Genomic DNA, 55,736 nt, shown 5'->3' on the forward strand with positions numbered 1-55,736 from the left:
CCTGCCGGCCCGGCGGACGGCCGATGCCGAAGCGGACGCGCAGATAGTCCTTGGTGGTAAGGGCCTGCGAGATCGACCGCAGCCCGTTGTGCCCGCCCTCGCCGCCGCCGCGCTTGAGGCGGATCTGGCCGAAGGGGAGGTCGAGTTCGTCGTGGACGACGATCACCTCGGTGGCGGGCACGGAGAAGAATTTGGCCAGCGCCGCGACGGGCCGCCCGGACAGGTTCATGTAGGTACGCGGCTTGGCCAGCAGCACCTTGCGCCCGTCCAGGCGGGCCTCGAGCAGATCCGCGCCGGACTTCTTGTGCACGGTGAAACGGCCGCCGACCCGCTCCGCGAGCAGATCGGCGACCATGAAACCGACATTGTGCCGGGTGCGCTCGTACTCGGATCCGGGATTACCCAGACCGACCACGAGCGCGGGCCCGGCTGTTGCCTCGGTCATAGAGAACCGTTGCGGGAGTAGGGAGTTACTCCGCGGCGGCCTCTTCGGTGGCGGCCTCTGCGGTCTCCTCGGCGGCAGCGGCCGGGGCGGCGATGATGTTGACGATCAGGGCCTCCGGGTCACCGGCGAGGGTGACGCCCTTCGGCAGCTCGATGCCGCCGGCGAGGATCTGGGTGCCGGCCTCGGCGCCCTCGATCGAGACCTCGATGGACTCGGGGATGTGCAGGGCCTCGGCCTCGATGGAGAGGGTGGTGGCGTCCTGGGTGACCAGGGTGCCGGAGGCGGCGTCGCCGACCAGGGCGACGTTCACGTCGGCGGTGACCTTCTCGCCACGACGCACGATCAGCAGGTCGGCGTGCTCGATGTAGCGACGGATCGGGTGGACGACGACCGACTTGGTCAGCGCCAGCTGCTTCTTGCCGTTGATGTCCAGGTTCAGGACGGCGTTGGTGCCGTGCTCACGCAGGATGGCGGCGAACGCCTGGGCGCTCACGGCCAGGTGCTGCGGCTCCTCGTTGTGGCCGTACAGGACGGCGGGGACATTGCCGTCGCGGCGGGTACGGCGGGCAGCGCCCTTACCGAACTCGGTACGTACGGTGGCTTCGAGAAGGTTGGCATCGGACATGACTGTCTACTCCCTACGGCTCGTCCGGCTGTAATGTCAGCGTGTCGCCAGGCGACGTGGGCCGCCCTGGCAAAGTGGTTGGTCTGCTCGTCGGCGAAGACCAACGTGGACGGCCGAATAGGCCGAGCCGCGTCGATCACGGTGGGCAGCTAGGTGCCACACCCTCGCCGAGACAACCTGAAGACTCTAACACGCTGCCGGAAGGCCCTTGCCGCACCCCCTCGGCGGCCGCGATTTCCACCCTTGTATCCGGCAATTTGACACACTAGTATTTCGCATCACTCGGCCCACCCCTCGATCCCATTCCTACCCGGTCCCGGGCTATAAGAGGGGACGCCGAGGAGCTTGTCTGCCAAGTTAGGAAAACGCTTGATGAAGAACATCCGCCGGGTCGGCTTCAGCGCCGCGGGCATCGCCGCAGTCTCCGCCGCCATCGCGCTCACCGCGCCGATCGCCTCGGCCACCAACAACGACTGCGGCCCGGGCACCCCGCCGCCGACCACCACCACCCCGCCGAAGACCACCACTCCCTCGACGGGCGGCGGCGGCTTCGATTCGATCATCAAGTCGCTGGGCACCGGCTCCGCCACCTCCAACGGTATCGGCGCTTCGGTCGGCTGACGGTTTTCACCGCCGGCAGGCGATTTATCCCGGTTTCGGGGACGGGGATTCCTTTCCGATGCTAGGCAGTTTGATCGGCACGCTGAATAGCTTGTCTCCTGAGTGAGGAACAGAGATCTATGACCAACATCCGCAAGGCCGGCCTGAGCGCCGCGGGCTTCGCAGCCATCTCCGCCACCATCGCCATCGCCGCTCCGTTCGCCACCGCGGACACCACCGTCAACGGCCTGACCGTCGCGGGTAGCGGCTACACGGTGGGCCAGACGTACACCATCACCGTCGTCACCGGCTCGCCCAGTGTCAGCGCGAACGTCTTCGACACCACCGGGTCGAACACCGTGTCCATCGGCACGGCGACCCCGGCGAGCGGAACCGCCACCACGGCCGCCATCAACTGGACGCCGACCTCGGCGGGCACCCACCACATCACGGTCACCCTCAACGGCGGCGGTCAGACCGCGGCCGTCGGACCGGTGGACATCACGGTCTCCGCCGCGACCAACAACACCGGCGGCCTCGACACGGGCAGCGCCGCCGGCCTGCTCCAGTCCCTCGGCATCACCGGCTCCAGCGCCAACGCGCGCGTGAGCTGACCCGGACGCCGAAACGGCCGGTTGTCCGGAATCCCGATCGGATTCCGGACAACCGGCCGTTTTCTCGTTCTCAGGCCGCCCGCTGCTTGAAAGTGGTCGCGTAGCAATCGACGTACGGGCGACCCGAGCGGCTGACGATGTCGGCCATGAGCTCGTCGGTGGCGCGGCGCACGGCCTGCTGGTCGGCGGGCAGGAAATAGCGCGGGTGACCGAAGGAGATGCTGACCTTGGCCGGGCGCAGGAAGCGGCCCTCGCGCGGATTGACCCGATCGGTGCCCGACAGCACCACCGGGATCACCGGGGCGCCGGTCTGCATGGCCACCCGGATCACGCCGGTACGGCCCCGGTAGACGCGGCCGTCGGGCGAACGCGTGCCCTCCGGGTGAATGCCCCAGATGCCGCCCGACTCCAGCACCCGCACGGCGGCGGCGAGCGAATCCGATCCGGCGATGCCGCCGGTGCGGTCGACCGGGACCTGACCGGTGGCGTTCATGACGAAGCGATTGACGCGACCGCGGAACCCGCCCTCGGTGAAGTACTCCTGCTTGGCGATGAAGGTGACCCGGCGGCGTAGCACCAGGCACAGGTAGAGCGAGTCCACGACGGCCAGATGGTTGGCCGCGATGATCAGCGGCCCGTTCTTCGGAACATGGTGCAGCCCTTCGATCTTCGGGCGCCCCAGCAGGCGCAGCACCGGCCCCACCAGGATGTGCTTGAGGAGCCAGTACCACATGGTGTCCACCCAACTCTCGCTGTTTCGACGACTGCGTAGACAGTGTCTACTCGTACTTTTCTACCGGACGGGCGTAGACACTGTCTACGAATGCTGGAGAATGTGACATATGACCGCCGCCGATTCCCCGCGCGAACGAGACGAGCCCCTGCGCGAACGACTCGTCACCGCCGGAGTCGCCATGCTCGAAGAAGTAGGCGCGGCCGAGCTCGGACTCCGGGCGATCGCCCGCGAGGCCGGGGTGTCGCACGGCGCGCCCCGGCGACACTTCCCCACCCACAACGCGCTGCTGGCGGCGGTCGCCGCCCGCGGCTACGCGGACCTGCGCACGGAAATCGACGCCGTGGGCGGGGATACGCCCGAGGAACGGGTGCGCCGGAACTGCCTGGCCTACATCCGCTTCGCCACCGCGCGGCCGGAGATGTTCACCCTGATGTTCCGCCACGATCTGCTCGAGGGCGCGGGCGGGAACCTGCGGGTCACCTGGTCACTGCCCCTGTTCGACCGCTGGCGGCAGCTGGTCGCCGACTGCGCGGGCCCCGGCGCGGACGAGCGGGCCGGCGAACAGGCCCTCGGCCTGTGGACCCAGCTGCACGGCATCGCGGTGGTGGTCTCCAACCGCAGTATCGAGGCGATCGCGCCGGGCATCGATATCGAGGCGCTGGTCGGACGGGCCGTGGCCCGGCATCTCGCCCCGGACCCGGACTGACCTCCGGTTCGAGGGCCACATCGGGCCGGACCGGCCGGTCGGGGCGGGGGGCCGGTCGCGTACCCTGGTTCGGTTGCCTCGTCCGCACATAAGGAGTCCCCCCGTGAGTTCCCCGACTGCCAGCGCGACCTCAGCTACCGCCGGTCGGCTGGCCGGTGAGGCGGCGCGGCGGCGCACCTTCGCGGTGATCTCCCACCCGGACGCGGGTAAGTCCACGCTGACCGAGGCGCTGGCCCTGCACGCCAAGGTGATCTCCGAGGCGGGCGCCATCCACGGCAAGGCGGGCCGCAAGTCCACCGTCTCCGACTGGATGGAGATGGAGAAGGCGCGCGGTATCTCCGTCAGCTCCACGGCCCTGCAGTTCGAGTACGGCGAGTGCGTCATCAACCTGGTGGACACCCCCGGCCACTCCGACTTCTCGGAGGACACCTACCGCGTGCTCACCGCGGTCGACGCCGCGGTCATGCTCATCGACGCCGCCAAGGGCCTGGAACCGCAGACGCTCAAGCTCTTCCAGGTGGCGCGTGACCGCGGCATCCCGGTCATCACCGTCATCAACAAGTGGGACCGCCCGGGCCAGGCGCCGCTGGAGCTGCTCGACGAGATCGTCGACCGCATCGGCCTGACCCCTACCCCGCTGTTCCTCCCGGTCGGCATCGCCGGCGACTTCCGCGGCTTGCTGCGCCGCGGCGAGGAGGGCGCGGCCACCGAGTACATCCATTTCACCCGCACCGCCGGTGGCGCGACCATCGCCCCGGAGGAGAGCTACACCCCCGATCAGGCCGCCGAGCGCGAGGGCGACGCCTGGACCACCGCCGCCGAGGAGAGCGAGTTGCTCTCCGCCGCCGGGCAGGACCACGATCAGGAACTGTTCCTGGCCGGGCACACCTCGCCGGTCATCTACGCCTCCGCCATGCTGAATTTCGGTGTGCGCCAAATCCTCGAGACCCTCGTCGAGCTCGCGCCGCCGCCGCGCGGGCGCACCGACATCAAGGGCGAGCCGCGCGACACCACCGCGCCGTTCAGCGCCGTCATCTTCAAGGTGCAGGCGGGCATGGACACCGCGCACCGCGACCGGCTGGCGTTCATGCGCATCGTCTCCGGTGAATTCGAGCGCGGCATGGTGGTGACCCACGCCCAGACCGGGCGGCCCTTCGCCACCAAGTACGCGCTGACCGTCTTCGGCCGCGAGCGCACCACCGTCGACACCGCCTACCCGGGCGACGTGGTCGGCCTGGTCAACGCGACCGCACTGGCCCCGGGGCACACGCTCTTCGTGGACAAGAAGGTCGAGTTCCCGCCGATCCCGTCCTTCGCGCCCGAGCACTTCGCCTCGCTGCGCGCCAAGACCGCGGACAAGTACAAGCAGTTCCGCAAGGCCATGGATCAGCTCGACTCCGAGGGCGTGGTGCAGGTGCTGCGCAACGACGCCCGCGGTGAGCAGTCGCCGGTGCTGGCCGCGGTCGGTCCCATGCAGTTCGAAGTCGTCACGGCGCGAATGCAATCCGAGTTCAATGTCGACACCCAGCTCGACCATCTGCCGTTCCAGCTGGCCCGGCGCACCGACGCCGAATCGGCCGCGGAGCTCAGCCGGCAGCGCGGCGTCGAGGTCTTCACCCGGACCGACGGCGCGATCCTGGCCCTCTTCAGCGACAAGTGGCGGTTGCAGTACATCGCCAAGGAGATGCCGAAGCTGACCCTCGAACTGCTGGTCGCCGGAACGGAATAGGACTCCGTCGGCTTCGGGCGGGAGCGGGCGGTCAGCCCAGCGTGCCGGAGCCGTCCGAGCTGGGCTCGACGCGGGGCGTGTCGGCGGGATCGCGGGCGATCAGGCCCCAGCGGCTGGAGGTCAGGCGCAGGCTCGGCAGGTCCGAGAGCGAGAGCACGACCTCGTAGGTGCGTTCGTAGCCGGTGTGCGCGATGCGCCACTGCCCGTCCTCGCAGCGCACGTATTTGTCGGTGTAGAACGCCGCGCCGCGGAGGAGCATGTTGTGGCCGGGGATGAGCACGGTGTCGGCCAGGTACCAGGTTCCGGTCGCCTCGTCGCCGTCGACATCGATTTCCGGGTGGTCGCAGCGGTGTTCGGTGATGACGTGCGGGCCCAGCGTATTGCGCATGAAGGCGAGGAAGGCGTCGCGCGATTCGAACTGGAGGTACTCGCTGTAGGTGGCGGTGGCCTCCGGAATCATGGTGTCGGCGAACTCCTCCCACGCCTTCGTGTCGAGCGCGCGCAGGTAACGGAACTTCAGCCGGCTGATCGCCGCGACGGCATCGGAATCCATACCTTCCACAATCCCATCAGGAGCGGGAAACCTGAGGAAATCGGCACGGATTTGTACCGGATCGCTATCAGCCGGATACCGAGTCAGTTGTTGATGGTGAAGCAGGTGCTGCAGAAGTCCTCGCCGAATTCGGTCAGGCGCAGGCTCTTTCGAACGATCTTGGGGACTCGACCGGCCTTTTTCAGCGCCTGCTCGACGACGGGCTGCACTTCCAGCACCATGTATCGCGACAAAACGACCGGATCATCCGAGGTCATAGTGAGACCGAGGCGGTTCAGATTGATCAGGTAGTGCCGCGCGCGGTCCGGGTAGCGGACGCCGGACTGCTCCGGAACCGAGGTCAGATCCCCCACGACCAGCTCCGACCCGATGCCCAGCGGCCGGTTGGTGCGCACGTCCACCGACGGCTGCGGGCCCTGCAACGCCATGAAGCGCAGGATCCGGGCCTCGTCGGGGGCGAGCTGATCGAGGATGCGGTCGTAGGCCGGGTGCACGTCCTCGGTGAAGTAGACGTCGGCCGAGCGGGCCAGCAGCGCGTCGCCGCGGCGGCGCAGATCCTCGGTGGTGCCCGAACGGACCAGACCGCCGCCGTTGGTGATGGCCTGCTGCGGCGCGCCCATGGGAGTCGGTACGTAGCTGACGATCTCGCGGACCGAACCCTCGGTGACACCGAGCGCGCTACGCGCGATCGACCGCAGCGCCGCCCCCGTGCGCTCGGCGATGTCGGCCGAGGACTCGCCGTCCAGCGCGGCCTGGGTCAACTGCTTGGTGATCTCGAAGCTGGTGCCGACCGCCCACTCGGTCCCCCGCACCGCGGTGCCGGCGGCCAGCCCGGCGGCCCGGAAGACCCCGCGGATCAGGCGGGCCTCATTGCTGATCTGCCGCTGCTCCACATCGGAACTGCGTTCCACGGCACGAGGTCCCGGACGGGTCACGTCCTGCCCCGGGATCCTGTCTTCCGCCACGTCCATCTCCGAATACGCCAGGTGAACCGAATCGTCCACAGATTATTGCCCCCGACGGACCTGCGGGCACGTCGAACCCGCGAGCCTGACGAGGTTACCCCAGTCCATGTCCGCCCAGTAACGACGCACATGACCCCCAACACGAACGATCTGAGAACGATATGGATGTGGTCTCCGCCATTCTCGTGGTCCCATCAAGAGAGAGGAACATCGAGCCCGCGCAGTGTGACCGAGATCTCCGACCCAGACACTCTGCGGCTGGACTCACTTCCTGAATAGCCAGTAAGGTCCGAACCGCCGATGGGGTAGTCAACGCCGACGGCGGTGCGTTGCGGGTCGGCAGGAGGGTGTCGCGTGCTAGAGAGTGTCTTCGGGGTGCGTCCGACCCTCCTATTGGAATTGATCACGATTCCGCTGTTCACGGGCGTGATCGGCTATATCACCAACTGGACCGGCGTGCTCATGCTGTTCAAGCCGATCCGGTTCCACGGATTCCGGCTGCCCGGTTTGGCCGCGGTGTTTCCTTTGCTGCCCAAGCGGATTCAGGTGCTGCCGCTGCTGCAGTACGACGGGCGGATCGGCTGGCAGGGGATCGTGCCGTCGCGCGCCGACAAGATGGCCAGCATCGCCGTCGACAAAGGCTTGGCGAAACTCGGGAGTGTCGCGGATTTCTATCGCGAACTGGAACCGGACAAGCTCGCTGAACATTTTGTTGAAATTGCCGATCTTCAGATCCGCAGCATTGTCGAGGACATCCTCAAACGCGAACATCCACAGCTCTGGTACAACCTGCCGACAGGTGTGCGGGAGATGGTCCACAACCGCGTGCGGGAACAGTTGCCGGATATTCTCCGGGAACTCACCGATGAACTCGGCAAGAACATCGATCAGCTGCTGGACGTCAAGTCCATGACCATCCGCTACTTCCAGGCGCGGCCGCAGATGCTGAATTCCGTGTTCCAGGTGCTCGGCGCCAAGGAACTGCGATTCATGCAGAACTTCGGCTTCTACTTCGGCGCGCCCATGGGTCTGGTGCTGGTCGGCGTCCTGCACTGGACGCACTGGTCGTCGCTGGTCGTGCTGCCGGTCGGCGGGGTGATCATCGGCTGGGTGGTCAACTGGATCGGCATCAACCTGATCTTCGAACCCGCCTATCCCAAGTGGTGGTGCCCGTGGCGGCAGGGCCTGCTGATCAAGCGGCAGGACGAGATCACCGAGGGCTACGCGGCTCTGGTGGCCAGCGAGATCATGACCGTCGCCAATATCGGCGACGAGCTGCTCAACGGCCCGCGCGCCGACCGCACCATGCAGATGCTCACCGACACCCTGCGCCCGGCCGCCGACCGCGCGCTCGGCCCGGCCCGCACGGTGGTCAAGTTCGCCCTGGGCAGCCGGGAGTACGACACCCTGCAGGACACCCTCACCAACGAGGCGATGACCATCGCGCCCATCGCCTTCGCCGACCCCGCGTTCAACGCGCAGCAGGGCGTGCAGGTGCAGGAGTACATCGCCAAACAAATGTCGGCGCTGCCCCCGCCGGAGTTCGTGGACATGCTGCGTTCGGCCATCAAACAGGACGAATGGCTTTTGTTCGTCCATGGCGGCGCGCTGGGGCTCTTCGCCGGTTACGCTCACCTCCTGATCTTCGGAACAGGAGTCGCCACCACATGGATATGACCGAATCCCCCTCTGGTGAGGACGATCCCGCCGATCCCTCCACCGTCATCGCTGTTCGCGAGCCCGCGCCGCTGCCGGTGCCGGTGGATTCGAGTGAGCGGCGGGGTTCGGCCGGACCGGTCCGCGCCGCCACGGGAGTGGTTCGGGTGGCCGTGTCGGCGGCGGTCGAGGCCAGTTTCTGGAGTCTGCACACCGCGCTCGGCGTGACCTCGGTGGTGCTGCGCGGCAGCATGGCCGGGCAGCCGCCGCGCGAGATCCTCTCCGACGCCGGCGCGCAGGTGCGGCAATCGGTCCGGCAGGCGCTCGGCGTGCCCGTGCCCGAGGACCTCGACGCCGCAACCGATTCCGGGCACACCGCGCTGCTGCGCGCCCGCGGCGCGGAACTGCTGCGCCGCTCCGCGGACTTCCACGCCGAGGACGACACCCACCACCACACCGCCTACTCGCGCATCCTGGGCGAACTCGCGCCCGACGAGGCGCGCATCGTGCGGCACCTGTACCTGGACGGGCCGCAGCCCGCGGTCGAGGTGAAGACCGGACGCAGCTCCTACCGCGGCGTGTTCAACCTGCTGGGCGAGGACGCGGCCCTGCGCTACCCCAACCGGATCGACGAGTACCTGGCCAATCTGGATCGGCTCGGACTGCTCGACGTGACCCGCGAAGCGCTGGGCAACCCCAACCGGTACCAGCTGCTCGAGGCCATGCCGGAAGTGCGGCGGCTGCTCAAGCGGGCGAGCTTCGGCACCAAGGTGCTCTACCGCACCGTCGAATTGACCTCGTTCGGTGCGGGTTTCGTCCGCACCTGCCTGCCCGTTCCGTCGCTGGACCCGCAGGTGCTCGAGCAGCACGGGTAGACCTCGACAGCGTTCGCAAACAATCAATCGCCGTCCACCACCAGGGTGAACGGCGATTGTCGTTGAAGCTCAGGCGTTGTCGCCGGAGCTCACGCGTCTTCGGCCAGTTCCAGCCAGCGCTCTTCGGTGGTTTCCTTCTCGGCCTGCACCTGCTTCAATTCGGCGCCCAGCTTGACCAGCTTGTCGGGCTCGGTGGCCGCTTCGGCGAGCGCCGCGTGCAGCTTCTCCTCGCGGTCGGTGAGCTTCTCCAGCGCGCGTTCCAGCTTGGCGAGTTCCTTGCGGGCGGCGCGGTAGGCGGCCGAATCCGTGGCCGGGGCAGCGGAATTCGCGGCGGCGGCCGGGGCGGCGGAGCGGGCCTGGGTGGCCGGGCCGCCGGTCAGCGCGGCGCGTTTACGCAGGTATTCCTCGATGCCGCCGGGCAGGTTGGTGAGTTTGCCGTCGCCGAACAGCGCCCAGGTGGTGTCACAGATGCGCTCGATCAGGTAGCGGTCATGGGAGATGACCACCATGGTTCCGGCCCAGCCGTCGAGCATGTCCTCGAGCTGCTGCAGGGTGTCGATGTCGAGGTCGTTGGTGGGCTCGTCGAGCAGGAGCACGTTCGGCTCGGCCATCAGGATGCGGGTGAGCTGCAGGCGGCGGCGCTCGCCACCGGACAGGTCGCGGACCGGGGTGCGCTGCTTGGCCGGGGTGAAGCCGAGCCGCTCGGCCAGCTGACCGGCGCTGATCTCCTTGTCGCCCAGCATCATTCGCTGCGCCACGTCCTGCACCGCCTCCAGGACCCGCATGTCCAGCGGCAGGTCGTCGAGTTCCTGGCGCAGCCAGCCGATCTTGACGGTCTGACCCTGGATCCGCTTGCCTGACTGCAGGTCCCGCTCCCCCGCGAGCGCGCGCAGCAGGCTGGTCTTGCCGGAGCCGTTCACGCCGACCAGGCCGACGCGTTCGCCGGGCGCGAGCCGCCAGGTCAGGTCCTTCACCAGTTCCCGGCCGTCCGGGAGGGCGAGGGTGGCGTCCTCGAGCTCGATCACCACGCGGCCCAGGCGCTTTCGCGCGAAGGAGGCCAGTTCCACGGTGTCGCGCGGGGCGGGGACGTTGGCGATCAGGGCCTCGGCGGCCTCGATCCGGTAGCGCGGCTTGGAGGTGCGGGCGGGCGCGCCGCGGCGCAGCCAGGCGAGTTCCTTGCGGGCCAGGTTCTGGCGGCGGGCCTCGCTGGCGTCGGCCTGGCGGACGCGTTCGGCGCGAGCGAAGATCCAGTCGTTGTAGCCGCCGTCGTAGGTCTCCACCTTGCCGCCCTGCACCTCCCAGGTGCGGGTGGCGACGGTGTCGAGGAACCAGCGGTCGTGGGTGACGACCACCAGCGCGCTGCGGCGTTCGATCAGGTGCTCGGCCAGCCACTGCACGCCCTCGACGTCGAGGTGGTTGGTGGGCTCGTCGAGGACCAGCAGGTCGAGGTCGCGGACCAGGGCGGCGGCCAGCGCGGTGCGGCGGCGCTCGCCACCGGAGAGATTGGCGACCGGGGTGTCCAGACCGAGGTCGGCGATGCCGATGCCCTCGACCACGGAACGGATGCGGGGGTTGGCCGCCCATTCGTGCTCTGCGACACCGTCGGTGCGCTGATCCTCGGCCAGACCCGCGAGGACCACGTCACCGACAGTCGCGTCCTCGGGCAGGACTCCGCGCTGGGTGACGACCGCCATCCGCAGGTAACCGACCTGGCTCACCCGTCCGGAGTCGGGCTTCTCGAGACCTGTCAGCACTTCCAGCAGCGTCGTCTTGCCGCCGCCGTTCATGCCGACGACACCGATCCGCTCCCCCTCCTGAACCCCGAGGGACACCTTGTCGAGCAGCGGCTTGACGCCGAAGCTCTTGGAGACGGTTTCCAGGTTGATCAGGTTGGCCACGGGATCCTCTACGACGGTCGATTGCTTGCCCCGAGCAAGCCTACCGAGCAGCCGTGACCGTCCTTCGGTCAGCGCTTGGCGGCATCCAGCGGATCGGTGATGCGGCGCGCGCCCGGGACCGGGCCGTGGGCGGTGCGGACGCTGCGGGCGACGCCGGCGCCCGCGAGCTCGGCGGCGACGGCGACCGCGGCCTCCTCGCTCTCGCACAGGAAGGCGCAGGTCGGGCCGGAACCCGAGACGATGCCCGCCAGGGCTCCCGAGGTGACGCCGGCCCGCAGGGTGCGGCGCAGGTCGGGCTTGAGCGAGAGCGCGGCGGCCTGGAGGTCGTTGCCTAGTAGCGGGGCGAGCTGGGTCGCGTCGCCGGAGGCCAGGGCCTGGAGCAGGTCCTCGGGGCTGCCGAGGCGCGGCGGGTCGCCGGCCTCGCGCAGGCGGTCGAGTTCCTTGAAGACGGCCGGGGTGGACAGGCCGTCCTTGGCCAGGGCCAGCACCCAGTGAAAGGTGTTGCGGGACAGCACCGGGAGCAGCTTCTCGCCGCGGCCCCGCCCGAGCGCGGTGCCGCCGTGCAGGGAGAACGGGACGTCGCTGCCGAGTTCGGCTGCGATGTCGGACAATTCGGCCCGGCTGAGGCCGAGCTCCCACAGGTCGTTCAGCCCGACCAGGGCAGCGGCGCAGTCCGCGCTGCCGCCCGCCATCCCGCCGGCCACCGGAATCCCCTTGGTGATCCCGATTTCCACCAGCGGGGCCCGGCCCGCCTGATCGGCGAGCCGGACCGCCGCCTGCCAGACCAGGTTGGTGCGGTCGGTGGGCACCTCGTCGGCGCCCTCGCCGGTCACCTTGACCCGCATGGCGGCGGCCGGGGCGATCTCCAGATCGTCACTGAGCGAAAGGGCTTGGAAGACGGTGGTGAGGTCGTGGTACCCGTCTTCGCGCAGGTCACCCACCCCGAGGTGCAGATTCACCTTCGACGGGGCACGCACGATCACCGGGCTCGGCACAACTGACAGCACGCGCCAAGCCTAATGGTGCTCAGAGCAGCGCACCGCCCGTGGCGTCGATCCACTGGCCGGTGACCCAGCGGCTGTCGTCGGAGGCCAGGAACGCGACGATATCCGCGATCTCGGCGGGCTCGGCCACGCGATTCAGTGGCGACTTCGCCGAGACCGCCGCCATGGTCGCGTCGTTGCGCAGCCAGTCGGCGTTCATGTCGGTGTCCACCACGCCCGGCGCCACCGCGTTGACGGTGATGCCGCGCGCGCCGACCTCCTTGGCCAGCACCGAGGTGAAGGCGTCGATCGCGCCCTTGGTCATGGTGTAGGCGAGCAGTTCCGGCATGCCCGCGCCGTGGGTGAGCCCGGTGGAGACGTTGACGATGCGCCCGCCGTCGCGCAGCCGGTCCAGGCCCAGCTTGGTGACGAAGAACGGGGATTTCGTATTGACGGCGAAGACCCGGTCGAAGGCCTCCTCCGAGGTACCCCCGATGGGTTCCCGGACGCCGTCGATGCCCGCGTTGTTGACCAGGATGTCCAGGCCGTCGGCGTGGGCGTCGAAGGCGGTCCACAGCGCGTCGGCGTCGCCGGGCACGCCGAGGGTGGCGGCGAACGCGAAGGCCTGGCCGCCCGCGGCCTCGATGCTCGCGACGGTCTCCTTGGCGGCGGCCGCGTTGCCGTTGTAGTGGACGCCGACCCGCGCGCCGTCGCGGCCGAGGCGCTGCGCGATGGCGCGCCCGATTCCGCGTCCGCTGCCGGTGACCAGTGCCGTCTTACCGGAAAGTGCGCCCATGACCTCGTCCTTCGTTCGTCGGCCACATTCTCTAGTGACCGCTACAGAAAGCGACGATAACACATGTGTAGCGGTCGTTATAAAATCGCCGACATGGCCACAACCACCCGGGGTCGCCCCCGCTCGTTCGACCGTGACGCCGCCCTCGACCAGGCGCTGCGGCTGTTCTGGGAACGCGGCTACGAGGCCACCTCGGTCAGCGACCTGACCAAGGCGCTCGGCATCGGAGCCCCCAGCCTGTACGCGGCGTTCGGCGACAAGCGGAAACTGTTCGACGAGGTCCTCACCGCCTACGGCATGAGCTACGGCGGCTTCGCGGCACGCGCCTTCACGGAAGAACCGACCGCCCGCACCGCCGCGGAGCGCACCCTGCGGGAGGCCGCGGCCGAATACGCCCGACCCGGCCGGCCCCCCGGCTGCCTGGTCATCCACGCGGGCACCAACACCACCAATCATGAAGTGCTGCAACTACTTCAGAAGCTGCGCAACGACAATATCGACGCCTTCGAGCGGCGGATCCGCGAGGACGTGGCGGCCGGACGCCTGCCCGCCGACACCGACGCCCGAGCCCTGGCCCGCTACACCGGGGCCGTCATGCAGGGCATGTCGCAGGCCGCGCGGGACGGCGCGGACGAGGACGAGCTGCGGCGAGTGGCCGCGCTGGCCATGCTGGCCTGGCCCGCGTGAATTTCTCGGACCAACCGCTTGCGTCAGGTACCCATGGGGGGTATGTTTCTCGGTGTCGAGGATACCCCCTCACCGTATGAGAAGCGAGCTAAGGAGACCACCATGGCCACCAGCACCTACACCGTCACCGGGATGACCTGCGGCCACTGCGTCGGTTCGGTGCAGAAGGAGATCGGCAAGATCGACGGTGTCACCAGCGTGGATGTGGATCTCGCCAGCGGCCTGGTCAAGATCGAGTCGGCCGCCGAGCTCGCCGACGCCGATGTGATCGACGCCGTCGACGAAGCGGGTTACGAGGTGGCCAGGTGAACGATCGACTGAAGTTCGCCGCCTTCGGTGGCGGACTGGTCGTCTTGTTCGGAGCCGCGCTCGGCATCGGCGCCCTGGTGGGCGACCGGTCCGGCGCGGCCCCGGCCGAGGCCGCCGACCACTCCCAGCACGAGACCGCCGCGCCGACCGGCCTGCAGGACAGCCTCTCCGGCTACACCCTCGGTGAGATCAGCGCCCCGGCCACCCCCGATCAGCAAGGCGCACTGCGCTTCCGGATCACCGGACCGCAGGGCACCGTCACGCGATACGACAATCTCCACGACAAGGACCTGCACCTGATCGTGGTCCGCTCGGACGCGAGCCAGTTCCGGCACGTGCATCCCACCCGGGCCGCCGACGGCACCTGGTCGCTGGACTGGAAGTGGGCCGCGCCCGGCAGCTACCGGGTGTTCGCCGACTTCTCCCCCGCCGGCGGGCCCGGCGAACTGGTCCTGAGCCGCACCGTCGCGGTGGCGGGCAATGTGACCGACAAGCCGCTGCCGCCGGTCGCCAGAACCGCCGACGTGGACGGGTACCGGGTCACCCTCACCGGTGATCTGACCACCGCGGGCAGCGAACTGACCTTCGGCGTCACCCGGGACGGCAAGCCGGTGACCGACCTGCAGCCCTACCTCGGCGCCTACGCGCACCTGGTAGCCCTGCGGGCCACGGACCTGGCCTACCTGCACGTCCACCCCGAGGGCGAGGTCGGCAAGACCGCCCCCGGCCCCGACGTCGCCTTCCACGCGGAAGCGCCCAGCGACGGAAAGTACCGCCTGTACCTGGACTTCCAGCACGGCGGCGCGGTCCACACCGCGGAATTCACCGGCGAAGCATCCACCGCCGCACCCGCTTCGGGTGCGCCCGCATCACACGGAGGAGGTCACTCATGAGCGCCCCGGCTCCCGAGCGTTCGATCGAACTCGATATCGGTGGAATGACCTGCGCCTCCTGCGCTTCCCGGATCGAGAAGAAGCTCAACCGGATGGACGGCGTCACAGCGTCGGTCAACTACGCGACCGAGAAGGCGAAGGTCAGCTTCCCCGACTCGGTGACCGCCGATGACTTGATCGCCAAGGTCGTCGACACCGGCTACACCGCGGCCGTGCACCACACCGAACCGGTGAAAACCGAGGCGGCAGAGACCGATTCGGGCCCGACGGCGGCGGATCTGTTGCGGCACAAGCTGCTGGTGACGCTCGCGCTCGCGGTGCCCGTGGTCGCCATGGGCATGTTCCCGGTCTTCCAGTTCACCAACTGGCAGTGGCTCTCGCTCACCCTGACCGCGCCCATCGTGGTGTGGAGCGCGTCCCAGTTCCACCGGGCCGCGTGGGTGAACGCCAAGCACGGCGCGGCCACCATGGACACGCTGATCTCGCTGGGCACGCTGGCGGCGTTCAGCTGGTCGGTGTACGCCCTGTTCTGGGGCAATGCCGGAATGCCCGGCATGAAGCACCCGTTCAGTTTCGCCATCGAGCGCGGTGATTCGTCCTCGGCGCTGTACTTCGAGGTGGCGGCCACCCTGGTCACGGCCATTCTCGCGGGCCGCTATTTCGAGGTGCGGTCCAAGGAGAAGGCCGGGTCCGCGCTGCGGGCGCTGCTGGAGCTGGGCGCGAAGGACGTGTCGGTGCTGCGCGGCGGCGTCGAGACCCGGATTCCCATCGGCGATCTGCGGGTCGGCGAGGAGTTCCTGGTCCGTCCCGGCGAGAAGGTCGCCACCGACGGCGTTGTGGTGAGCGGCAGTTCGGCGCTCGACATGAGCATGCTGACCGGTGAATCGGTGCCGGTCGAGGCGGGTCCCGGCGATCAGGTGGTGGGCGCGACCGTGAACGCGGGCGGTCTGCTGACCGTGCGCGCCACCCGGGTCGGCGCGGATACCCAACTGGCGCAGATGGCTTCGCTGGTCGAGGACGCGCAGAACGGCAAGGCGCCGGTGCAGCGGCTGGCCGATCGGGTGGCCGGTGTGTTCGTGCCGATCGTCATCGCGATCGCGGTGGCGGCGCTGGGCTTCTGGCTCGGCACCGGTGCGGCGGTGGCGACCGCGTTCGGCGCGGCCGTGGCGGTGCTGATCATCGCCTGCCCGTGCGCCCTCGGCCTGGCCACGCCCACCGCGCTGTTGGTGGGCACCGGGCGCGGCGCGCAGCTGGGCATCCTGATCAAGGGCCCGCAGGTGCTGGAGTCGACCCGGCGGATCGACACCGTGGTGCTGGACAAGACCGGCACCGTCACCACCGGCAAGATGACGCTGGCGGAAGCGATTCCGGCGTCCGGCGTCGATGCCGACGAGCTGCTGTCGGTGGCCGCGGCCGTCGAGCACGGCTCCGAGCACCCGGTCGCCAAGGCCGTGGTCGCCGGCGCGGCCGAGCGCGGACTCGACACCGAGAAGGTGGAGCAGTTCGTCAGCCACGGCGGCAAGGGCGTGCAGGGTCTGGTCGGCGAGCGGGCCGTGGTCATCGGGCGCACCGAGCTGATGGCGGACTGGTCGATCACGGTGCCGGAAGTCCTGGCGGACGCCAAGACTCGCGCCGAGCAGGCCGGGCAGACCGCTATCGTGGCGGCCTGGGACGGGCAGGCGCGCGGCGTGCTGGTCATCGCCGACGCCGTGAAACCGACCAGTGCGCAGGCGATCTCGGAGATGAAGGCGCTCGGCCTCACCCCCGTGCTGCTGACCGGCGACAATGCCGCCACCGCCCGCACCGTGGCGGATCAGGTCGGCATCGCGGAGGTCATCGCCGAGGTGCTGCCCAGCGACAAGCTGGACGTGGTGAAGAAGCTGCAGGACGAGGGCAAGGTGGTCGCCATGGTCGGCGACGGCGTCAATGACGCGGCCGCCCTGGCCCAGGCCGATCTGGGTCTGGCCATGGGCACCGGCACCGATGTCGCCATCCAGGCCGCCGACCTCACCCTGGTCCGCGACGACCTGCGGGCGGTGCCGACCTCGATCAAGTTGTCCCGCGCCACCTTGCGCACCATCAAGGGCAACCTGTTCTGGGCGTTCGGCTACAACGTGGCGGCCATCCCGCTGGCCGCCGCCGGCCTGCTGAACCCGATGCTCGCGGGCGCCGCCATGGCGTTGTCCAGCGTGTTCGTGGTCAGCAACAGCCTGCGGCTGCGCCGCTTCGGCGGGTGAGTCACGGCGACGGGCCGCTCGGATCGCACGATCCGGGCGGCCCGTCGCGGTCGTCGCCCAACGCTTCGCTGTCATCGTGTTGAATGTCGGGTGTCCACCGCCGCCCCCTCTCGAGGAGCTTCGTTGACCACCATCGCCGAATACCTGGCCTCCGCCCAGATCCAGGCCGCCCCGGTCGACCCCGCGGCCCCCGGCGCGCCGAAGGTCACCGTCGGCGTTCCCGAAGGCTGGCAGCAGGTCCCGCCGCAGATGTTCCCCGGCTCCTTCGGGGTCTGGACCCAGCCGCCGGTCGACGGCTGGGCCGACAACGCGGTTCTCCTGGTGGCGACCTTCACCCCCGCCGTCGACGCCGCCGAACTCCTCAGCCACGCCTTCGCCGATGCCCGCCAGCTCCCCGCCTGGAAGGACATCGACACCGACACCGCGGACTACGACGGCCTCCCCTCCGCCGCCATCACCGGCACCTACGAGGTCCAGAACCTCACCCTGTGGGCCTACAACCGCTACATCATCGCCGACTCCGACAAGGGCCAGTACCTGGTCCAGCTCACCATCACCACCCGCAACGACAGCGACGGCAGCGCCCCCACCGCCATCCTCCAGGGCCTGTCCATCTCGGCGTAACTACCGCTCCCACACCCCACCGGCGAGAAACCGATCCCACTGCTCGCCGGTGAACACCAACGCGGGCCCACCGGGGTCCTTGGAATCACGGACCCCGACCCCACCCCGGCGCAGGAATGCGACCTCGACGCATTCCTGACCGCCGCCGGATCGACTGGACTTGAACCATTCCGCCTGGGACAGTTCATCGTTCACTTTCGAATCTCCTCGCCATTTCCCGCAGCAGCGACCGGCTGATATCCGCCTCGAGCGCGGCATCCGTCAACGTCCGGTGTGCCGCACGGTACCTGTCGACGTCGCCCCGCTCTTCGAAATACATTCCGCCGGTGTAATTCTCGGCGAAGACGACGGTAGGTTCCACGCCGCCACGCGAATCCACCGCGAAATCGAGGATCACGAACGGAGCCATCCCGACTCCGAGAGGAAGGCCGGTGCGGAACGGCAGCACCCGAATCGAGATGTTCTCGGCCGTCCCCAGATCGGCGAGGTGCCGCAGTTGGGCGGTCATGATCTGCGGGGAACCCACCACGGTGCGGAGCACGGCTTCGTGAACCAAGACATCGGCTTTGGCGGGGTTGCGTTTCCGCTGGAGAATGGCCTGCCGGCGGGTACGGAGTTCGATCCGGCGGTCGATTTCCGCGGGACTCTCCTGTGGAAAATAGGCACGGTCCATCGCGCGGGCGTACTCGGCCGTCTGAAGTAGCCCGGGCACCACCAGTGGCTGGTAGAAGGACAGTCCGGCCGCCCCGGCTTCCAACCCGAGATAGACATTGAACCCGGCCGCGATCAGATCGGTGAACGGGTACCACCACGATCGTGTACTGGCCTGGGCCGCAAGGTTCTTCATTACTTCGGTGCGCTCGTCGGACAGACCGTAGAGCTGGCACAGATCAGCGACCTCGCGGGTACGAACCCGTTCGGCCTGTCCCTTCTCGACCCGCCCGAGCGTGGACTTGCCCCACTCCATGTGTTTCGCGGCCTGCTCGAGGGTGAGGCCCAATCCCTCCCGGGCCTCGCGAAGCGCGCGGCCTAGTTGGCGGCGCGGCAATGTCGAACCGGCGCTGTGATCCTCGGACAACGGCTACCCCCTTGGTCCGCAACGGCCCTGAGGTCTTCCCATTCCGGGAACCAGCGTACGACCCTCCCGGGCTGGGAACTGCGGGTTCGCAGAATTTCCACGGGTTCCTCCGGGGTGTGCGGCGCGACCCGCCGTGCCCGGTGACGCTCACCGCATCACCGATGACAAGGAGGGACCGTAATGCCCTGGGACGCATGGGCCCTGATGACCATCGCCGCCCTGTGCGGCGGCGTGATCGTGTGGTCGTGGTGGGGTTTCCACCTCGAGAACCGCAGCGCGACCGCCGACCACCTCCGGCTCTCGACCACCACCGGCGGATTCCTCGAAGTCCCCAGCCGCCCCGGCCTACCAACCGGTCGCCACCGCCGGAACCGAAGCCGAACACGCTCGCGCTCAAACCATCCCCAGTCATCCACACAGGAGATTCACCCATGACCCCCGCCGAGGTGGCCGTTCTCATCGCACTCAGTCCCGACCGCACACTCTCCGCCGCCCAAGTTCAGGTCGCCGCGACGCTTACCACCTGGCGTGCGCGCAACGCCTTGGCGCACCTGGAATCCCGTGGCCTGATCGTTCCCAGTCACCCGCGCGGGCGCTGGCGGATCACCCCGCGCGGTCGCGCGGCTCTCACCTCGAAAGCCAGCCGGTTCGGTTGATCAGGTAGGGCTCGGCGGCGGGTGGTGAGGACTCGGCGGGCGTGTCCGGTTCCGCGGAACAATCGCGGGATGGATTTCGAGGATGTGGGCGGGCCTGCCACGCGGTTGATGAAGGAGCTGGTCGATCGGCGCGGGGAGAAGGCGGGCGCGTCAGCGGTTTCCGGGGATCCGCCCGTCTCCTCGCACCGTCCCTATTACGCGCTGGGCTGCGTCTCTACCGGTCGCGGCGCGGCTGAACCGGCCACTTCCCCCGCGATGAGCGCGCGGTGGCGCTGCTGCTCGAGTTCGATGAATCCGTCGATCAGGGTGTTGTAGACCCGCTCGACCAATGTCGGCTCGACGCCGTGGCGCACCGCCAGCTCACGCAGGCGGACCATCATCCGCACGCGGCGGTCCGGGGCGCGGACCTCGTGTTCGTTGCGTTTGAACGTGGCCGCGCGCATCACCAATTGCTGCCGGGCGCCGAGCAATTCGATGATCCGCGCGTCGATCGCGTCGATCTCGCCGCGCACTTCTTCCAGGGACATGAATCCGGACCTCTCATTTCGAGGCCACCGCTGCGTCAGCCGAGTGACGCGAGACGCGTCGACCACCGCACCGGCAGCCGACACACACGCAAGTCAGAGCCGCCGAAACCTCGGCTGCCACCACGACTGCGTCATCAACATCACTCGGCCATCAAACCACAGGTCCGCGGCGGCCGCCGATCAGTCGAGGTCGTCGAAGGTTTCGATGTCGGCGCGGAACGATCCCCCGTCGGCGGGTGCGATCAGGACCACGAAGTCGGGGAGGGCGGTGGGGGTGGCGTCGCCCTTGTCGTCCGTCGCGCCGGGTTCCGCTTCCCAGTCGAGGAGGTGGACGGTCACGGCGTACGAGCCTGCCGGAAGGTCGATCTCGGTCGGCTTCATGTCGGCCACCGTGGACTCTTCCTCATCGAACGAGCCGACCTCCTCGATGCCGCTGATCTTGGCAACACCCGTGGACACGAACAGGTAAGGCTCGGAGGAGTTCTGCGCGTACTGCCGCTCGCGCTCGGTGAGCTCACCCGCCGCGCCCTGCCGCACCAGCACCCCGAATCGCCCGTCGGACAGGATGTTCAGCGGCACCAGCCGACCGCCGCGAATGTGCTCGACGACCGGTTCGTCATCCAGCAACTCCACTTCCCAGCTGTCGTAATCGACGACATGGGTGAACGCGGCCGGATCCCACAGCGCGAGCATCCCCGAACCGGTGACCGCGGTGAACACCCGCTCGCTCGACACATCGACCGACAATCTCGAACTCATGCCCGTCAGCATGTCAGAACCCACCGACACGACGCGATATCACTCACTACCGCAACGGAATTGGCCAAGAGACGACCTCCGCCGGCCGTCCCTCGGATCGCAACTTGTCGACCCGCTGTGGATGCCCCGGGACCGATTGCGGAGATCGTGTAGAGAACATCGCGTAGATTCCGACCATGCCTCTGGGACACCTCGGCGTCAATGTCACCGATCTCGTTGCGGCGCGACAGTATTACGACCAGCTGATGCCGCTGATCGGCTACGACAAGCTGCTGGCCGACGATACGCAGTTCGCGTACTGGCCCGCGGGCGGCAAGGTCGGCACCTATCTGTTCTTCTACCCGGCCCCGGAGCCGGGCTACTCCCCCGAGCGGGCGGGACTGCAGCATCTCGCGTTCATGGTCCCCACCCGCGCCGATGTCGACCGGGTGCACGACTGGGCCTCGGGGCGCGGCGACGAGATCATCCATACGCCACAGTCCTTCCCGCAGTATCCGCCGCCGTACTACGCCACGTTCTGGCGCGGGTACGACGGCGTCATGCTGGAAGCGGTGTGCCACAAGGACCGGTGAGCCGGGCTTTCACCTGGCGGTATCGGCTGCCGACTCGTAGTCGGGGAGCCGGTCGGTGGCCTTCGGGGACATGATGCGCTCCATGCCGGACATCGACTCCAGCAGCGGCAGGCGAGTGACGGTGTTGCGCACGGCCATCCCCAGCCGGGTCTTCGGCACCATCAGCCGGAGGTTGGGTCCGACCTGTTGTTTGCGGGTGATCAGCGGGCGGTGCGACCGCTCGTACCGGTCGAAGGCGATTCGGTGGTCACCGCCGGCGGCCGCCAGCTCTCCGGCGAGCCGGTAGGCCCCGATCAGGGCGATCTCCGCGCCCGCCCCCGAGACCGGGGAGGCGCAGTAGGCCGCGTCGCCGACGAGGACGACCCGGCCGCTGGACCACGACTCCATACGGACCTGGCCGAGCGCGTCGATGTAGGCGTCGGGGTCGGCGAGGACGCCGGCGAGCAATCCCGATACGTGCCAGTCGTTCTCGTCGCCGAACTCGGCGGACAGCAGGGCGCGGGCGGCCTGCTGATCGCGCAGGTCGATGTCGCGCCGGGGGCTGCGGAACATGAAGTAGGCCTTGGCCTGCGGGTGGTTGCCCGATCGGTAGACGCCGGTCATGCGGCCGGGGGTGTTGAACATGGTGACCCACCGGTCGGGGCCCAGATCCGCGTCGGCATTGCCGAAGGCGAAGTAGTGGTCCATGAAGCGCACGTGGTCCGATTCCGGCCCGAAGGCCAGTTTGCGGACCGTGGAGTGCAGGCCGTCGGCGCCGACCACCAGGTCGAAGCGGCGGGCGGGTCCGTTCGCGAAGGTGACGGTCACGCCGTCGTTGTCCTGATCCAGCGCGGTGATGGCGTCATCGAAGCGGTATTCGACTGCGCCGGCGGTGATGTCGTGCAGAATCCGCACCAGATCGCCGCGCATGATCTCCACCTCGGCGCTGCCGTTCTCGGTCTTGATGCCCTCGATGTCGACGCGGGAGATCTCGCGGCCGTCGGCGCGGACGAACCGCATGCCGGCCACGTCGGCCGCCGCCGCGCGCACCCGCGGCATGACGCCCATCTTCTCGACGACCTCGATCGCCTGGTCTCGAATGTCCACGCCCTGGCCGCCGGTCCGCAGCCGCGGCGCCCGCTCGACCACGGTCGGCCGGAACCCGTGGCGGGCGAGCCAATACGCCAGGGCCTGACCCGCGATCCCGGCGCCGGAAATCAGAATTCGCTCGTTCGACATGATAACCATCCCTATCTCAAAAATACTGACCGACGGTCAGTCTCGACTGTAAGCCACTGACCGTTGGTCAGTCAACGGGTAGGGTGCTGGGACATGACCGACGACTCACGGGCCCGAATCCTGCGCACCGCGCTCGCGCTGTTCGTCGAACGCGGGTACCACGCGGTATCGGTGCGGGAGATCGCCGAGCAGGTCGGCCTCACGAAAACCGCCGTGCTCTACCACTTCCCCAGCAAGAGCGACATCGTCGCCGCCCTGGTCGAGCCCCTTCTGGCCGAGACCGAAGCCCTGCTCGAATCGGTCCAGAGCCTCCCGGACTCGGCCGAGCGGCAGTGGGCCGTGACGGAAGGACTCATCGACACCTGGCTGCGGCACGCGCGGGTACTGCGGATGCAGCTGCACGACGAGGCGCTGTCCGCCGACAACGCGACCTACGCGCGGCTGCGTGACATCGCGCTGGCCGCTCAGGAGGTGATCGCCGGACCGGATGCCGACTTCGCCGAGCGGGTGCGGGCCACGCAGGTGTACGCCGCGCTCAGCGACCCGGTGGTCATCTTCGCCGACCATCCCGAGCCGGAGCTGCGCGCGGCGATTCTCGAGGGCGCGCAACAACTCCTGAACACGCCACCACCCCGGCGGACCGCCACCCCCGCCCGAGCGCCCGAGACGCCCCGCCGCCGTCCGGCCCGGGGCCGTCCCGGCGCGATGACCTCGGCGATGATGGCCGCCGCCCAGCGCATGCGGGATTCGGGCGACCACACCGTCGACGAGATCGCCGCCGAGCTGGGCGTATCCCGCGCGACCGTCTACCGGTATCTCGCAATACCCACCGGCGACGGCTCCGAGACAGCATCGTGAGACATTTTTGAGACACACTCGCGGTTCCGTGCGACGAGATCGCGACGGCCGCAGGCACACCCGAATGGCACATGTGTGACTTGTCGCATTTGAGACAAATCCACACAGGATGAGCGCGGTCACTTTCGCCCGATCGGTGGGCGCGCACCGGTGGCGGGAATCCGCGAGAGCGCTCGTTCGGCACCGGCGTTTACGGTGTTCAGCGGCCGTTCACAGGGGTAGCTGGAGGGGTGCTGAAGACCGTCCGACAGGGCGGGCCGAGACTCCGTGAGGAGGGGGCGAACCCGGGCGCCGGGAGGCGGATTGCTGCGGAGGGGGCGGCAAGCCCCTGAAAGTTCGGGGCGACTGCACGGGGGGTTTGCGGATATTCTGCTGCGTGATCGACGCCCGGCCTTGCCGACTTTCGGTTTCGCCGGGCGTTTTTGTGTTCCCTGGGAGGGCATAGTGTCAACCACCGATGTGGCGCCGGAGCTGGTCGCCGTCGAGCCGGTCGCCGATCGGCGGGTGCATCCGTTCGCGTGGAAGGGCGTCCTGGCGGTCTCGCTGGGGTTCGCCGCCGTGCTCGGCCTCCCCGCGGCTCGGATCAACTACTTCGGCGACGAGCTGTACTTCTTGGCGGCCGGGCGACGGCTCGCCTGGGCCTACCCGGATCAGGGTCCGCTGGCGCCGTTCGTGGCGCACGTGATGGATCTGATCGCCCCGGGTTCGGTGCTGGCGCTGCGCATTCCGGCGCTGCTGCTGATGGCCGCCGCGGCGGTCGTCGCGGCCGCCACCGCCCGGGAGCTGGGTGCGAGCGCGCGGTATCAGGTGCTGGCCGCGACGGCCTACGCGGTGTCACCGCTGGCCTTCAACCAGATGCAGCTGATCACGCTGACCTTCGACATTCCCTTGCAGGCGGCCATCATCTGGCTGCTCATCCGCTGGGTGCGCACGCGGCAGGACTACCTGCTGATCGTCGCGGGCGTGGCGGCGGCGCTGGCGTTCCAGGCGAAGTGGATGATGCCCGGCGTGTGGGCGCTGCTCGGCCTGGGCGTGCTGATCGCGGGCCCGCGCGAACTGCTGCGCCGCCCGGCGCTGTACGTCGGCACCGCGATCCTGACGCTGTCGATGGTCCCCGGCATCGTGTGGCAGGTGCAGCACGGCTGGGTGGAATCGCAGATGACCGAGATCATCGCCCAGGAGCAGTACGCCGCCAATACCGGTCCGCTGATCTGCGCGATCGAGATCGCCGTCCAGTGCGGTCTGCTCGGCGGCCTGCTGAGCATCTTCGGCCTGTGGGGCCTCACCCGGCTGGAGGCGTTGCGTCCCTACCGTTTCGCGCTGATCGCGGGCCTGGGCCTGCTGATCATCGTCCTGGTCGAGAACGGTCGCTCCTACTACGTGGCGGGCTTCTGGCCCGCCCTGGTCGGCGCGGGCGCGTTCGCGTTGAGCACGGTCGAGGCGCGCAAGCAGATCGGCAAGTGGGTCAATGCCGTGGCGGTGCTGTCGGCGGTCATGTTCACGGCGTGGATGGCCTCGATCCCGGTCCCCTACAGCTGGGAGTGGGCGCGCGACTTCACCGGCATCGACAAGCCGATCACCGACCAGGCCCAGTACTGGCAGCGTGAATCGCTCACCGGCCCGGCCGGATACGAGACCTTCACCAAGGCGGTCGCCGACGCGGTGGCCGGACTGCCGGAAGCCGAGCGCGGCAACACCGCCGTGGTCGCCGCTGCTTACGTGCAGGCCAGCGCGCTGGAGGAATTCGGCCGCGACTATAACATGCCGCCGGTGTTCAGCCCGAACCGCGGCTTCGGCTACTTCGGCCCGCCGTCGGACTCCTACCGCACCATCGTCTACCTGTCGGTGGACGGCGTGGGCGACAAGGACTTCCTGGCCCAGTTCAACTCCACCACCGAGGTCACCAAGATCAACGACCCGAACGGCCTGCCCGGCCTGGAGCGCCTGATGACCGTCTACGTGTGCCGCGAACCCAAGCACCCGTGGGCCGACGTGTGGCCGGGCCTGCAGACCCTCACCTTCCCCAGCGGAATCTGAGAGTCCCCGGACTCGGCCGGCTGCGGGGAGTCAGCCTTGTTGAGCCAGACGAACGAAAGCGGCGGTATCGAGCGTCTCACCGCGCGCGGTGGGCGCGATACCGGCCGCGGTGAGACGGTTCTCGGCCTCCGCGGCCGAGCCCGCCCAGCCCGCGAGGGCCGCGCGCAGGGTCTTGCGGCGCTGCGCGAACGCCGCGTCGACCACGGCGAACACCCGCTGCCGGAAGGCGTCGTCCTGCGGCCAGGGCACGTTGTCGAACCGGTCGATGCGGACCAGCCCGGATTCCACCTGCGGCACCGGCCAGAAGATCTGGCGGCCAACGGTTCCGGCGCGCCGCACGGTGCCGTAGAAGCCCGCCTTCACGCTGGGCACGCCGTAGATGCGCCCGCCCGGCGTGGCCGCCAGCCGATCCGCGACCTCGAGCTGCACCATGACCAGCGTGGTCCGGATGCTCGGGAATTCGGCCAGCAGGTGCAGCAGCACCGGCACCGCGACGTTGTAGGGCAGGTTGGCGACCAGCGCGGTCGGCTCGGCGGGCAGGTCGGCGTGTGTGACCTTCATGGCGTCCATGGGCACGACGGTGAGCCGGTCCGCGAGTTCGGGAGCGCGCGCCCCGACGGTCTGCGGCAGATGCGTGGCCAGGGTCGGATCGATCTCGACGGCGATGACGCGATCCACCACGTCGAGCAGGGCGAGGGTCAGCGATCCGAGACCGGGCCCGACTTCGAGCACGGTGTCCCCGCGTGTCACTCCCGCGGTGGCGACGATGCGGCGCATCGTATTGGCATCGTGGACGAAATTCTGCCCCAACTGCTTGGTCGGGCGGACCCCGAATCGCTCGGCGAGCTCACGCACTTCGGCGGGGCCCAGCAGGGCGGCTTTTCCACGACCGGCGACTTCGGGTTCGGACATTCTGGAAAACCTATCAAGCTGGGCGGATCACTCGCGCCGACACCCCGGTCAGGACACCGTCGGGGCGGCGAAGACGCGGTCGGTGAAGGCGTCCATGGCCGCCCACATCTGCGGATTCAGCTCGGTGTGGCCGCCGGTCCCGACCACCGTCGAGAAGTCGACCCCATTGGCGGCGAACTGGGCCGCCAGCGCGGCGTGCAGCGGCGAGGGCACGGTGATCGGCAGCGCCTTCTCCACATCGGAGGCCGGGCCCATACCGGTGGTGCCGTGATCCCAGGCCATGATCGGCCAGCCGCCCGCGGGCGGTGTTCCGGCGGGCACGAACAGCGCGCCGCTGGCCCGTACGGGTTCGCCGTTCGATCGGGTGGTCCAGTATTCGAGCGAGGAACCGCCCCACAGCTGATGCCAGCCGTCGGGGTGGGCGGTCGCGGCGATGAGAGTCCCTGCGGCCGTGCTGCTTTCGGCGAGCGCCGGACTGCCGGGCAGAATCGGGGCGCTCAGCATCCCGCCGAGGGTCAGGGTCGCGACGGCCAGGGTTCGAACGAGCGCACGCATGATTCCTCCGGCGAGGGGACGACGAGCTGGATCGGAGCGGTCTCGAGCGGGATCGGCGCAGTCTATCGATCGGGTTCGCCGAAAATTCGCCGCAGCGTCCGCACGGCGTGGCGGACACGCGCGTCGGGCCAAAAACCCCACGTCTCAGGCTTTTTCGCCACACGTCCGGGTAGCGTCGCCACCCGGCAACCACGACCTTGGAGGAGAGTGCATGCCCGCTCGGCGGATTCGACGGTTCGTTCTGGGCGCGACGCTGGTGACGGCGGCCGCCACCCTGCCCGCGGGCCCGGTGCACGCGGAAGCGCCCGTCGCGCCGGATCGCTTCACGCATCAGACGGTGAACTGGCAGGCCTGCAATGACAAGATCCTGGACAAGGCGGGCGCGCAGTGCGCGGGCGTGGTCGTTCCGCTCGACTACGCCGATCCCGGCGGCCGCACCCTGACCCTGGGCATCTCCCGGGTCCAGGCCACCGATCCGGAGCGCCGCCGCGGCATCCTGCTGACCAACCCGGGTGGTCCGGGCGGCCAGGGCCTGCGCATGCCCGCGAACTATCTGACGAACCTGTCCGACGACGTGCGCGCGCAGTACGACATCATCGGCATGGACCCGCGGGGCATCGGCCGTTCCGACAAGGTCAACTGCACGATTCCGATTCCCACCATTCTGTTCTCGGCGGGCTTCGACGTCCTCGGCTTCGCCCGCGACGCCACGGTGGCCGCGGGCATGGCGAGCGCCTGCGTGGCCACCGACCCGGGCAAGATCCGCCACATCACCACCCGCAACACCGCCCGCGACATGGATGTCATCCGGAGCGTGCTGGGCGAGCAGAAGATCAACTTCTTCGGCGCCTCCTACGGCACCTACCTGGGCGCGGTGTACACCCAGCTGTTCGGCGACCGCGTCGACCGCATGGTCCTCGACTCCCCCATCGACCCGGACCGCTACTACATCGGCCTCTATCAGGACATGGGCGCGATCAACGAGTGGGCGCTCGACGACTGGGCCACCTGGGCCGCCCGCCACGACGACGTCTACCACTTCGGCACCACCCCCGCGGCGGTGCGCGGCTGGGTCGAGGACCTGATCCGCCGGTCCGCGGGCCACGAGATCTACGGCAGCGGCTTCCTCGTCGACGAGCACACCATCCCGATGATTCTGGTTGCGCTGCTGCCCAATCCGCAGTTCAACCCGAACCTCGCCGAGATCCTCACCATGGTGGCCAGCGGCGTCGCGGGCGGCCCGATCGACATGGACGCCCTGCAGGCCAAGATCTTCTCGGTGGTGCCGCTGGACGCCGCCGCCATGGCCGCCATCATGTGCGGCGACAAGGCCGCGCCCCGCGATCCCGCCTGGTACTACAACAATGTCGAGGCCGCCCGGGCGTCGCAGCCGGTGTTCGGCGCGTTCGCCAACAACATCACCGCGTGCGCCTTCTGGCCGGACCCGGTGGAGCAGCCCACCGAGATCGGCAACGACACCCCGGTGCTGATGCTGGCCAATGTCCACGACACCCGCACCGCGTACGCCGAGGGCCTCGCGCTGCACGCGAAGCTCCCGAAGTCACGGCTGATCACCTTGGCGGACACCAGAATTCACGCGTCGTTCCGCGACGGTCTGAGCCCGTGCGTGAACGACGCCGTGAACACCTACCTGGCCACCGGCGTCCGCCCGGACGCCGACATCACCTGCGCGCCGGACTACAACTGGTTCCCGAAATAGCCGGTCCGGGCCGGACCTCCCGGGTCAGGACAGGGTGGGGGTGGACAGGATGCGATCGGTGAAGGCGCCGATCGCATCCCACATGGCCGGGTTCAGCTGGGTGTGGGTGCCGGTGCCGACCACCGTGGAGAAGTCGACGCCGTTGGCGGCGAACTGGGCGGCCAGCGCGGCGTGCAGCGGGGAGGGCACGGTGGTGTCGGTCGCGTTGACCAGCAACAGGATCGGCGCGTCGTAGCCGTTGACCGGCACGGTCATGTACTGGTTCATGGCCGCCTGGAACGCGGGATCGTTCAGCGGCCGCGACAGCATGTCGCCGATGCCCATGCCCTCGACCTTCTTCATGATGTCGACGAAGCACAGGCTCTGCGACTCGTCGAGCGCCTGACGGCCGCGCTCGGTGAGGAAGCTGTCGACGTTCGCCTCCGGGTGCGTGGCGCGCAGACCGGCCAGCATGCTGACCACGAAACCGTTGACCGCGGTTCCGGCCTGACCCGGGATCTCCGGCACCCATGGGCCGACGAACGGGGTGATCTTCTCCAGATCCGATTCCGGGTCGACGGTGATGGTGCCGCGGAAGTCGAGATCCGGTGCGGTGGCGGCCTGCAGGTGCGCGGTGCCCAGCGCCGCCTGGCCGCCCTGCGAGAAGCCGGTGACCGCCCAGCTGCGCGACAGCGAGGGGTTCAGTGCGCGTGCGGCTTTCAGCAGGTCGATGGTCGAGCCGGCCTCGGTGCCGATCTCGAGGTACGGGTGCGGGCCGGTGTCGAAGCGGCCCAGGCCGAGGTAGTCGGGGGCGACCACGGCGAAGCCCTTGTTCACCAGGTACTGCAGGAACTTGTCCTCGGTGGGCCGGGTGAGGTGGGTGGTATCGGTCTGACCGCCGCAGCCCGGTCCCATGCCGGAGGTGCCGTGGTCGTAGGCCATGATCGGCCAGCCGCCCTCGGGCGCGGGGCCGGGCGGAACGAACAGCGCGCCACTGGCTTTCACCGGTTCGCCGTTGGAGCGGGTGGTCCAGTAGTCGATGATGGTGCCGTTGGACAGGCCCCGGAAGCCGTCGGGGAGCGCGCTGGTGGCGAAGGCGGTGCCGGGATCGGCGTGGGCGGGGCCGCCCGGGATCACCAGCAGGGCACCGGCTGCCGCGAGAGCCGCCGTGCAGGCACGAGTACGCCAACCAACCGAACGCATGAATCCTCCATCAGGTCCCGACCCGAATTGCCCAACGCATACGGCGAAGGAGTTTATCTACTGGACTGTCGTTCAAATATGTGAACACTCTGGCAAATAGCGGGACAGTATCCGACGCACAACCCATTGACGCGCTTTGAAACTTGTTCTAATTTCTCGCCATGTCGAGCAGATACGAAGGTCGTCGAGTCATTGTCACCGGAGCGGGATCGGGCATCGGTCAGGGCGTGGCCCTGCGCCTGCTCGCCGAGGGAGCCCAGCTGGTCGCCGCGGATGTGAACGAGGCCGGACTGGCCGCCACCGTCGACGCCGCCCCCGCCGCGCAGCGCGAACGCCTGCGCACCCTCACCATCGACATCGCGGACCAGGAGTCGGTCCGCGCGGTCACCGCCGAGGCCCTCGAATTCCTCGGCGGCCTGGACGTTCTGGTCAACGCCGCGGGCATCCTGCGCGCCGCGCACACCCACGAGATGCCGCTCGAGGACTGGAACAAGGTCATCTCGGTCAACCTGACCGGCACCTTCCTGATGATCCAGTCCGCGCTGCCCGCGCTCATCGAATCCGGCCGCGGCGTGATCGTGAACTTCTCCTCCACCTCGGCGTTCGGGTCCAACCCGTACATGGCGGCGTACTCCGCGTCGAAGGCGGGCGTGAACGCGCTGACCCACTCCATCGCGCTCGAATACGTGAAGAAGGGCCTGCGCGCGGTCAATATCGTGCCCGGCGGCATCAGCACCGGCATCACCTCCGGTCTGGCGCTGCCCGCCGACGCGGACTGGTCGCTCATGGCGCGGCTGCCCGGCTGGATCGAGGGCGGCGCGCTGGGCAAGCCGGAGGACATCGCGGGCGTGGTCGCCATGGCGGCCTCCGACGACGGCCGCTACATGACCGGCACCGAGCTGCGGGTCGACGGCGGCGCGCTGATGTAGCGGACCCGATTTCGATCAGGACCAGTCGGTACGGAGTTAGGCTGGCAGGCACTTCCTAGCCACGAACATCGGACCCGGACGGAGCGTCATGGGAAACCGGCGGAGTTTCGGAGTGCTTGTCGCCACCATCGGGTTGACCGCGGCGGTGGGATGCGAGTCCTCGAAGGACTCGGGTGGATCGAAGGAATCCACCACCGGGTCCCCGGACTCGAACGGATCCAAGGAACCGGCGTACGCCGCGAAGCTGCGCCCCCTCATCACGAAATCGATGAAGGACAACGTCATTCCGGGCGCGGTCGTCATGATCACCTCGCCCGAGGAAGGGAGCTGGAAGGCCGCCTTCGGGACCGGGACCATCGGCGAGGACGACCCCATCCGGGTGGACGACCATTTCCGGATCGGCAGCAATACCAAGACCATGACCGTCACGGTCCTCATGCAGCTCGCCCAGGAGGGCAAGCTCTCCCTCGACGATCCGGTCGACAAGCACTGGCCGGGCGTGCCCAACGGCGACAAGATCACCCTCGCTCAGCTCGCCGAAATGCGCAGCGGCCTCTACAACTACACCTTCGACCGCGACCTGAGCGTCGAGGTCGACAAGGACCCGCAGAAGGTGTGGACCCCCGAGGAGCTGCTGGCCATCGCCTTCGCGCACCCGGTCCGATTCCCGCCGGGCGAGAAGTTCGATTACTCCAACACCAACACCATCCTGCTCGGGCTGATCATCGAGAAGGTCGCGAAGATGCCGCTGGCGGATGCCCTGCGCCAGCGCATCTTCGAGCCGCTCGGGCTGAAGAACACCTCGTTCCCGGCGGTGAGCGACTCCTCGATCCCGGATCCGCACCCGCAGGGCTACACCTTCGGCACCATGGTCTCCACCATCGACACCTACGCCCTGTCCCCGGACCAGCGGGCGGCGGCGCTGGCGGGCACCCTGCAACCGAACGATTCGACCACCTCGAGCCCCTCCTGGGCCTGGGCCGCCGGGGCCGCGATCTCGACGGTGGAGGACATGACCACCTTCACCAAGGCCCTCGTCGAGGGCAAGCTGCTCGACGCCGAGTTCCAGAAGATGCGGATGGACAGCGTCCAGCCGATCAACCCGGACATTCCCACACTGGCGGGATACGGCCTGGGCCTGGTGCGATTCGGTGAACACCAATTCGGGCACGACGGCCAGCTGCCGGGCTTCATGAGTTACATGGCGTCGGACCCGGAGTCCGGGCTCACCATCGTGGTCGCCACCAACCTGGCGGCGGTACCCAGCGGCGACGGATCGGCCCTGGTGCTGGTGAAGGCCATGCTGCCGACCTTCTACGGCCCCAACGCCCTGTCCGGACCCGATCCGGCACAACGTGACAGCGCTACGAACACCACCGCACCCGCCTCGCCGACCGAGTCGACGCCGTGGACGACGACACCGCGGTAATCATCGCCGGCGCCGGACCCGTCGGGCTGACCGCGGCCATCGAACTGCGTCGCCGGGGCGTGCCGTGCCGGATCGTCGACCCGCTGCTCGAACCACCGCAGTACGCGAAGGCCGTCGGCATCCAGCCGCGCGCGCTGGAGGTGTTCGAGCAGATGGGCGTGGTGCGGGAAATCCTCGACGCCGCAATACCGTTGCGCGGGCAACTCGCCTACATGAACGGCGAACCGGACGGGCGGATGGAGCTGACGCTGCCGCCGGACGTGCCGTACGGCTTCGTCGGGCTGCCGCAGTACGAGACCGAGCGGATCCTGCGGGACCGGCTGACCGGACTCGGCGGCGTCATCGAACGCGGCACGCGGGTAACGGCTTTCGAGCAGGACGCCGACGGGGTCACGGTCACGCTGGAGAACGGGACCGGCGCCACGACCACGCGGGCGGGGTATCTCGTCGGCTGCGACGGCGCGCACAGCGCGGTCCGCAAGGCGCTGGGATTGTCGTTCGAAGGGGCCGCGTTCGCCGAGCAGTACATGCTCGGCGATGTGGAACTCGGCTGGAACATGCCGCGCGGCTACAACATTCGCGCCGGCCACCGCACCGACGGCGTCATCGACGACGTGCTGGTCTGCATCCCGCTGCCCGGCCTGCACCGGTACCGCATCTCCATGCTGCTGCCCGACGGCCACTCGGGCGAGCAGACCGGCGACGGCGTCGAGCACGGCTTCACCACCGGGTGGACGCCCGAGATCGACGACCTGCAAGCGGTCGTCGACCGGCTGGCCCCCGAACCGGCGCTGGTCTCGCATCTGCGCTGGTCCTCGGTCTTCCGGATCAGTCACCGGATCGTCGACTCCTACGGCCACGGCAGGGTTTTCGTGGCCGGCGACGCCGCCCACATCCACCCGCCCACCGGGGCGCAGGGCATGAACACCGGCATCCAGGACGCCCACAACCTGGCCTGGAAACTGGCGCTGGCGGTCCACGGCGACGCCTCCCCCGCGCTGCTCGGCTCCTACGACGCCGAACGCCGACCGGTCGGTGAGGAGGTGGTCGGCCGCACGGTCCGCAGCGCCCGCGAAGGCATCGGCGCGGACTCCACCGACCCCGACTACGTGCTGCGCCGCGAAGCCCAGCTGCTCATCGACTACGCGGGCAGCCCGATCGTGGCGGCCTCCCCCGCCGACGAGCCCGCCCCGCGCGCCGGGGCCCGCGCCCCCGACGCCCGCGGCCTCACCCGCGCCGCCGTCGCCTTCGACCTCCGGCTGTTCGCCCTGCTCGACGGCACCCGGCACACCCTGCTGCTGTACGCGGACGACACCACCACCGAATCCGACCTGCGCGCACTGGAAGAGCTGGCCACCACCGCGATAGCCGCCACCCGCTGCCACCTGAACGTGTACCTGATCGCCACCCCGGCCGCGGTGGCGGACGCGACCACCCTCCCGCTGATCCGCGACACCGCAGGTGAATTCGCGCGCGTCTACCGGGCGGCGCGCCGCTCGGCCTTCGTCATCCGGCCCGACGGGTACCTCGGCTACGCCCGGCGCCCGGCCGACACCGCGGACCTGATGAGCTGTCTCGAATCCACTTTCCGCTGACCACACGGAAGAAATCTCCGGTAACACCCTGATTCGCGGGACCGACATCCCCGGTGAGAGTCCACTGTCCGCACGCGCGGGACAGCAGTTCGACCCGATCGATGTGGCTGTCCGGACCGATGAGGGGTCCGGACTAGCTGATTCCCAGCCGCGAGGTACACGCGGGCCACGCACCCCAGCCCTGACGGGCGCGGGTCACCTCGGCGATGGCGATCTGCTCCTCACGCGTGGCCATATCGGCGCGGGGCGCGTAGCGGGTGCCGCCCTGCCGTTCCCAGGTGCTCTGGTCGAACTGGATGCCACCGAAATAACCGTTGCCGGTATTGATCGCCCAGTTGCCGCCGGACTCACAGCTGGCCAGGGCATCCCAGGTGCGGCCGTCCTTGACATCCGGGACCTCGGTGCCGGGCTTGGCGCCGCGGCGCACGGTCTTGGGCTGCGCGGGGACGATCACGGTGGACTTGATCGGATCCTTGCCCGCCTCTTGGCCGTTCACGATGGAGACCGCGAAAGTCACGTCCTGCGTGCCCGGTACGCCCGCGTTCTCGACGATCGTGCGGCTCATATTGAGCGACTGATCCTCGATGGTGTTCTCCGGCGGATCCAGCGGCACCCGCTCGGTGCGGTTCTGCACGATCTTGCGGGTGACGGTGATCTTCATGCCCTCGGTGAGCGGGGTGTCGGCGGCCGGGACCACGAAATCCTGGTTCACCAGCGGGCGGCCCTGCACCTGCAGCAGTTCCCCGACGGTCGGCGCGGCCAGCCGGACCAGGGCGGGGGCGAAACCGTTGTCGCTCAGCTCGACCGTGCGCGGGTTGGTGATCAGCAGCTGCGCGCCCACCAGCGGCAGCGGCGTCGGGCGCGCGGGCGAGGTGAAGACGTCGCCGGGCAGATTCAGCTTCACCACGGCCTCGGCCACGGTGAGCGCGGTGGTCCACGCCTTGGACGGGGTGCCGTCCACGATCAGCGAGACCTCGCGGGCGCGGTTCAGCGTGATGGTGGAACCGTCGCTGATGCGCGCACCCGCCGACGGGGACACGTCGTCGCGGCCGGAGATGCCGTAGCCGGCGTCCGCCAGCGCGCCGCGCACGTCGCCGCGCATGGTGGACACGACGAAATCCTTGCCGTCGACGACGAAGGTCACCTGCTTCTTGCTCATGATGGCGACACCCGCGCCGACGATGAGCGTGACGAGCATCGCCGCGATCGCCCCGTACAACATCGGGGAACGCGACGAGTTGATCTTCGCCAAAGCGTGCATCGGAAATCCCGGCATGGTCACAATACGATAACGAGGGGGTCGGTGAATCACAACCACTCGCGGTGGTACTGCGGAAACGAGGGTCACGACCCGATATCGAACCGCAGGTGAATCACGATCGCGGCAGATTTTAGTGAGCCGAGCCACACCGATTCAACTCGTACCGATGGCAACGCGGGAGCCGTGCGCAGACGAAAAAAGGTGCGGCGGCCGCGTTTCCGCGGCCCCCTCAGATCCCGTAGACGCGGCGCGCGTTCGCCGTGGTGATCTTGGCCAGCTGCACCGGATCCTGTTCGCGCAGCTCCGCCAGCGCGCGCAGCGTGTACGGCAGCATGTAGGACTCGTTCGGCGCGCCCCGGAACGGGTGCGGCGTCAGGAACGGCGCGTCGGTTTCCACCAGAATCAGTTCGTCCGGAACCAGTTTCGCGGCCTCACGCAATTCGTGCGCGTTCTTGAAACTGACCGTGCCCGAGAAACTCAGCACGAAGCCCTGTTCCACGCACGCCATCGCCATGTTCGCGTCCGAGGAGAAGCAGTGGAAGATCACCTCGTCGGGCGCGCCCTCGTCGATCAGCACGGCCAGCAGGTCGTGATCGGCCTCGCGGTTGTGGATCATGAGCGGCTTGCCCAGCCGTTTGGCCAGGTCGATGTGCCAGCGGAAGCCCTCGACCTGCTCCTCGATGTCGGCGCAGCCCTCCAGCTTGCCCGGCCAGTAGTAGTCCAGGCCGGTCTCGCCGACCGCGACCACGCGCGGATCGGCGGCCAGCCGCTCCAGCTCGGCCTTGGCGGCGTCGTCGAGGTGGTTGGCCCGGGTCGGGTGCAGCGCGACGGCGGCGTACACGCGGTCGTCCCAGTTGGCGGCGCGCACCGCGAAGCGGGCGGCCTCCAGATCGTCGGCGACCGTGACCAGTTCTCGCACGCCCACCGCACGGGCCCGGTCCACCAGCGCCGCAACCGATTCCGGATCGGTGGCCCCGCAGGCGTCGATGTGGGTGTGCGCGTCGATCAGCGGCGACAGCGGCTCCGGCGGTTCGGGCGCAGGTCGGCGGCTACTCATGGACGGGGATATTCACGCGAGCGACGAAGGACACGCAGATAGAGTAGACACACCATGAGCGCATCCGATCGCCCCGCCTTTTACGTCACCACGGCCATCGCGTACCCGAACGGCGCACCGCACATCGGGCACGCCTACGAGTACATCTCCTCCGATGCCCTGGCCCGCTTCAAACGGCTGGACGGCTTCGATGTGTTCTACATGACCGGCACCGACGAGCACGGCCAGAAGGTGCAGCAGGCCGCCAAGGCCGCGGGTCTCTCGGAGCAGGAGTACGCCTCACGCAACTCCGACGTCTTCGAGAACATGGACAAGGCGCTCGACATCTCCTTCGACCGCTTCATCCGCACCACCGACGAGGACCACCTCGCCGCGTCGGTCGCGATCTGGGAGCAGATGGTCGCCGCGGGCGACATCTACCTCGACACCTACGCCGGCTGGTACTCGGTGCGCGACGAGGCGTTCTACACCGAGGAGGAGACCACCGTCCTCGAGGACGGCACCCGCATCTCCACCGACACCAAGACCCCGGTGGAGTGGACCGAGGAGTCGAACTACTTCTTCCGCCTGTCCAAGTACCAGGACAAGCTGCTCGAACTGTACGAGACGCAGCCGGAGTTCATCGCGCCCGCGACGCGGCGCAACGAGATCGTCTCGTACGTGAAGGCCGGCCTGAAGGATCTGTCGATCTCGCGCACCACCTTCGACTGGGGCGTTCCGGTGCCCGGGCATCCCGATCACGTCATGTACGTGTGGGTGGACGCGCTCACCAACTACCTCACCGGCGCGGGCTACCCCGACACCTCCTCGGCCTCGTTCCAGAAGTACTGGCCCGCGGATCTGCACATCATCGGCAAGGACATCTCGCGGTTCCACACCGTGTACTGGCCCGCGTTCCTGATGAGCGCCGGAATCGCGCTGCCGAAGCGGGTTTTCGTGCACGGCTTCGTCAACTACAAGGGCGAGAAGATGTCCAAGTCGGTCGGCAATGTGGTCGACCCGATGGAGCTGGTCGACACCTTCGGCCTGGACGCCCTCCGTTTCTTCCTGCTGCGGGAGATCTCCTACGGCCAGGACGGCTCCTACAGCGAAGAGGCGATCATCGGCCGGATCAACTCCGACCTGGCCAACGAGTACGGCAACCTGGCCCAGCGCTGCCTGAAGATGGTCGGCCGCGACTTCGCCGGTGTGGTCCCCACCCCCGGTGAGTTCACCGAGGACGACAAGGCCCTGCTGGACCGCGCGAACGGCCTGCTCGAGAAGGTCCGCGCCGAATTCGACCAGCAGCAGATCCATCTCGGCCTGGAACAGCTGTGGCTCACCCTCGGCGAGACCAACCGCTACTTCTCCGCCCAGGCCCCCTGGACCCTGGCCAAGGCCGGCACCCCCGAGGACACCGCCCGCGAAGGCACCATCCTCTACGTGACCATGGAAGTCCTGCGCATCGTCTCGATCCTGGTCCAGCCGGTGATCCCCGCTTCGGCGGGCAAGATCCTCGACCTGCTGGCCGCCCCCGAGCGCACCTTCGCCGACGTCTCCACCCCGCTGGTCCCGGGCACGGCTCTCCCCGAGCCGGAAGTCGTCTTCCCGAAGCATGTGACGCCCAAGTAATACGAGATCCGGTGCCGCCCGCCCCCCTTCGGCGGGCGGTCACCGAGTCGTCACACCCGTATCCACCACGGGTGGAGATTCCCCTCCGAACTCCACCAGCACCGGAACGGGAATGCCGCGCACAAACGCGAAACTGCCCGATCCGAAGCACGGGCTCGGACCGGGCAGCAGCAGTTTGATCTCGCCGAACAAGCATCCAACCCGTGGCTTGCAGGGTCAACCCGGGGAGGTCGCACGAATTGGGGCACTCACGCTCGGCGTCGGGTCGGCCCGCGGCGTGAGCATGAACAACTGGTACGGGCAGTTGTCGGGATGCCAGGCGTTGTAGGAGCGCATGGTCAGCGCCATCTGCCCGCCGGTCTCCGGGTCCCGGACCAGAACCAGTGAATCGTTGAACTGCTCCTCACTGAGGTCGGTGGTCCAGAATCGCTCGAATTCCGGATTCACCCGGCAGGTTTCCAGAATCTGCGCCAGCCGCTCCGGAGCGACGGTCCCCGGCGCGTTCACCCGCAGGATGAACAGCAGCCGATGCACGATCAGCTCCCAGTTGATCAGCACCTCCCGCGCGATCGGCTCGGTCATCATCTGCTCGATGACATTCGCGGGCCGCTCCGCATCCGCGTGCGTGGGAAGCAGCCACGGAAACGCCTCCCGCGCGGCCTGATTCGCCGCCAGGATCTCGTACTCGGGCGTCCGGTGATAGAACGCCGGAAACGGCAGCGCCTCCAAATGCTCGATGTCCTCGGCCCGCAACGCCGGCGGCCACACCCCCGCCTCCACCGCGGACGCCATCGGCAGCGCCAGCGACGCCATCTTGCGCAACAGCCACGCGGGCGCGTTCATGGCCCGCGACCAGTCCGCCAACCGCTCCGGAGACATGGGGCGTTCGCCGTTCTCCAGCTTGCGATAGAGCGACAAGCTGACGAACATGCGTCGCGCCACCTCGTCCTGGGTCAATCCCAGATGCTCGCGCCGGTAGCGCATGAACATGCCGAGCATGGGCTGCTCGGGCGCGGGCCGACTCTCACCGGACACCATCGGTACACCTCCTCGGGGCGGGTCAGTCGATCGCGAAAGGGTCGACGGTGGGCGTGCCGGGCATGCGCGGCGTGAGCATGAACAGCTGGTAGGAGCAGTCCTGAGGGAGCGAAGGGTTGTACGAGCGCATGGTCAGGGACATGATCTCGCCGGATGCGGGATGACGGACCTGCACCAGGGAGTCGTTGAACAACCACTCCTCCATCGGGGTGTTCCACATGCGCTCGAACTCCGGGTTCACGCCGCAGGTTTCGATGATCTGCGCGAGCCGCTCCGGGGCGATGATGCCGGGCGAGAGGACGCGGAGTCCGAACACCAGCCGATGCACGATGGTGTCCCAGTTGACCAGCAGTTCCCGCATCTCCGGGACGGTCAGCATCTGCTCGATGACGTTCACCGGACGCTCCGCGTCGGTGCCCGCGGGCGCCAGCCACGGAAACGCCGCTGTCGCAGCCTCGTTGGCGGCGAGCACCTCGTATTCCGGGAAGCGGTGGAAGTACGCGGGAAACTGGAGGCCGTGCAGGTGGTCGAGGTCCTCCTGGCGTAGTTCGGGCGGCCAGGCCCCGCGGGCGATCGTCATGATCTTCGGAACGGCCAGGGTGACCATCTTGTCGAGCATCCACATCGGCGCTTCGGCGGCGACGCACCAGTCCTCGAGCCGCTCCGGGGTCAGCGCGCGCTCGCCGCTCTCCAGCTTCCGGTAGAGGGAGAGCGAGACGTACATGCGCCGGGCGATCTCCTCCTGGGTGATGCCCAGGGTCTCGCGCCGGTAGCGCAGGTACATCGCGAGCAGCGACGGTTCGGGTTCGGCGTTCGTCATGCGAGCGCGAACGGGTCGACGGTGGCGGTGCCGGGGGTTCGCGGCGTGAGGACGAACAGCTGGTAGGAGCAGTCCTGGGGGTGATAGGCGTTGTAGGCGCGCATGGTGAAGTGTCGGAGCTCGCCGGCTTCCGGATCGCGGACCAGCATGAGCGAATCGGTGTAGACGTCCTCGTCCATGGGCGTGTTCCACATGCGCTCGAATTCCGGATTCGCGCGGCAGGTCCGGATGATCTGCGTGAGCCGTTCGGGAGCGACGACGCCGGGTGCGAGAACTCGGAGGGTGAACAGCAACCGGTGGGCCACGGTGTCCCAGTTGACCAGGGACTCGCGCGCTTCGGACACGGTCATCATCTGTTCGATGACGTTCACCGGCCGCTCGGAGCCCTCGGGTGCGGGGGCCAGCCAGGGGAACGCGGCTGTCGCCGCCGAATTGGCCGCCAGCACCTCGTATTCGGGGAACCGGTGATAGAAGGCCGGATACGGCAGTGCCTGGAGATGATCGAGGTCTTCCCGACGCAGCACGGGCGGCCACACTCCCCGCGCCACCGTCACGATCTTCGGCATCGTCAGCGAGACCATCTTCTCGAGCATCCAGCTCGGCGCGTCCATGACGGCACACCAGTCCGAGAGCCGCTCGGCGGTGAGCACACGTTCCCCGCTCTCGAGCTTCCGGTACAGCGAGAGGCTGACGAACATGCGCTTGGCGGTTTCCTCCTGGGTGATGCCGAGCGTCTCGCGCCGGTACCGCATGTAGATCCCGAGCAAGGGTTGTTCGGGGATCGAGTCGAACACTCCTAGCACCTGTCGTCCACCCTTCCGGAAATCTTCCGCCAGCCTACGGTCCGGTGCAGGTCACAGTGACGCGGGACCCTGTTGAGAGGACAACGGAAGGGGACTGATGGCATGCGATGTCAATACCGGGGTGGGGTGGGTTCGGCAGGGGCTCGATAATGGGTATCTGAAGTGTTAGCGGTTCAGTCAGGGAGGTTTTGATGCGGGGTTGGGGTGGGTCGGCCGCGGGGTTGCAGCGCACGGACTTCGATCAGCGGCATCGGGCCGCCCGGGAGGCGGTGCTCACCTCGCAGCGGGGGCGGTTGCTGGAGGCGATGGTGGAATGCGTTGAGGGGAAAGGGTATTACGCGGTCACGTTGAGCGATATCGTGGCGCGGGCCCGGGTGTCGCGAAGCACGTTCTACGAACACTTCAGCAATAAGGAAGAGTGCTTCATCGAGGCGGTGCGGACGGCTTCGGACATCATCGCGACTCGGATCGCCGATGAACTGGGGCAGTTGCCGACCGATGCGGGGGCGCACGAGCGGATCGAGTCCATCGTGGTGACATTCTGCGAAACCGTGGCGTCCGAACCGGATTTCGCGCGACTGATGCTGGTCGAGGCGTTCAAGGTGGATCAGCAATCGGTGGCGCTGCGGGATCTGTCGGTGGATCGGTTCGCGGATCTGTATCGCGCGTTCTACGCCGAGGCGCGGGTGACCGATCCGACCCTGCCGGTGATCGCGGACGAACTGTTCGCGCTGATCCCGGACGCGATCGGGGAGCGCACGCGGCGGGTCATCGTCGCCGAGGGGGCGCATCGGGTGCCCGAATTGGCGCCGCTGTTCGTGGAATTCGTGAACGCGGTATTGGGTCTGCCCGCACGCGCCTGATGCGTGAACTCACTCACAACGGGGGCCTCGTCCCGCCATATCCGGACCATGCCGAAGGCACATGACCGAGGATAGCCGGATGTTCACTTGCATTGCCAGAGAGGGTCAAACCCCCATTTCAGCGCGACCTCGGCGAGGCTGGCTGCGCGAAGGTCCTTTCTGTCACCGCTCGTAACAGTAAGCGACTGTTCACCTTTCGTCTCAGACGGTTACACGGAACGCGACAGTTCCCCAAGCTGGTTACCCTCGGGTAGCCTCAGCGCATCCGAGCTTGACGATCACAGTCGATCACCTTTCCCCCCAATGCTTTTCAGCCTCCCCAGCTTCAGGAGTCCCCTGTGCCGCAATCTCGATTCGAATCGATCGGCGCCTATCTGCCCGAGAACCGGGTCACCACAGCAGAACTCGTCGCGCGATTGAAGGAGGCGCCCGAATTCGATCTCGAACGAATTACGGGAGTCAAGGAACGCCGGTTCCGCGACACCCGCCCGGAGAGCCGCGAGGATTCCTTCGCGCTCGCCATGAAGGCGGTCGAGGACTGCCTGGCCAGGTCGTCGTACGCCGCGGGCGATCTCGACATCATCATCTCCACCTCCATCACCCGCAGCAAGCACGGCACCAAGATGTACATGGAGCCGTCCTTCGCCGGGACCATCGCCCGCGCCATCGGCGCCCGCGAGGATGTCATCGCATTCGATCTCTCGAATGCCTGCGCCGGCATGATGAGTGGCGTCTACATTCTCGACCGCATGATTCGCAGCGGCGCCGTGAAACGCGGCATCGTGGTCAGCGGTGAGGCCATCACGCCGATCGCGGAAACCGCGGTCGACGAAATCTCCAGCAAATACGATCTGCAATTCGCCTCGCTCACCGTCGGCGATTCCGGCGCGTGTGTGGTGCTGGACGAGGCCGTCGACGACAACGACGTGATCCACTACATCGAACTCACCACCGCGTCGGAGTTCTCCCACCTCTGTCTGGGTATGCCGAGCGACAAGTCCAACGGCGTCGCGCTGTACACCGACAACCGGAAGATGCACAACGAGGCCCGGTTCCTGCTGTGGACCGACACCCAGCGCAATTTCATGGAGGCCGAGGGCATCACCTTCGCCGACGAGGGCTTCGACTACATCATCCACCACCAGTTCGGCGCGGCCGCCATCCCGTTCATGAACGCCATCGCCGAACGCGAATTCGGCCACCCCATGCCGCCGGACCTGAATGTCATCGAGAAGTACGGAAACACTTCCAGCACTTCCCATTTCATCGTGCTGCACGATCAGCTGAGCCAGCAGAACCTGGCCGCCGGATCGAAGATCCTGATGATCCCCGCGGCGTCGGGCGTCGTCGGCGGATTCCTGTCCACCACCATCTCGTCGCTGAAGGTCTGAGGTACCGCCATGGGTGTGCGCATCAAATCCACCGGAATCGCCCGGGACACCGACACTTTCAGCATCGTGGAGCTCAGTGGCCGGGCCGCGCGCCGGGCCATGGAGAGCGCCGGGGTGGAGCCCGGACAGGTCGGGGTGATGATCAACGCGGGCATCTTCCGCGACAGCAATACCGTCGAACCCGCCGTCTCGGCGCTGATCCAGAAGGCCGCGGGCATCGGCCTGGACTACGTGAAGGAGGACCCGCGGTCCTTCTCCTTCGACCTGATGAACGCGGGCACCAGCGTCCTCAACGCGGTGCAGGTGGCGCAGGCGGTGCTGGCGACCGGCAGCGCCGAGCACGTGCTGATCGTCTCCGGTGACACTCACCCGTCGATGACCCGCGCGGCCGCCGACGACGAATTCCCCTACGCCACCGCCGGCGCCGCGCTCCTGCTGGAGCAGAGCGACCAGCCCGAGGGCTTCGGCCGGGTGCACACCCGGGCCGCCGCGGGCACCCCGGGCCTGGAGTCGTACGTGGACACCGAGACCATGGGCGACCGCGGCCGCGGCCTGATGACGGTGGACCGTGAGCCGGACTACCTGGACCGGCTGCTCACGGTCGCCGCCGACGCCGCCCGCGCCGCCCTCGCGGGCGGCGACGCGGAGGAGACCACCACCGCCCTGATCGCCGCCACCCCGAGCGACGACTTCCCGGCCCGCCTGGCCGAGGAGCTGGGCATCGCCCCGGACGCGGTGTTCCTCCCGGACCTGTCCCAGGGCGACCCGCACACCGCGTCGCTGTCGCTGGCGTATCACGCTGCCGCCCAGGCGGAATCGCTGACCGGATACCGCGATGTGCTGTTCGTGGCGGCGGGCGCGGGCCCGTCGGCGGCCGCCGTTGTCTACCGTCTGCCCGCCGTGGTCGGGGCCGCGGCGTGACGACCGCGACCTATTGGCAGGCCATCGACCGCTTCCGCGCGGTGGTGGCCGCCGATCCGGACCGTGAGGCGGTGATCTACCCCGCGGGGAAGACCGCCTCCGGCCTGCCGGACTACCGCCATCTCACCTACCGCGAGCTCGACGAGTGGTCCGACACCATCGGCCTGCACCTGGCCGCCGCCGGGGTGGGCCGCGGCACCCGCACCATAGTGCTGGTGCTGCCCAGCCCGGAGCTGTACGCGATCATGCTGGGGCTGTTGAAGATCGGCGCCATCCCGGTCGTGATCGATCCGGGCATGGGTGTGCGCAAGATGCTCAACTGCCTGCGCGCGGCGAACGCGGAGGCGTTCATCGGCATCCCGCAGGCGCACGCGGCGCGGGTGCTGTTCGCCAAGTACTTCCGCAATGTGCGGGTGACGCTGACCGTGGGCCCGCGCTGGTTCTGGGGCGGTCCGACCCTGCGCAGCTGGGACGCCCCGGCGACCGCGAGCCGCTTCGGCACCCGGTTCCGCATCGACGCCGCCGGTCCGGTCGGCGCGAAAATGGCGGCGCGACTGGAGGAACTGCTCGCCTCCGTCGCCGACTCCCGGCGGCCGTCCGGTGAGCACCGGGCCCCGTTCGACGCCTTCACCCTGCGCGAGCGCGTCCCAGCACCCGCCGACGAGGTGCTGCTCATCGCCTACACGACCGGCTCGACCGGCCCCGCCAAGGCCGTGGAGATGACGCACGGCAATCTCAGCGCCATGGTCGAGCAGGTGCACGCCGCCCGCGGCCGGGTGGAGCCGGGCACCTCGCTGATCACGCTGCCGCTGGTCGGCATTCTCGACATGCTCCTCGGATCCCGCTGTGTCCTACCGCCCTTGGTGCCCAGCAAGGTCGGTTCCACCGATCCCGCGCACGTGGTGGACGCGATCAACCGGTTCGGGGTGAAGACCATGTTCGCCTCCCCCGCCGTGCTGATCCCGCTGCTGCGGCACCTGGAGACGCACCGCACGCCGGTGCCGACGCTGCACAGCATCTTCTCCGGCGGCGCGCCCGTCCCGGACACCTGCATCGCCGGGTTGCGCCGGGTGCTGGCCGCGGACGCGGAGGTGTACGCCGGGTACGGCTCCACCGAGGCGCTGCCCATGTCCACCATCGAATCCCGGGAGCTGCTGGCCGGTCTGGCCGATCGCGCCCGTCTCGGCGAAGGCACCTGCGTCGGCCGTCCCGCCGAAGGGGTGCGCGCGCGGCTGGTCGCCATCACCGACGACCCGATCCCGACCTGGGCGCACGCGCAGGCCCGTGAGACCGAGCTGGCCGCCACCCGCGGCATCGGCGAACTGGTGGTGGCCGGGCCGAACGTGAGCACCCGCTACTACTGGCCGGAGTCGGCGAACGCGGCGGGCAAGATCCACGACGGCGAGACGGTGTGGCATCGCACCGGCGACCTGGCCCGCATCGACGGCGAGGGCCGGATCTGGTTCTGCGGACGCAAGAGTCAGCGGCTGCAGACCGCCGCCGGACCCATGTTCTCGGTGCAGGTGGAGCAGGTCTTCAACGCCGTGCCCGGCGTGGCCCGGACCGCGCTGGTCGGCGTGGGCGAGCGGGGCGCGCAGCGGCCGGTGCTGTGCGTCGAGACCGCACCGGGCGCGGATCCCGCGGCCGTCATGGCCGGGCTGCAGGCTCGGTCGGCCGAATTCATGGTCACCGCAGCCGTTTCCACGTTCCTGTTCCACCCGAAGTTCCCGGTCGACATCCGACACAATGCCAAGATCGGCCGCGAGCAGCTCGCGGTCTGGGCGGCGGAGCGGCTCGGAAAGGACGAACGACGATGAAGGTGCTGGTACTACGCGCGATTCCGGTGCTCGGCTGGCTGTATCTCGCGGTGGGCGTGCTGCTCGCGGCGGGTGATCGCGCCCCGGAGAACCGGCTGCTGCGCGCGGTGTTCTGGATCGACGCGTTCCTGAGCGTCGTGGTGCACGCGGCCCAGATCCCGGCCGCCCTGCGCGCCACGGCGGACACTGGGCACTCGCCGGTCAAGACGGCGGCCATGACCCAGATCTTCGGGATCACCTGGTGGAAGACGCAGGAGGCCGCATGACCGGGTCAAGCGCGGAGGAGGCAGCTTGCGTAACCACGCGGCGCTCCCGGGCATGCGGAGAGGACGGAGCGTGAAGGCATTGGTGACAGGCGCTTCCGGATTCCTGGGCGGGGCGCTGGTGCGCCGCCTGGTCCGCGACGGCGACTACGAGGTGGCCATTCTGGCCCGGCCGACCAGCAACCTGCGTGATCTGTCGGAGGTGCTGGATCGGGTGGAGGTCGTCACCGGCGACCTGACCGATCAGGGCTCCCTGGATCGTGCCACCAAGGGCGTGGACGTGGTCTTCCACAGTGCCGCCCGGGTGGACGATCGCGGCACCCGCGACCAGTTCGTCGCCGAGAACGTCACGGCCACCGAGAATCTGCTGCGGGCGGCGAAACGCAATGGCGCGTCCCGGTTCGTGTTCGTGTCCAGCCCGAGCGCGCTCATGGACCGCGACGGCGGCGATCAGGTCGACATCGACGAATCGGTGCCGTACCCGAGCCGCTATCTGAACCACTACTCCGAGACCAAGGCCGCGGCCGAACGCCTGGTCCTGGCCTCGAATACGGACGGGTTCAGCACCTGCGCGCTGCGACCGCGCGCCATCTGGGGCGCGGGCGACCGGTCCGGGCCGATCGTGCGGCTGCTGGGCCGGGCGGGCGAAGGCTCGCTGCCGGACCTGTCCTACGGCAGGCAGGTGTACGCCTCGCTGTGCCACGTGGACAATATCGCCGAGGCCTGCGTGCTGGCCGCGCGCAGCGAGAACGCCGGCGGCAAGGCGTATTTCATCGCCGACGCCGAACGCACCGACGTGTGGGGTTTCCTCGGCGAGGTGGCCACCGGTCTCGGCTACCCGAAGCCGACCCGGCAGCCGAATCCGAAGGTCCTCGCCGCGATCGTGGCCGCCATCGAAACCGTCTGGCGCATACCGTTCGTCGCCACCCGGTGGTCGCCGCCGCTGTCCCGGTACGTGGTCGCGCTGATGACCCGCACCGCGACCTACGACACCTCCGCCGCCGCCCGCGACCTCGGCTACCGGCCGATCGTGGACCGCGAGGCCGGCCTGGCCGGTTTCCTGACCTGGCTCGAAAGCCAGGGCGGCGCGGTGGCATTGAACGCGCAGATCTAACGCATCGAGACGATCCAGGCAGGTAGGTCCATGTTCCGCCGTCCCATCTCTCCCACCGAACTCATCTACTTCCCGATGCGGGATCTGGCTCCGCCGTTCCTGATGCAGCTGGTGGTGGAGGGCACGGGCAGCATCGACCCGGAGACGCTGCGGCGCGCGGTCGCCACCGCCGCGGCCGCGAACCCGGGCGCGCGCCTGGTGCGCGACGGCCGCCACTGGGTGGACAGCGGACGCGCGCCCGGCGTGCGCGTCGTCGAGCACGAGCTGCAATACCCGGCGCTGGAAGCGGATCCGGTGCTGACCAGCCCGATCGGGCCGACCCCGGACGCCACCGTGGAAGTGCTGCTGCTCACCGGCACCACCACCGCCCTGGTCTTCCGGGTGTTCCACGGCGTCATGGACGGCATGGGCATGGTCATGTGGACCACCGACGTGCTGCGGGCGTTGCGCGGCGAGGAGCCGGTAGGCGCGGCCGACCCGATCGCCGACGCCGAACTGGTGAAGCGGATCGGCGCGCCCGGCCGGCCCACCCTCATGCTGCCGCGCTTCCGGTCGGCGACCGGGCACGGCCGCCAGGAGCGGGGCGAGCACCGGCACCTGTTGCGCACCAGGACCATTCACGCGACCGGGCCGGGCACGCTGATGCGGGTGGCGGCCATGCTGGCCGATGAGGGCGGGCCCGTCTCGCGCATCATGATCCCCGTCGACATCCGACGCCACGACCCGGAGCTGCGGTCCACCGCGAATCTCGCGCTGCCGCTGTTCCTGGACGCGCGGCCGGGCATGGACTGGCGGCAGCTCAACGACATCAAGCGGGCGGGGCTCGCGGAGAACCGCGAACTGAACCAGATGGACAACGGCGGACTGAAGTACCTGCCGCAGGCCGCCGGACGCGGACTGCTGCGCGCCCTCAACGCCCTGGGCTCACGGACGGGCCTGAACCTGGCCTCCGCCACCGTCTCCCACATGGGCCGCTACGACCTGGACGCGCTCGCCGTCCCCGGATTCACGCCCACCGCGATCAAGGTGATGCCGCAGCACAGCGTCGCCATGCCGCTGCTCGTCGGCATGACCGAATGCGGCGGCCGCACCGAGCTCACCGTCTCCGCGCGCAGCGGCCGCGGCGTGCCCGAGCGCCTGGACGCGCTGCTGGACCGCATCGTCCGGACGCTGGAAACCGAACTGGCTCCGGAGAATTCGGCCTCGACCCACTAGCACGCCCGGCTCGTGCACAACCCGAACGGAGCGCCCATGACCGCCATCGACAGTTCCGGCGCGGCCGATTCCGCGGAGGTCGCACCCGATTCCCCTGACGGCCCGCAGGATATGGGCGCATCCGGCGGCCTGGTGGCCGCGTGGGCGCGGATGGTGGTCGCCCGGCCGAAAACCGTGCTGGTGGTGGCGGTGTTGTTCGCGCTGGCCTGCGGGGTGTTCGCGACCGGACTGCAGCAGCGGGTGAGTTCGGCGGGATTCGTGGTGCCGCACAGCGAATCCACGGAGGTGGACGCCTGGGTGACCGAGCGGCTGGGGCCGCAGAATCCGGATGTCATCGCCGTGTACACCGCGCCCGACGGGCAGTCGCTGGCGGATATCGGGCCGCGGGTGACGGCGGCCATCGCGTCCATCGACCCGGCTCTGTTGCGGAGGCCCGTCGAAAGCTATTGGAGCAGTTCGCGATCGCAGTATCTGCGGTCGGCGGACGGGCGGCAGGCGGTCGCCGTGGTGTTCTCGGCGGGCGACGACAACCAGCGGGTGGCGGAGTATCCGAAAGTCGCCGCCGCGCTGCGGGTCGACGGGCTCGACACGAAGCTGACCGGGTACAGCGCGCTCGCCGACACGATCAGCACGCAATCGCGGGACGATCTGGTACTGGCCGAATCCATTTCGATTCCCTTGACCGCCTTGGTACTGGTCCTGGTGTTCGGCGGCGTGGTGGCCGCCTCGCTGCCGGTGGCGATCGGCACCCTGGCGGTGATCGGCGCGCTGGGCGCGGTCGGGCTGATCGCGCGGCTCACCGAGGTCAGCGTGTTCGCCATGAACGTGGTGTCGCTGCTGGGGCTCGGATTGGCCATCGACTACGGGCTTTTCATCGTCGGACGGTTCCGGGAGGAACTCGCGCGCGGAGCCACCGTGGAGGCGGCGGTGACACGCACCCTGGGTACGGCCGGGCGCACGGTGCTGTTCTCGGCACTGCTGCTCATGTGCGCGTTCGCGGGGACGTTCGTCTTCCCGCTGGCGGTGCTGCGTTCGCTCGGGATCGGGGCCATCGCGGCGGTGGGGCTGGCCGCCGCGCTGTCGGTGACCGCGCTGCCCGCCATGCTGGCGCTGCTCGGCCCGCGGATCGGGAAGTGGAGCTGGCGCGCGGACGCCTTCGATCGTTCCGAGGCTCGGGCGCAACGGTTCTGGGGTGGCGTCGTCACGGCGGTCATGAAGCGGCCGGGAGTGATCGCCCTGGCCGTGGGCGCGATCCTGCTGGTGCTGGCCGCGCCGCTGACCGGTGTCCGGCTCGGCGACATCGACCACACCGCCCTGCCCGCGGGCAATGAAACCCGGGTCGCCGTCGAGGAATTGACGGCGCACTTCCCCGCCGCCAACAGCGGGGCCACCATCCTGGTCCGCGAAACCGGCGGCGGCACACCGACGCAGGCCACGGTCAGCCGGGCGCTGCGGGAGATCGGCGGCGTGCCCGGGGTCCGGCAGGCGCTGGCCCTCGACACCCGCGACGACACCGTCATCGTGCACGCCGCGCTCGCCGCCCCGGACCGCTCACCGCGCGCCCAGGACATCGTGCGCGACCTGCGGGCCCTGCATCCGGACGGACTCGAGCTGCGCGTCGGCGGGGAGAGCGCCACCACCGTCGACAGCATCGCGGCGGTACTCGACCGGCTCCCGCTCATGATCGCGGTCATGGTGGCGGTCACGCTGCTCATGCTGGCGCTGGCATTCCGCTCGATCGTCCTGCCGCTCAAGGCCGTCCTCATGGCCTTCCTCAGCCTGGCCGCCACCTTCGGCGTGCTCACCTGGATCTTCGATCAGGGGCATCTGGCGGGTGCGCTGCACGTCAGCGTCGGCCCGCTCTCGGCGGGGATGATGGTCCTCATCATCGCGGTCGTGTTCGGGCTCTCCACCGACTACGAGGTGTTCCTGCTGTCGCGCATGGTGGAAGCGCACGACGCGGGCGCGGACACCGAGACCTCGGTGCGCGTCGGGACCGTGCAGACCGCGCGCGTGATCACCGCCGCGGCGACACTGCTCGTGCTCATCACCGGCGCGTTCACGCTGTCGCCGCTCACGCCCATGCGATTCCTCGGCCTCGGCATGGTGATCGCGCTGATCATCGACGCCACCCTGGTCCGCATGCTGCTGGTCCCGGCGCTGGTGAAACTGATGGGTCCCGCCAACTGGTGGACCCCGGGTCAGGGGCGGAGGCGGACCGGCAGCGCGGTGAGTCCCCGCACGATCAGCGACTTGCGCCAGGACAATTCGGCGTCGGTGGCGAGCACCAAGTCGGGGTAGGTCGCGAGCAGGCGGGTCAGCGCGACCCCGCCCTCCATGCGCGCCAGCGGAGCGCCGACGCACCGGTGGATGCCGTGACCGAAGGCGAGATGGTTCTTGTCGGCGCGGTCCAGGTCCACCCGGTGCGGGTCGTCGAAGCGCGACGGGTCGCGGTCGGCGGCGGCCATCGACACCAGAACCCTACGGCCCGCGGGGATTTCGACGCCGCCGACGGTGACCGGGGCGGTCGTGTAGCGGAAGGTGCCCTCGCTCGCCGGGGACTCGAAGCGCAGGACTTCCTCCACGAAATCCGCCATCCGGCCCGGGTCCGCGGCGAGGGCGGCGCGGACCCCATTGTCGGTCAACAGGATCGCGACGGCGTTGGAGATCAGGTTCACGGTGGTCTCGAAACCCGCGATCAGCAGCAGGAACACCATGCTGATCAGCTCGCGGTGGGAGAGCCGGTCGCCGTCCTCACTGGCCGAGATCAGTTCGGAGAGCAGGTCATCGGCGGGCGCTTGCTGCTTGGCGCGGATCAATCCGTCGATGTAGCCGAGGAATTGGCCGACGGCGGCGCCGCGGGCCTCGGGAGTCTCGTCATTGGAGACCAGGGTCGTGGACCAGGCGCGGAAGCTGTCGCGGTCCTCGTTGGGCACGCCCAGCAGCTCGCAGATCACCAGCATGGGCAGCGGGAACGCGTAGCGGTCCAGCAGATCCTGCTCGGACGCGGCGTCCTCGGCCAGCCCCGCCAGCAGGCCGTCGGCCAATTCGGTGGTGCGCGGGGCCAGTTCGCGCACCGCGCGGCCACTGAACGCGCGATTCACCAGCGCCCGCAGCCGGGTGTGCTGCGGCGGGTCGTAGAACAGCATCATGTCGCCGAACATGGCCGCACCCCCGGCATCACCGCCCAGCGCGGCCTGCGCGCCCGGCGATTTGAGGGCCTTGCTGACCGCGGGATCCAGGAACACGGCCTTCGCCGCCTCGTAATCGGTGACCAGCCAACCGGTTCCACCGTCCGGGAAACGCACGAAATGCGCCGCGCCGCGCGCCCGCAACAGGTCGTACGCATCGTGCGGCCGCTGATAGAAATCAGCGCTCAGCTCGAACGGTTCCAGCACCAATTCACTTGCCGGAGCGGCCGTCTCATGCACCATGATCGGGGACTGTAACAGCGGCCGCGAGACCGGGTGCGGCATCGGCGCACCCCTTCCAGTGGGCACACTGGCCAGACAACCCCGGCCCGGACACCACCCGGGCTACTCGGCGGAACGCGCCGCCAGCACCGCGTCGTACAACTCGCGGCGCGACGCTCCGGTGGCGGCCGACACCTCCGCGCACGCGTCCTTCAACCGCAGCCCCGACTCGATCAGGGCTTCGACCTGGCCGACCAGATCGGCGGGCTCGGCCGAAACCGGCTGCGCGCCTTCGAGAACCACGGTGATCTCACCGCGCGCACCCTCGACGGCCCAGGCGGCCAGCTCCGCCAGCGTGCCGCGCACGACCTCCTCGTAGGTCTTGGTGAGCTCCCGGCAGACCGCGGCGCGCCGCGTCGGGCCGAGCACCTCGACCGCGTCGGCCAGGCAGTCGGCGAGCCGGTGCGGGGCCTCGAAGAACACCACCGCACGGGCTTCCGAAGTCAAGGAGCGCAGCCACTCCTTGCGCTGCCCGGACTTGCGGGGCGGGAACCCGTCGAAACAGAAGCGTTCGACGGGCAGGCCGGACAGGGCCAGCGCGGTCGTCACCGCCGACGGGCCCGGCAGACAGGTGATCGGCAGACCGTGCTCCACGCACGCCGCCACCATCCGATACCCGGGATCGCTCACCGACGGCATGCCCGCGTCGGTGACCAGCAACACCGTCTTCCCGGACTCGATCTCCTCGAGCAGCATCGGGATGCGGGCGGTCTCCACATGGTCGTAGAAGCTCACCACCCGGCCGGAGATCTCCAGCTCGAGCGCCTTCGCCAGCGACCGCGTCCGCCGCGTGTCCTCGGCCGCCACGATGTCGGCGGTGGCGAGCGCGTCCCGCAACCGCCGCGAGGCGTCACCGATATCGCCCATCGGCGTCGCCGCCAGGACCAGCCGGCCCGGCGCACCGGACCCGGCGCTCATCTGTTCCGCTGTTCCACTCCGAGACACCCGCCGAACCTACCGGCGCGGGCGCGCGAACCCCGGCCGGGGGCCGCCACCGGAGTTGCGGCGGCTCACCGGAAGGCGACTCGAGGGGCGCGACCGCTTACGATCGACGGCGTGACCCAGGTAACCGACGTGCGACCGTCAGCGGTTCAGGCGGAGACGGCGGCGCTGTCGAGTCCCGCTCCGCTGGTGCCCTCACCCGATTTCGGGCCCACGGACTGGGCGCGGGGCTGGGTGGTCACGCTGTTCCTCACCACGATCGCCGGCATCACCCGGTTCCTGCTGCTGAACTATCCGACCGACCTGCACACGCCGGTCTTCGACGAGAAGCACTACGCGCCGCAAGGGTGGCAGGTGCTCACCAACGGCGGCGTCGAGGACAACCCCGGCTACGGGCTCGTGGTGCACCCGCCGGTCGGCAAGCAGATGATCGCGCTCGGCGAGGCCATCTTCGGATACGGACCGCTGGGCTGGCGGTTCATGGCCGCCGTCTCCGGAACCCTGCTGGTGCTGCTGGTCATCCGCATCGTGCGGCGGATGACGCGATCCACCCTGATCGGCGCGTTCGCCGGCATCCTGCTGATCTGCGACGGACTCACCTTCGTGTCCTCCCGCATCGGCATGCTCGACATCTTCCAGGCGCTGTTCGTCACCGCGGCCTTCGGCTGCCTGGTGGTGGACCGCGACGACATCCGCACCCGCATCGCCCTGGTCTCCGCCCAAGGACGCATCGACGACACCGAATACGGGCCGCGCTTCGGCGTGCGCTGGTGGCGGTTCGGCGCGGGCCTCATGCTCGGGCTGGCCTGCGGCACCAAATGGTCCGGCGCGTACTGGATCGTCGGATTCGCGGCGCTGTCACTGGCGTTCGACCTGTCCGCGCGGCGCGGTTATCGCGTGAAGAAGCCGTGGGAAGGCGTCGCCCGGCGCGACCTCGGGCCCACGATCTACGCGCTGGCGGTCGTGCCGGTGTTCGTCTACCTCATGTCCTTCTGGGGCTGGTTCGCCAGCGAGACCAGCTACGACCGGTACGCGGTCGGGTCCAAGGTCGGTCGCGGCGGGGACTTCTCGTGGGTGCCCAGCGCGCTGCGCGGACTCTGGTACTACGGCGGCGAGGTGCTCAACTTCCACAAGGAGCTCACCAACTCCGCGGGCAATCACCATCCGTGGGAATCCAAGCCGTGGACCTGGCCCATGGGCCTGCGGCCGATGCTCTACTACTACGCCGACACCAATGTGAGCGGCTGCGGGCAGGCCGCCTGCGTCAAGGCCGTCATGGCGATCGGCACGCCCGCGCTGTGGTGGCTGGCCTTCCCCATGCTGGGGTGGGCCTTGTGGCGCAGCATCGTGCGGCGCGACTGGCGCTACGCCGCCGTCCTGGTCGGGTACGGGGCCGGAATCCTGCCCTGGTTCCTGGACCTGGACCGGCAGATGTACTTCTTCTACGCGGTGCCGCTGGCCCCGTTCCTGGCCATGGGCGTGGCGCTGGCGCTCGGCGACATCCTCGGGCACGCGCCGCCCAGCGGACGGCGGCTCTCGGGCGCGCCGGGCTGGCAGCTGTTCACCCCGCCCAGCGAACGACAAGGGCTGGGGCTGCTGCTGGTCTGCCTGTATCTGGCGCTGGTCATCGCCAACTTCATCTGGCTGTGGCCGATCCTGACCGGTATGCCGATCACACCCGGCAACTGGCACGACCACCTGTGGCTGCCCAGCTGGAGGTAGGACCGACGTCGGGGCGGTCCACCGGGCCGGAGATCAAGGCGTGGTGTCGGTTTCGCCCAGGGCCGCGTGCAGGTAGCGCTCGGCGGCCTCGTCGTCCAGGCCCAGCCGCCTGATCACCGCCACGTACTCGGTGGCCGCGCGGCCCGCCACGTCACGGGTCGGGTCGCCCGAGGACGCGATGAAAGAGCCCAGCCGCCCCCGGGTTTCGAGCATGCCGTCCTGCTCCAGCTCGCGGTAGGCGCGCGCCACCGTATTGGGGGCCAGTTTCAGCGTCGCCGCCAGCGCCCGGACCGTGGGGATCTTGGTGCCGGCGGCGAGCTCACCGGAGCGCACCCGGGCGATGATGCCCTGGCGCAGTTGCTCATAGGGCGGGACCGTCGAGTGGTGGTCGACCGGGATGTCCAGCATGGCTTCATCACACCTCGTCACGCGACAACGGGCAGGACAGGCAGCGCGGACCGCCACGGCCGGAACCCAGCTCGGAGCCGGGGATGCGCAGCACCTCGATTCCGGCGTCTTCGAGCCGCGCATTGGTGTTCTCGTTGCGTTCGTAGGCCACCACCACGCCGGGGGCCAGGGCGAGGGTGTTGTTGCCGTCGTCCCACTGCTCCCGTTCGGCGGTGACGCCGTCCAGGCCGGTGTCGACCACCCGCAGCTTGCCGATGCCCATGGCCTCGGCCGCCACCCGCAGGAAGGGGTCGGGGCCGGAGATGCTCACGCCACCCTCCTCCTTACGAATGGTGAAGGCGCACAACTCGTCCTGGATCGCCGGATACATGACCACCGCGTCGACGTCGACCATGGTGCAGACCGTGTCGAGATGCATGGTCGCACGGGTCTGGGCGATCGGCACGACGAGCACGGTGTGGGCCAGATCATCCTCGAAGAGACTGCGCGCCAACGCTTCCGCGCCCGCGGCGGAGGTCCGTTCCCCCACCCCGACCGCCACCACGCCCGGGGACAGCAGCAGCACGTCGCCGCCCTCGATGGGGGCGGTGTGCGATTCGTAGGCCCGGCGCACACCCAGGAAACGGGGGTGGAAGGCGTAAATCAGGTCGGTGAGCGAGGTTTCGCGGGCCCGGGCGGGCAGCGCCAGCGAGGTGATCGCCACGCGCGGGCCGATCCAGAACGACGAGTCCCGGGTGAACAGCAGGTTCGGCAGCGGATCGATGACGAAATCGTGGCCGTGATGCATGCGGCGCACCAGCGAGGTGGCGTCCTGACCGAACGGCAGCTCGTCGAATGTCATGCCGGACATGAGGATCTGCGCCAGCTCCGGGGCGGGCACCCGGCGTAGATGGGCGGCCAGCTCGTCGGCCAGCACGTGACCGAGCCGGCGGGCGTCCACGGCCCCGGAAATACCCTGGATCCGGGCGGCGCCGCTGCCCTGGATGGTCTCGGTGAGCACATCGGCCAGCAGCAGCACCTCGACCCCGCGGCCGCGCAGCACGTCGGCGAAGATGTCGT

54 protein-coding genes (2 of these 54 cut by a window edge) are annotated in these 55,736 nt (G+C 68.9%); 29 read left to right on the forward strand and 25 right to left on the reverse strand.

Features of this window, described 5'->3' with window-relative positions; translation table 11 throughout:
* On the reverse strand, nt 1–445 hold the 5' portion of the coding sequence (gene pth / locus ACWEOI_RS09640) for an aminoacyl-tRNA hydrolase (protein ID WP_357092023.1). 137 nt of this gene lie to the left of the window's left edge; the window shows 445 of its 582 coding nt (coding positions 1–445); it begins with the start codon at nt 443–445; its stop codon lies off the left edge, out of view.
* A 25-nt stretch (nt 446–470) separates the two neighbouring features.
* Nucleotides 471–1,070 (reverse strand): 50S ribosomal protein L25/general stress protein Ctc, encoded by a 600-nt coding sequence (locus ACWEOI_RS09645; protein WP_433668349.1) that lies wholly within the window; start codon nt 1,068–1,070, stop codon nt 471–473.
* A 372-nt stretch (nt 1,071–1,442) separates the two neighbouring features.
* Between ACWEOI_RS09645 and ACWEOI_RS09650 the strand changes: the two genes are divergently transcribed.
* Nucleotides 1,443–1,691, forward strand: a complete 249-nt coding sequence (locus tag ACWEOI_RS09650; protein ID WP_357092029.1) for a hypothetical protein — start codon at nt 1,443–1,445, stop codon at nt 1,689–1,691.
* A gap of 119 nt (nt 1,692–1,810) precedes the next feature.
* Complete coding sequence (locus ACWEOI_RS09655) at nt 1,811–2,284, forward strand: hypothetical protein (RefSeq protein ID WP_452359379.1); 474 nt, start codon at nt 1,811–1,813, stop codon at nt 2,282–2,284.
* Nucleotides 2,285–2,354: 70 nt separating this feature from the next.
* Here ACWEOI_RS09655 and ACWEOI_RS09660 read toward each other — a convergent pair whose 3' ends face one another.
* Nucleotides 2,355–3,017, reverse strand: coding sequence for a lysophospholipid acyltransferase family protein (locus tag ACWEOI_RS09660; RefSeq protein ID WP_452359577.1), 663 nt, complete (start codon nt 3,015–3,017; stop codon nt 2,355–2,357).
* A 109-nt stretch (nt 3,018–3,126) separates the two neighbouring features.
* On the opposite strand from ACWEOI_RS09660, the gene ACWEOI_RS09665 reads away from it, so the two are divergent.
* Together ACWEOI_RS09665 and ACWEOI_RS09670 are read left to right on the forward strand one after the other, a co-directional pair.
* Complete coding sequence (locus ACWEOI_RS09665; RefSeq protein WP_452359380.1) at nt 3,127–3,726, forward strand: TetR/AcrR family transcriptional regulator; 600 nt, start codon at nt 3,127–3,129, stop codon at nt 3,724–3,726.
* A gap of 103 nt (nt 3,727–3,829) precedes the next feature.
* Nucleotides 3,830–5,455 (forward strand): peptide chain release factor 3, encoded by a 1,626-nt coding sequence (locus ACWEOI_RS09670; protein ID WP_452359381.1) that lies wholly within the window; start codon nt 3,830–3,832, stop codon nt 5,453–5,455.
* 31 nt (nt 5,456–5,486) lie between these two features.
* Here ACWEOI_RS09670 and ACWEOI_RS09675 read toward each other — a convergent pair whose 3' ends face one another.
* Together ACWEOI_RS09675 and ACWEOI_RS09680 are read right to left on the reverse strand one after the other, a co-directional pair.
* Nucleotides 5,487–6,008, reverse strand: coding sequence for a nuclear transport factor 2 family protein (locus ACWEOI_RS09675; protein ID WP_357280429.1), 522 nt, complete (start codon nt 6,006–6,008; stop codon nt 5,487–5,489).
* 83 nt (nt 6,009–6,091) lie between these two features.
* Complete coding sequence (locus tag ACWEOI_RS09680) at nt 6,092–6,979, reverse strand: Abi-alpha family protein (RefSeq protein ID WP_433673484.1); 888 nt, start codon at nt 6,977–6,979, stop codon at nt 6,092–6,094.
* Between the two features lie 348 nt (nt 6,980–7,327).
* On the opposite strand from ACWEOI_RS09680, the gene ACWEOI_RS09685 reads away from it, so the two are divergent.
* Nucleotides 7,328–8,650: a hypothetical protein gene (locus tag ACWEOI_RS09685; protein ID WP_433668358.1), complete on the forward strand. Its 1,323-nt coding sequence runs from the start codon at nt 7,328–7,330 to the stop codon at nt 8,648–8,650.
* Nucleotides 8,641–9,504: an Abi-alpha family protein gene (locus ACWEOI_RS09690; protein ID WP_433668359.1), complete on the forward strand. Its 864-nt coding sequence runs from the start codon at nt 8,641–8,643 to the stop codon at nt 9,502–9,504. Before ACWEOI_RS09685 ends, ACWEOI_RS09690 begins: the two co-directional genes overlap by 10 nt.
* Nucleotides 9,505–9,593: 89 nt before the next feature.
* Here the strand turns inward: ACWEOI_RS09690 and ACWEOI_RS09695 are convergent, their stop codons facing one another.
* From ACWEOI_RS09695 to ACWEOI_RS09705, 3 genes are all read right to left on the reverse strand, one after another.
* Nucleotides 9,594–11,402, reverse strand: a complete 1,809-nt coding sequence (locus tag ACWEOI_RS09695; protein ID WP_433668361.1) for an ATP-binding cassette domain-containing protein — start codon at nt 11,400–11,402, stop codon at nt 9,594–9,596.
* 68 nt (nt 11,403–11,470) lie between these two features.
* Nucleotides 11,471–12,409: a 4-(cytidine 5'-diphospho)-2-C-methyl-D-erythritol kinase gene (locus tag ACWEOI_RS09700; RefSeq protein ID WP_357092055.1), complete on the reverse strand. Its 939-nt coding sequence runs from the start codon at nt 12,407–12,409 to the stop codon at nt 11,471–11,473.
* A 19-nt stretch (nt 12,410–12,428) separates the two neighbouring features.
* Nucleotides 12,429–13,181 carry an SDR family oxidoreductase gene (locus ACWEOI_RS09705; RefSeq protein WP_452359382.1) on the reverse strand — a complete coding sequence of 251 codons (753 nt, stop codon included), beginning with the start codon at nt 13,179–13,181 and terminating at the stop codon, nt 12,429–12,431.
* Nucleotides 13,182–13,274: 93 nt separating this feature from the next.
* Here ACWEOI_RS09705 and ACWEOI_RS09710 point away from each other — a divergent pair, with 93 nt between their 5' ends.
* The 5 genes from ACWEOI_RS09710 to ACWEOI_RS09730 all read left to right on the forward strand — a co-directional run bounded on the left by ACWEOI_RS09710 (nt 13,275) and on the right by ACWEOI_RS09730 (nt 17,931).
* Complete coding sequence (locus tag ACWEOI_RS09710) at nt 13,275–13,868, forward strand: TetR/AcrR family transcriptional regulator (protein WP_452359383.1); 594 nt, start codon at nt 13,275–13,277, stop codon at nt 13,866–13,868.
* Nucleotides 13,869–13,970: 102 nt separating this feature from the next.
* Nucleotides 13,971–14,177: a heavy-metal-associated domain-containing protein gene (locus tag ACWEOI_RS09715; protein WP_357092063.1), complete on the forward strand. Its 207-nt coding sequence runs from the start codon at nt 13,971–13,973 to the stop codon at nt 14,175–14,177.
* Entirely contained in the window at nt 14,174–15,070 is an 897-nt protein-coding gene (locus tag ACWEOI_RS09720; protein WP_452359384.1) for a hypothetical protein, read from the forward strand. Before ACWEOI_RS09715 ends, ACWEOI_RS09720 begins: the two co-directional genes overlap by 4 nt.
* Nucleotides 15,067–17,307: a heavy metal translocating P-type ATPase gene (locus ACWEOI_RS09725; protein ID WP_452359385.1), complete on the forward strand. Its 2,241-nt coding sequence runs from the start codon at nt 15,067–15,069 to the stop codon at nt 17,305–17,307. Before ACWEOI_RS09720 ends, ACWEOI_RS09725 begins: the two co-directional genes overlap by 4 nt.
* A 123-nt stretch (nt 17,308–17,430) precedes the next feature.
* Entirely contained in the window at nt 17,431–17,931 is a 501-nt protein-coding gene (locus ACWEOI_RS09730) for an LpqN/LpqT family lipoprotein (protein ID WP_433668369.1), read from the forward strand.
* On the opposite strand, the gene ACWEOI_RS09735 is transcribed toward ACWEOI_RS09730, so the two are convergent.
* The gene (locus tag ACWEOI_RS09735; protein ID WP_433668371.1) at nt 17,932–18,126 is read right to left on the reverse strand and encodes a DUF397 domain-containing protein; all 195 of its coding nucleotides are present in this window, start codon (nt 18,124–18,126) and stop codon (nt 17,932–17,934) included.
* Nucleotides 18,116–19,009, reverse strand: a complete 894-nt coding sequence (locus tag ACWEOI_RS09740) for a helix-turn-helix domain-containing protein (RefSeq protein ID WP_452359386.1) — start codon at nt 19,007–19,009, stop codon at nt 18,116–18,118. The genes ACWEOI_RS09735 and ACWEOI_RS09740 overlap by 11 nt, the downstream gene beginning before the upstream one ends.
* A 431-nt stretch (nt 19,010–19,440) precedes the next feature.
* On the opposite strand from ACWEOI_RS09740, the gene ACWEOI_RS09745 reads away from it, so the two are divergent.
* A complete protein-coding gene (locus ACWEOI_RS09745) occupies nt 19,441–19,665 on the forward strand; it encodes a hypothetical protein (RefSeq protein WP_452359387.1) in 225 nt (74 codons plus the stop codon).
* A gap of 194 nt (nt 19,666–19,859) precedes the next feature.
* On the opposite strand, the gene ACWEOI_RS09750 is transcribed toward ACWEOI_RS09745, so the two are convergent.
* Both ACWEOI_RS09750 and ACWEOI_RS09755 read right to left on the reverse strand, forming a co-directional pair.
* Nucleotides 19,860–20,192: a chorismate mutase gene (locus ACWEOI_RS09750; protein WP_452359388.1), complete on the reverse strand. Its 333-nt coding sequence runs from the start codon at nt 20,190–20,192 to the stop codon at nt 19,860–19,862.
* Between the two features lie 180 nt (nt 20,193–20,372).
* Nucleotides 20,373–20,951, reverse strand: a complete 579-nt coding sequence (locus ACWEOI_RS09755) for a hypothetical protein (protein WP_452359389.1) — start codon at nt 20,949–20,951, stop codon at nt 20,373–20,375.
* Nucleotides 20,952–21,127: 176 nt separating this feature from the next.
* Here ACWEOI_RS09755 and ACWEOI_RS09760 point away from each other — a divergent pair, with 176 nt between their 5' ends.
* Nucleotides 21,128–21,523: a VOC family protein gene (locus ACWEOI_RS09760; protein ID WP_452359390.1), complete on the forward strand. Its 396-nt coding sequence runs from the start codon at nt 21,128–21,130 to the stop codon at nt 21,521–21,523.
* 9 nt (nt 21,524–21,532) lie between these two features.
* On the opposite strand, the gene ACWEOI_RS09765 is transcribed toward ACWEOI_RS09760, so the two are convergent.
* Nucleotides 21,533–22,741 (reverse strand): FAD-dependent monooxygenase, encoded by a 1,209-nt coding sequence (locus ACWEOI_RS09765; protein ID WP_452359391.1) that lies wholly within the window; start codon nt 22,739–22,741, stop codon nt 21,533–21,535.
* Between the two features lie 93 nt (nt 22,742–22,834).
* Here ACWEOI_RS09765 and ACWEOI_RS09770 point away from each other — a divergent pair, with 93 nt between their 5' ends.
* Entirely contained in the window at nt 22,835–23,599 is a 765-nt protein-coding gene (locus ACWEOI_RS09770; RefSeq protein WP_452359392.1) for a TetR family transcriptional regulator, read from the forward strand.
* 444 nt (nt 23,600–24,043) lie between these two features.
* Nucleotides 24,044–25,636: a glycosyltransferase family 39 protein gene (locus ACWEOI_RS09775; RefSeq protein WP_433668380.1), complete on the forward strand. Its 1,593-nt coding sequence runs from the start codon at nt 24,044–24,046 to the stop codon at nt 25,634–25,636.
* Nucleotides 25,637–25,666: 30 nt separating this feature from the next.
* On the opposite strand, the gene rsmA is transcribed toward ACWEOI_RS09775, so the two are convergent.
* On the reverse strand, nt 25,667–26,548 hold the full coding sequence (rsmA, locus tag ACWEOI_RS09780) for a 16S rRNA (adenine(1518)-N(6)/adenine(1519)-N(6))-dimethyltransferase RsmA (protein ID WP_452359393.1): 882 nt from the start codon (nt 26,546–26,548) through the stop codon (nt 25,667–25,669).
* Between the two features lie 48 nt (nt 26,549–26,596).
* On the reverse strand, nt 26,597–27,103 hold the full coding sequence (locus ACWEOI_RS09785; protein WP_452359394.1) for a hypothetical protein: 507 nt from the start codon (nt 27,101–27,103) through the stop codon (nt 26,597–26,599).
* Between the two features lie 211 nt (nt 27,104–27,314).
* Between ACWEOI_RS09785 and ACWEOI_RS09790 the strand changes: the two genes are divergently transcribed.
* Nucleotides 27,315–28,823, forward strand: a complete 1,509-nt coding sequence (locus ACWEOI_RS09790; RefSeq protein WP_452359395.1) for an alpha/beta fold hydrolase — start codon at nt 27,315–27,317, stop codon at nt 28,821–28,823.
* 24 nt (nt 28,824–28,847) lie between these two features.
* On the opposite strand, the gene ACWEOI_RS09795 is transcribed toward ACWEOI_RS09790, so the two are convergent.
* A complete protein-coding gene (locus ACWEOI_RS09795; RefSeq protein WP_452359396.1) occupies nt 28,848–30,005 on the reverse strand; it encodes an alpha/beta fold hydrolase in 1,158 nt (385 codons plus the stop codon).
* 161 nt (nt 30,006–30,166) lie between these two features.
* Between ACWEOI_RS09795 and ACWEOI_RS09800 the strand changes: the two genes are divergently transcribed.
* The 3 genes from ACWEOI_RS09800 to ACWEOI_RS09810 all read left to right on the forward strand — a co-directional run bounded on the left by ACWEOI_RS09800 (nt 30,167) and on the right by ACWEOI_RS09810 (nt 33,958).
* The gene (locus ACWEOI_RS09800; protein WP_433668388.1) at nt 30,167–30,934 is read left to right on the forward strand and encodes an SDR family oxidoreductase; all 768 of its coding nucleotides are present in this window, start codon (nt 30,167–30,169) and stop codon (nt 30,932–30,934) included.
* Between the two features lie 88 nt (nt 30,935–31,022).
* Nucleotides 31,023–32,363, forward strand: coding sequence for a serine hydrolase domain-containing protein (locus ACWEOI_RS09805; protein ID WP_452359397.1), 1,341 nt, complete (start codon nt 31,023–31,025; stop codon nt 32,361–32,363).
* Complete coding sequence (locus tag ACWEOI_RS09810) at nt 32,342–33,958, forward strand: FAD-dependent monooxygenase (protein ID WP_452359398.1); 1,617 nt, start codon at nt 32,342–32,344, stop codon at nt 33,956–33,958. The genes ACWEOI_RS09805 and ACWEOI_RS09810 overlap by 22 nt, the downstream gene beginning before the upstream one ends.
* 133 nt (nt 33,959–34,091) lie before the next feature.
* On the opposite strand, the gene ACWEOI_RS09815 is transcribed toward ACWEOI_RS09810, so the two are convergent.
* Together ACWEOI_RS09815 and ACWEOI_RS09820 are read right to left on the reverse strand one after the other, a co-directional pair.
* Nucleotides 34,092–35,219, reverse strand: a complete 1,128-nt coding sequence (locus tag ACWEOI_RS09815) for a transglycosylase family protein (protein WP_452359399.1) — start codon at nt 35,217–35,219, stop codon at nt 34,092–34,094.
* 229 nt (nt 35,220–35,448) lie between these two features.
* The gene (locus ACWEOI_RS09820) at nt 35,449–36,276 is read right to left on the reverse strand and encodes a YchF/TatD family DNA exonuclease (protein ID WP_433668394.1); all 828 of its coding nucleotides are present in this window, start codon (nt 36,274–36,276) and stop codon (nt 35,449–35,451) included.
* Nucleotides 36,277–36,330: 54 nt separating this feature from the next.
* Here ACWEOI_RS09820 and metG point away from each other — a divergent pair, with 54 nt between their 5' ends.
* Nucleotides 36,331–37,887 (forward strand): methionine--tRNA ligase, encoded by a 1,557-nt coding sequence (gene metG / locus ACWEOI_RS09825; RefSeq protein WP_452359400.1) that lies wholly within the window; start codon nt 36,331–36,333, stop codon nt 37,885–37,887.
* A gap of 216 nt (nt 37,888–38,103) precedes the next feature.
* Here metG and ACWEOI_RS09830 read toward each other — a convergent pair whose 3' ends face one another.
* From ACWEOI_RS09830 to ACWEOI_RS09840, 3 genes are read right to left on the reverse strand one after another with little or no spacing between them, the layout of a single operon-like run.
* Entirely contained in the window at nt 38,104–38,925 is an 822-nt protein-coding gene (locus ACWEOI_RS09830; protein WP_433668396.1) for an MmyB family transcriptional regulator, read from the reverse strand.
* A gap of 22 nt (nt 38,926–38,947) precedes the next feature.
* The gene (locus tag ACWEOI_RS09835) at nt 38,948–39,745 is read right to left on the reverse strand and encodes an MmyB family transcriptional regulator (RefSeq protein ID WP_452359401.1); all 798 of its coding nucleotides are present in this window, start codon (nt 39,743–39,745) and stop codon (nt 38,948–38,950) included.
* A complete protein-coding gene (locus ACWEOI_RS09840; RefSeq protein ID WP_452359402.1) occupies nt 39,742–40,539 on the reverse strand; it encodes an MmyB family transcriptional regulator in 798 nt (265 codons plus the stop codon). Before ACWEOI_RS09840 ends, ACWEOI_RS09835 begins: the two co-directional genes overlap by 4 nt.
* 200 nt (nt 40,540–40,739) lie before the next feature.
* Here ACWEOI_RS09840 and ACWEOI_RS09845 point away from each other — a divergent pair, with 200 nt between their 5' ends.
* From ACWEOI_RS09845 to ACWEOI_RS09880, 8 genes are all read left to right on the forward strand, one after another.
* The gene (locus ACWEOI_RS09845) at nt 40,740–41,411 is read left to right on the forward strand and encodes a TetR family transcriptional regulator (protein WP_433668402.1); all 672 of its coding nucleotides are present in this window, start codon (nt 40,740–40,742) and stop codon (nt 41,409–41,411) included.
* Nucleotides 41,412–41,749: 338 nt separating this feature from the next.
* Nucleotides 41,750–42,802, forward strand: a complete 1,053-nt coding sequence (locus ACWEOI_RS09850) for a 3-oxoacyl-[acyl-carrier-protein] synthase III C-terminal domain-containing protein (RefSeq protein ID WP_433668403.1) — start codon at nt 41,750–41,752, stop codon at nt 42,800–42,802.
* A 9-nt stretch (nt 42,803–42,811) separates the two neighbouring features.
* Complete coding sequence (locus ACWEOI_RS09855; protein WP_452359403.1) at nt 42,812–43,723, forward strand: hypothetical protein; 912 nt, start codon at nt 42,812–42,814, stop codon at nt 43,721–43,723.
* On the forward strand, nt 43,720–45,540 hold the full coding sequence (locus ACWEOI_RS09860; protein WP_452359404.1) for a fatty acid CoA ligase family protein: 1,821 nt from the start codon (nt 43,720–43,722) through the stop codon (nt 45,538–45,540). The genes ACWEOI_RS09855 and ACWEOI_RS09860 overlap by 4 nt, the downstream gene beginning before the upstream one ends.
* Nucleotides 45,537–45,806, forward strand: a complete 270-nt coding sequence (locus ACWEOI_RS09865) for a hypothetical protein (protein ID WP_452359405.1) — start codon at nt 45,537–45,539, stop codon at nt 45,804–45,806. The genes ACWEOI_RS09860 and ACWEOI_RS09865 overlap by 4 nt, the downstream gene beginning before the upstream one ends.
* 70 nt (nt 45,807–45,876) lie before the next feature.
* The gene (locus tag ACWEOI_RS09870; RefSeq protein ID WP_452359406.1) at nt 45,877–46,917 is read left to right on the forward strand and encodes an NAD-dependent epimerase/dehydratase family protein; all 1,041 of its coding nucleotides are present in this window, start codon (nt 45,877–45,879) and stop codon (nt 46,915–46,917) included.
* A gap of 30 nt (nt 46,918–46,947) precedes the next feature.
* A complete protein-coding gene (locus ACWEOI_RS09875) occupies nt 46,948–48,132 on the forward strand; it encodes a peptide synthetase (protein ID WP_452359407.1) in 1,185 nt (394 codons plus the stop codon).
* A 132-nt stretch (nt 48,133–48,264) separates the two neighbouring features.
* Nucleotides 48,265–50,433: an MMPL family transporter gene (locus ACWEOI_RS09880; RefSeq protein WP_433673485.1), complete on the forward strand. Its 2,169-nt coding sequence runs from the start codon at nt 48,265–48,267 to the stop codon at nt 50,431–50,433.
* On the opposite strand, the gene ACWEOI_RS09885 is transcribed toward ACWEOI_RS09880, so the two are convergent.
* Both ACWEOI_RS09885 and rsmI read right to left on the reverse strand, forming a co-directional pair.
* Nucleotides 50,334–51,566 (reverse strand): cytochrome P450 family protein, encoded by a 1,233-nt coding sequence (locus ACWEOI_RS09885; protein ID WP_452359408.1) that lies wholly within the window; start codon nt 51,564–51,566, stop codon nt 50,334–50,336. The two genes, ACWEOI_RS09880 and ACWEOI_RS09885, sit on opposite strands and share 100 nt — an antisense overlap.
* A 102-nt stretch (nt 51,567–51,668) precedes the next feature.
* On the reverse strand, nt 51,669–52,523 hold the full coding sequence (gene rsmI, locus ACWEOI_RS09890; protein WP_433668414.1) for a 16S rRNA (cytidine(1402)-2'-O)-methyltransferase: 855 nt from the start codon (nt 52,521–52,523) through the stop codon (nt 51,669–51,671).
* A gap of 138 nt (nt 52,524–52,661) precedes the next feature.
* Between rsmI and ACWEOI_RS09895 the strand changes: the two genes are divergently transcribed.
* Nucleotides 52,662–54,269 (forward strand): phospholipid carrier-dependent glycosyltransferase, encoded by a 1,608-nt coding sequence (locus ACWEOI_RS09895; protein WP_433668416.1) that lies wholly within the window; start codon nt 52,662–52,664, stop codon nt 54,267–54,269.
* Between the two features lie 33 nt (nt 54,270–54,302).
* On the opposite strand, the gene ACWEOI_RS09900 is transcribed toward ACWEOI_RS09895, so the two are convergent.
* Together ACWEOI_RS09900 and arcA are read right to left on the reverse strand one after the other, a co-directional pair.
* Nucleotides 54,303–54,677, reverse strand: a complete 375-nt coding sequence (locus ACWEOI_RS09900) for a GntR family transcriptional regulator (RefSeq protein WP_433668417.1) — start codon at nt 54,675–54,677, stop codon at nt 54,303–54,305.
* A gap of 7 nt (nt 54,678–54,684) precedes the next feature.
* Nucleotides 54,685–55,736, reverse strand: the 3' portion of a protein-coding gene (arcA, locus tag ACWEOI_RS09905; protein WP_433668418.1) for an arginine deiminase. It continues 175 nt past the right edge of the window; only the last 1,052 of its 1,227 coding nucleotides appear in the window; its start codon lies off the right edge, out of view — the gene reads right to left on this strand; it ends in the stop codon at nt 54,685–54,687.

The sequence above is a fragment of the Nocardia sp. NPDC004340 genome (assembly GCF_053602575.1).

Coding starts and splice junctions, on each gene's coding strand:
- ACWEOI_RS09645 (WP_433668349.1), bottom strand. CDS start 1,070: ATGTCCGATGCCAACCTTCTCGAAGCCACCGTACGTACCGAGTTCGGT.
- ACWEOI_RS09650 (WP_357092029.1), top strand. CDS start 1,443: ATGAAGAACATCCGCCGGGTCGGCTTCAGCGCCGCGGGCATCGCCGCA.
- ACWEOI_RS09655 (WP_452359379.1), top strand. CDS start 1,811: ATGACCAACATCCGCAAGGCCGGCCTGAGCGCCGCGGGCTTCGCAGCC.
- ACWEOI_RS09660 (WP_452359577.1), bottom strand. CDS start 3,017: ATGTGGTACTGGCTCCTCAAGCACATCCTGGTGGGGCCGGTGCTGCGC.
- ACWEOI_RS09665 (WP_452359380.1), top strand. CDS start 3,127: ATGACCGCCGCCGATTCCCCGCGCGAACGAGACGAGCCCCTGCGCGAA.
- ACWEOI_RS09675 (WP_357280429.1), bottom strand. CDS start 6,008: ATGGATTCCGATGCCGTCGCGGCGATCAGCCGGCTGAAGTTCCGTTAC.
- ACWEOI_RS09680 (WP_433673484.1), bottom strand. CDS start 6,979: ATGGACGTGGCGGAAGACAGGATCCCGGGGCAGGACGTGACCCGTCCG.
- ACWEOI_RS09690 (WP_433668359.1), top strand. CDS start 8,641: ATGGATATGACCGAATCCCCCTCTGGTGAGGACGATCCCGCCGATCCC.
- ACWEOI_RS09705 (WP_452359382.1), bottom strand. CDS start 13,181: ATGGGCGCACTTTCCGGTAAGACGGCACTGGTCACCGGCAGCGGACGC.
- ACWEOI_RS09710 (WP_452359383.1), top strand. CDS start 13,275: ATGGCCACAACCACCCGGGGTCGCCCCCGCTCGTTCGACCGTGACGCC.
- ACWEOI_RS09715 (WP_357092063.1), top strand. CDS start 13,971: ATGGCCACCAGCACCTACACCGTCACCGGGATGACCTGCGGCCACTGC.
- ACWEOI_RS09725 (WP_452359385.1), top strand. CDS start 15,067: ATGAGCGCCCCGGCTCCCGAGCGTTCGATCGAACTCGATATCGGTGGA.
- ACWEOI_RS09745 (WP_452359387.1), top strand. CDS start 19,441: ATGACCCCCGCCGAGGTGGCCGTTCTCATCGCACTCAGTCCCGACCGC.
- ACWEOI_RS09750 (WP_452359388.1), bottom strand. CDS start 20,192: ATGTCCCTGGAAGAAGTGCGCGGCGAGATCGACGCGATCGACGCGCGG.
- ACWEOI_RS09755 (WP_452359389.1), bottom strand. CDS start 20,951: ATGAGTTCGAGATTGTCGGTCGATGTGTCGAGCGAGCGGGTGTTCACC.
- ACWEOI_RS09760 (WP_452359390.1), top strand. CDS start 21,128: ATGCCTCTGGGACACCTCGGCGTCAATGTCACCGATCTCGTTGCGGCG.
- ACWEOI_RS09765 (WP_452359391.1), bottom strand. CDS start 22,741: ATGTCGAACGAGCGAATTCTGATTTCCGGCGCCGGGATCGCGGGTCAG.
- ACWEOI_RS09770 (WP_452359392.1), top strand. CDS start 22,835: ATGACCGACGACTCACGGGCCCGAATCCTGCGCACCGCGCTCGCGCTG.
- rsmA (WP_452359393.1), bottom strand. CDS start 26,548: ATGTCCGAACCCGAAGTCGCCGGTCGTGGAAAAGCCGCCCTGCTGGGC.
- ACWEOI_RS09785 (WP_452359394.1), bottom strand. CDS start 27,103: ATGCGTGCGCTCGTTCGAACCCTGGCCGTCGCGACCCTGACCCTCGGC.
- ACWEOI_RS09790 (WP_452359395.1), top strand. CDS start 27,315: ATGCCCGCTCGGCGGATTCGACGGTTCGTTCTGGGCGCGACGCTGGTG.
- ACWEOI_RS09795 (WP_452359396.1), bottom strand. CDS start 30,005: ATGCGTTCGGTTGGTTGGCGTACTCGTGCCTGCACGGCGGCTCTCGCG.
- ACWEOI_RS09800 (WP_433668388.1), top strand. CDS start 30,167: ATGTCGAGCAGATACGAAGGTCGTCGAGTCATTGTCACCGGAGCGGGA.
- ACWEOI_RS09805 (WP_452359397.1), top strand. CDS start 31,023: ATGGGAAACCGGCGGAGTTTCGGAGTGCTTGTCGCCACCATCGGGTTG.
- ACWEOI_RS09815 (WP_452359399.1), bottom strand. CDS start 35,219: ATGCACGCTTTGGCGAAGATCAACTCGTCGCGTTCCCCGATGTTGTAC.
- ACWEOI_RS09820 (WP_433668394.1), bottom strand. CDS start 36,276: ATGAGTAGCCGCCGACCTGCGCCCGAACCGCCGGAGCCGCTGTCGCCG.
- metG (WP_452359400.1), top strand. CDS start 36,331: ATGAGCGCATCCGATCGCCCCGCCTTTTACGTCACCACGGCCATCGCG.
- ACWEOI_RS09830 (WP_433668396.1), bottom strand. CDS start 38,925: ATGGTGTCCGGTGAGAGTCGGCCCGCGCCCGAGCAGCCCATGCTCGGC.
- ACWEOI_RS09835 (WP_452359401.1), bottom strand. CDS start 39,745: ATGACGAACGCCGAACCCGAACCGTCGCTGCTCGCGATGTACCTGCGC.
- ACWEOI_RS09845 (WP_433668402.1), top strand. CDS start 40,740: ATGCGGGGTTGGGGTGGGTCGGCCGCGGGGTTGCAGCGCACGGACTTC.
- ACWEOI_RS09855 (WP_452359403.1), top strand. CDS start 42,812: ATGGGTGTGCGCATCAAATCCACCGGAATCGCCCGGGACACCGACACT.
- ACWEOI_RS09865 (WP_452359405.1), top strand. CDS start 45,537: ATGAAGGTGCTGGTACTACGCGCGATTCCGGTGCTCGGCTGGCTGTAT.
- ACWEOI_RS09875 (WP_452359407.1), top strand. CDS start 46,948: ATGTTCCGCCGTCCCATCTCTCCCACCGAACTCATCTACTTCCCGATG.
- ACWEOI_RS09885 (WP_452359408.1), bottom strand. CDS start 51,566: ATGGTGCATGAGACGGCCGCTCCGGCAAGTGAATTGGTGCTGGAACCG.
- rsmI (WP_433668414.1), bottom strand. CDS start 52,523: ATGAGCGCCGGGTCCGGTGCGCCGGGCCGGCTGGTCCTGGCGGCGACG.
- ACWEOI_RS09900 (WP_433668417.1), bottom strand. CDS start 54,677: ATGCTGGACATCCCGGTCGACCACCACTCGACGGTCCCGCCCTATGAG.